The 57,671-nt window shown below is 69.2% G+C and carries 50 protein-coding genes (2 of these 50 only partly in view); 32 read left to right on the top strand and 18 right to left on the bottom strand.

The genetic code is table 11. The annotated features are described in order from the left end of the window. Positions 1-696, bottom strand: partial view of a RecQ family ATP-dependent DNA helicase gene (locus tag AC1MFI_RS14810; protein WP_479817815.1) — the 5' portion only. The gene continues 972 nt to the left of window position 1, outside the view; only the first 696 of its 1,668 coding nucleotides appear in the window; the start codon lies at positions 694-696; its stop codon lies beyond the left edge, outside the window. A gap of 123 nt (positions 697-819) precedes the next feature. On the opposite strand from AC1MFI_RS14810, the gene coaE reads away from it, so the two are divergent. From coaE to AC1MFI_RS14780, 6 genes are all read left to right on the top strand, one after another. Further along, positions 820-1,809 carry a dephospho-CoA kinase gene (gene coaE, locus AC1MFI_RS14805; protein WP_479817814.1) on the top strand — a complete coding sequence of 330 codons (990 nt, stop codon included), beginning with the start codon at positions 820-822 and terminating at the stop codon, positions 1,807-1,809. A 79-nt stretch (positions 1,810-1,888) separates the two neighbouring features. Further along, the gene (gene uvrB / locus AC1MFI_RS14800) at positions 1,889-3,964 is read left to right on the top strand and encodes an excinuclease ABC subunit UvrB (RefSeq protein WP_479817813.1); all 2,076 of its coding nucleotides are present in this window, start codon (positions 1,889-1,891) and stop codon (positions 3,962-3,964) included. Positions 3,965-4,237: 273 nt separating this feature from the next. Next, positions 4,238-5,320, top strand: a complete 1,083-nt coding sequence (locus AC1MFI_RS14795) for a TerC family protein (protein ID WP_479817812.1) — start codon at positions 4,238-4,240, stop codon at positions 5,318-5,320. Between the two features lie 189 nt (positions 5,321-5,509). Next, positions 5,510-5,974 carry an LpqB family beta-propeller domain-containing protein gene (locus AC1MFI_RS14790; protein WP_479817811.1) on the top strand — a complete coding sequence of 155 codons (465 nt, stop codon included), beginning with the start codon at positions 5,510-5,512 and terminating at the stop codon, positions 5,972-5,974. Then, complete coding sequence (locus tag AC1MFI_RS14785; protein ID WP_479817810.1) at positions 5,971-6,816, top strand: DUF5671 domain-containing protein; 846 nt, start codon at positions 5,971-5,973, stop codon at positions 6,814-6,816. Before AC1MFI_RS14790 ends, AC1MFI_RS14785 begins: the two co-directional genes overlap by 4 nt. Next, positions 6,716-7,672 carry a DUF5671 domain-containing protein gene (locus AC1MFI_RS14780; RefSeq protein WP_479817809.1) on the top strand — a complete coding sequence of 319 codons (957 nt, stop codon included), beginning with the start codon at positions 6,716-6,718 and terminating at the stop codon, positions 7,670-7,672. The genes AC1MFI_RS14785 and AC1MFI_RS14780 overlap by 101 nt, the downstream gene beginning before the upstream one ends. Before the next feature lie 30 nt (positions 7,673-7,702). On the opposite strand, the gene AC1MFI_RS14775 is transcribed toward AC1MFI_RS14780, so the two are convergent. The 4 genes from AC1MFI_RS14775 to AC1MFI_RS14760 form a co-directional block, all read right to left on the bottom strand. Beyond that, positions 7,703-8,980 carry an alpha/beta fold hydrolase gene (locus AC1MFI_RS14775; protein WP_479820902.1) on the bottom strand — a complete coding sequence of 426 codons (1,278 nt, stop codon included), beginning with the start codon at positions 8,978-8,980 and terminating at the stop codon, positions 7,703-7,705. A 95-nt stretch (positions 8,981-9,075) separates the two neighbouring features. Then, complete coding sequence (locus tag AC1MFI_RS14770) at positions 9,076-9,552, bottom strand: N-acetyltransferase family protein (RefSeq protein WP_479817808.1); 477 nt, start codon at positions 9,550-9,552, stop codon at positions 9,076-9,078. A 71-nt stretch (positions 9,553-9,623) separates the two neighbouring features. Continuing rightward, on the bottom strand, positions 9,624-12,167 hold the full coding sequence (locus tag AC1MFI_RS14765; protein ID WP_479817807.1) for a DEAD/DEAH box helicase: 2,544 nt from the start codon (positions 12,165-12,167) through the stop codon (positions 9,624-9,626). A 47-nt stretch (positions 12,168-12,214) separates the two neighbouring features. Then, positions 12,215-12,859, bottom strand: a complete 645-nt coding sequence (locus tag AC1MFI_RS14760; protein ID WP_479817805.1) for an MBL fold metallo-hydrolase — start codon at positions 12,857-12,859, stop codon at positions 12,215-12,217. 305 nt (positions 12,860-13,164) lie between these two features. Between AC1MFI_RS14760 and AC1MFI_RS14755 the strand changes: the two genes are divergently transcribed. The 14 genes from AC1MFI_RS14755 to secG all read left to right on the top strand — a co-directional run bounded on the left by AC1MFI_RS14755 (position 13,165) and on the right by secG (position 29,413). Then, entirely contained in the window at positions 13,165-14,298 is a 1,134-nt protein-coding gene (locus AC1MFI_RS14755) for a glutamate--cysteine ligase (protein ID WP_479817804.1), read from the top strand. A 597-nt stretch (positions 14,299-14,895) separates the two neighbouring features. Next, entirely contained in the window at positions 14,896-15,273 is a 378-nt protein-coding gene (locus tag AC1MFI_RS14750) for a GntR family transcriptional regulator (RefSeq protein ID WP_479817802.1), read from the top strand. A gap of 85 nt (positions 15,274-15,358) precedes the next feature. Further along, entirely contained in the window at positions 15,359-18,271 is a 2,913-nt protein-coding gene (gene uvrA / locus AC1MFI_RS14745; RefSeq protein WP_479817801.1) for an excinuclease ABC subunit UvrA, read from the top strand. Positions 18,272-18,369: 98 nt separating this feature from the next. Then, entirely contained in the window at positions 18,370-19,035 is a 666-nt protein-coding gene (locus tag AC1MFI_RS14740) for an HAD hydrolase-like protein (RefSeq protein ID WP_479817800.1), read from the top strand. Beyond that, positions 19,022-19,690, top strand: a complete 669-nt coding sequence (locus AC1MFI_RS14735; RefSeq protein WP_479817799.1) for a lysophospholipid acyltransferase family protein — start codon at positions 19,022-19,024, stop codon at positions 19,688-19,690. Before AC1MFI_RS14740 ends, AC1MFI_RS14735 begins: the two co-directional genes overlap by 14 nt. A gap of 110 nt (positions 19,691-19,800) precedes the next feature. Next, positions 19,801-21,843: an excinuclease ABC subunit UvrC gene (gene uvrC / locus AC1MFI_RS14730; protein WP_479817798.1), complete on the top strand. Its 2,043-nt coding sequence runs from the start codon at positions 19,801-19,803 to the stop codon at positions 21,841-21,843. A 100-nt stretch (positions 21,844-21,943) separates the two neighbouring features. Beyond that, entirely contained in the window at positions 21,944-22,843 is a 900-nt protein-coding gene (rapZ, locus tag AC1MFI_RS14725; protein WP_479817797.1) for an RNase adapter RapZ, read from the top strand. After that, on the top strand, positions 22,843-23,868 hold the full coding sequence (locus AC1MFI_RS14720) for a gluconeogenesis factor YvcK family protein (protein WP_479817795.1): 1,026 nt from the start codon (positions 22,843-22,845) through the stop codon (positions 23,866-23,868). The genes rapZ and AC1MFI_RS14720 overlap by 1 nt, the downstream gene beginning before the upstream one ends. Before the next feature lie 10 nt (positions 23,869-23,878). After that, positions 23,879-24,859 carry a DNA-binding protein WhiA gene (gene whiA / locus AC1MFI_RS14715; RefSeq protein ID WP_479817794.1) on the top strand — a complete coding sequence of 327 codons (981 nt, stop codon included), beginning with the start codon at positions 23,879-23,881 and terminating at the stop codon, positions 24,857-24,859. A 118-nt stretch (positions 24,860-24,977) separates the two neighbouring features. Continuing rightward, positions 24,978-25,607 (top strand): superoxide dismutase, encoded by a 630-nt coding sequence (locus tag AC1MFI_RS14710; RefSeq protein WP_400484116.1) that lies wholly within the window; start codon positions 24,978-24,980, stop codon positions 25,605-25,607. A gap of 298 nt (positions 25,608-25,905) precedes the next feature. After that, entirely contained in the window at positions 25,906-26,916 is a 1,011-nt protein-coding gene (gap, locus tag AC1MFI_RS14705) for a type I glyceraldehyde-3-phosphate dehydrogenase (protein WP_479817793.1), read from the top strand. A gap of 10 nt (positions 26,917-26,926) precedes the next feature. Beyond that, positions 26,927-28,177 carry a phosphoglycerate kinase gene (locus tag AC1MFI_RS14700; protein ID WP_479817792.1) on the top strand — a complete coding sequence of 417 codons (1,251 nt, stop codon included), beginning with the start codon at positions 26,927-26,929 and terminating at the stop codon, positions 28,175-28,177. Between the two features lie 116 nt (positions 28,178-28,293). After that, on the top strand, positions 28,294-29,109 hold the full coding sequence (tpiA, locus tag AC1MFI_RS14695; RefSeq protein WP_479817791.1) for a triose-phosphate isomerase: 816 nt from the start codon (positions 28,294-28,296) through the stop codon (positions 29,107-29,109). 52 nt (positions 29,110-29,161) lie between these two features. Further along, on the top strand, positions 29,162-29,413 hold the full coding sequence (gene secG / locus AC1MFI_RS14690) for a preprotein translocase subunit SecG (RefSeq protein WP_400484112.1): 252 nt from the start codon (positions 29,162-29,164) through the stop codon (positions 29,411-29,413). A gap of 84 nt (positions 29,414-29,497) precedes the next feature. Here the strand turns inward: secG and pgl are convergent, their stop codons facing one another. The 6 genes from pgl to tkt form a co-directional block, all read right to left on the bottom strand. Next, a complete protein-coding gene (gene pgl / locus AC1MFI_RS14685) occupies positions 29,498-30,313 on the bottom strand; it encodes a 6-phosphogluconolactonase (protein ID WP_479817790.1) in 816 nt (271 codons plus the stop codon). Further along, on the bottom strand, positions 30,303-31,247 hold the full coding sequence (locus AC1MFI_RS14680) for a glucose-6-phosphate dehydrogenase assembly protein OpcA (RefSeq protein WP_479817789.1): 945 nt from the start codon (positions 31,245-31,247) through the stop codon (positions 30,303-30,305). Before AC1MFI_RS14680 ends, pgl begins: the two co-directional genes overlap by 11 nt. Continuing rightward, on the bottom strand, positions 31,244-32,788 hold the full coding sequence (gene zwf, locus AC1MFI_RS14675; protein ID WP_479817788.1) for a glucose-6-phosphate dehydrogenase: 1,545 nt from the start codon (positions 32,786-32,788) through the stop codon (positions 31,244-31,246). Before zwf ends, AC1MFI_RS14680 begins: the two co-directional genes overlap by 4 nt. Positions 32,789-32,790: 2 nt before the next feature. Beyond that, the gene (locus AC1MFI_RS14670; RefSeq protein WP_479817786.1) at positions 32,791-34,437 is read right to left on the bottom strand and encodes a glucose-6-phosphate isomerase; all 1,647 of its coding nucleotides are present in this window, start codon (positions 34,435-34,437) and stop codon (positions 32,791-32,793) included. A gap of 5 nt (positions 34,438-34,442) precedes the next feature. Further along, positions 34,443-35,552, bottom strand: coding sequence for a transaldolase (gene tal / locus AC1MFI_RS14665; protein WP_479817785.1), 1,110 nt, complete (start codon positions 35,550-35,552; stop codon positions 34,443-34,445). An 84-nt stretch (positions 35,553-35,636) separates the two neighbouring features. Beyond that, a complete protein-coding gene (gene tkt, locus AC1MFI_RS14660) occupies positions 35,637-37,823 on the bottom strand; it encodes a transketolase (RefSeq protein WP_479817784.1) in 2,187 nt (728 codons plus the stop codon). Between the two features lie 411 nt (positions 37,824-38,234). Here tkt and AC1MFI_RS14655 point away from each other — a divergent pair, with 411 nt between their 5' ends. Together AC1MFI_RS14655 and AC1MFI_RS14650 are read left to right on the top strand one after the other, a co-directional pair. After that, on the top strand, positions 38,235-39,179 hold the full coding sequence (locus AC1MFI_RS14655) for a heme o synthase (RefSeq protein ID WP_479817783.1): 945 nt from the start codon (positions 38,235-38,237) through the stop codon (positions 39,177-39,179). A 91-nt stretch (positions 39,180-39,270) separates the two neighbouring features. Continuing rightward, entirely contained in the window at positions 39,271-40,170 is a 900-nt protein-coding gene (locus AC1MFI_RS14650) for a dihydrodipicolinate synthase family protein (RefSeq protein WP_479817781.1), read from the top strand. Between the two features lie 33 nt (positions 40,171-40,203). Here AC1MFI_RS14650 and AC1MFI_RS14645 read toward each other — a convergent pair whose 3' ends face one another. The 3 genes from AC1MFI_RS14645 to AC1MFI_RS14635 are packed head-to-tail and all read right to left on the bottom strand — an operon-like array spanning position 40,204 to position 42,931. Then, the gene (locus AC1MFI_RS14645) at positions 40,204-41,175 is read right to left on the bottom strand and encodes a COX15/CtaA family protein (RefSeq protein ID WP_479817780.1); all 972 of its coding nucleotides are present in this window, start codon (positions 41,173-41,175) and stop codon (positions 40,204-40,206) included. Positions 41,176-41,180: 5 nt separating this feature from the next. After that, the gene (locus AC1MFI_RS14640) at positions 41,181-41,984 is read right to left on the bottom strand and encodes an ABC transporter permease (protein WP_479817779.1); all 804 of its coding nucleotides are present in this window, start codon (positions 41,982-41,984) and stop codon (positions 41,181-41,183) included. Then, positions 41,981-42,931 (bottom strand): ABC transporter ATP-binding protein, encoded by a 951-nt coding sequence (locus AC1MFI_RS14635; protein ID WP_479817778.1) that lies wholly within the window; start codon positions 42,929-42,931, stop codon positions 41,981-41,983. Before AC1MFI_RS14635 ends, AC1MFI_RS14640 begins: the two co-directional genes overlap by 4 nt. A gap of 194 nt (positions 42,932-43,125) precedes the next feature. Between AC1MFI_RS14635 and AC1MFI_RS14630 the strand changes: the two genes are divergently transcribed. The 9 genes from AC1MFI_RS14630 (at position 43,126) to AC1MFI_RS14590 (ending at position 53,615) form a co-directional block, all read left to right on the top strand. Then, a complete protein-coding gene (locus AC1MFI_RS14630; RefSeq protein WP_479820900.1) occupies positions 43,126-43,989 on the top strand; it encodes a helix-turn-helix transcriptional regulator in 864 nt (287 codons plus the stop codon). After that, positions 43,989-45,461 (top strand): Fe-S cluster assembly protein SufB, encoded by a 1,473-nt coding sequence (gene sufB, locus AC1MFI_RS14625; RefSeq protein WP_479817777.1) that lies wholly within the window; start codon positions 43,989-43,991, stop codon positions 45,459-45,461. Before AC1MFI_RS14630 ends, sufB begins: the two co-directional genes overlap by 1 nt. 2 nt (positions 45,462-45,463) lie before the next feature. Further along, the gene (gene sufD, locus AC1MFI_RS14620) at positions 45,464-46,798 is read left to right on the top strand and encodes a Fe-S cluster assembly protein SufD (protein ID WP_479817776.1); all 1,335 of its coding nucleotides are present in this window, start codon (positions 45,464-45,466) and stop codon (positions 46,796-46,798) included. Further along, positions 46,798-47,157, top strand: a complete 360-nt coding sequence (locus AC1MFI_RS14615) for a non-heme iron oxygenase ferredoxin subunit (RefSeq protein WP_400484099.1) — start codon at positions 46,798-46,800, stop codon at positions 47,155-47,157. Before sufD ends, AC1MFI_RS14615 begins: the two co-directional genes overlap by 1 nt. A 62-nt stretch (positions 47,158-47,219) precedes the next feature. Next, the gene (gene sufC / locus AC1MFI_RS14610) at positions 47,220-47,987 is read left to right on the top strand and encodes a Fe-S cluster assembly ATPase SufC (protein WP_400484098.1); all 768 of its coding nucleotides are present in this window, start codon (positions 47,220-47,222) and stop codon (positions 47,985-47,987) included. A gap of 60 nt (positions 47,988-48,047) precedes the next feature. Then, positions 48,048-48,377 carry a metal-sulfur cluster assembly factor gene (locus AC1MFI_RS14605; RefSeq protein WP_400484097.1) on the top strand — a complete coding sequence of 110 codons (330 nt, stop codon included), beginning with the start codon at positions 48,048-48,050 and terminating at the stop codon, positions 48,375-48,377. A 156-nt stretch (positions 48,378-48,533) separates the two neighbouring features. Continuing rightward, on the top strand, positions 48,534-49,475 hold the full coding sequence (locus tag AC1MFI_RS14600; RefSeq protein WP_479817773.1) for an ABC transporter ATP-binding protein: 942 nt from the start codon (positions 48,534-48,536) through the stop codon (positions 49,473-49,475). Then, positions 49,472-51,121, top strand: a complete 1,650-nt coding sequence (locus tag AC1MFI_RS14595; protein ID WP_479817772.1) for an ABC transporter permease — start codon at positions 49,472-49,474, stop codon at positions 51,119-51,121. The genes AC1MFI_RS14600 and AC1MFI_RS14595 overlap by 4 nt, the downstream gene beginning before the upstream one ends. A gap of 118 nt (positions 51,122-51,239) precedes the next feature. Next, positions 51,240-53,615: an HAD-IC family P-type ATPase gene (locus AC1MFI_RS14590; RefSeq protein WP_479817771.1), complete on the top strand. Its 2,376-nt coding sequence runs from the start codon at positions 51,240-51,242 to the stop codon at positions 53,613-53,615. Between the two features lie 40 nt (positions 53,616-53,655). Here the strand turns inward: AC1MFI_RS14590 and AC1MFI_RS14585 are convergent, their stop codons facing one another. Genes AC1MFI_RS14585 through AC1MFI_RS14575 form a run of 3 tightly spaced genes read right to left on the bottom strand, consistent with a single transcriptional unit; the run spans position 53,656 to position 55,639 of the window. Beyond that, positions 53,656-54,309, bottom strand: a complete 654-nt coding sequence (locus AC1MFI_RS14585) for an energy-coupling factor transporter transmembrane component T family protein (protein ID WP_479817769.1) — start codon at positions 54,307-54,309, stop codon at positions 53,656-53,658. Next, the gene (locus AC1MFI_RS14580; protein WP_479817767.1) at positions 54,306-55,007 is read right to left on the bottom strand and encodes an energy-coupling factor ABC transporter ATP-binding protein; all 702 of its coding nucleotides are present in this window, start codon (positions 55,005-55,007) and stop codon (positions 54,306-54,308) included. The genes AC1MFI_RS14585 and AC1MFI_RS14580 overlap by 4 nt, the downstream gene beginning before the upstream one ends. After that, complete coding sequence (locus tag AC1MFI_RS14575; RefSeq protein WP_479817766.1) at positions 55,004-55,639, bottom strand: biotin transporter BioY; 636 nt, start codon at positions 55,637-55,639, stop codon at positions 55,004-55,006. The genes AC1MFI_RS14580 and AC1MFI_RS14575 overlap by 4 nt, the downstream gene beginning before the upstream one ends. Before the next feature lie 171 nt (positions 55,640-55,810). Between AC1MFI_RS14575 and AC1MFI_RS14570 the strand changes: the two genes are divergently transcribed. Next, positions 55,811-57,409 carry an ABC-F family ATP-binding cassette domain-containing protein gene (locus AC1MFI_RS14570; RefSeq protein ID WP_479817765.1) on the top strand — a complete coding sequence of 533 codons (1,599 nt, stop codon included), beginning with the start codon at positions 55,811-55,813 and terminating at the stop codon, positions 57,407-57,409. 214 nt (positions 57,410-57,623) lie between these two features. On the opposite strand, the gene AC1MFI_RS14565 is transcribed toward AC1MFI_RS14570, so the two are convergent. Further along, positions 57,624-57,671: the end of a helix-turn-helix transcriptional regulator gene (locus tag AC1MFI_RS14565; RefSeq protein ID WP_479817764.1), read on the bottom strand. The gene runs 651 nt beyond the window's last position; the window shows 48 of its 699 coding nt (coding positions 652-699); the start codon falls outside the window, past its right edge; its stop codon occupies positions 57,624-57,626.

The following is a 57,671-nucleotide window of genomic DNA, read 5'->3' as shown; positions in this document are numbered from 1 at the left end:
GTCGCGGACGGCGTGCTCCTTCCCGGCTCCCTCCACGTGGTGGACGACGTCCAGTGAGAGGTTCGGGCGGTCGAAACCCCCGACGATCACCACCGGCTCCGCCAGGTGGAGTCTTTCCATGATCTCCTTCTGCACGGGGTGCGAAGCTGTGGCGGTGAGTGCCACGACAGGGACCTTCAGGTCCCTGAGGAGGTGGCCCAGCTGCAGGTAGTCGGGCCGGAAGTCGTGGCCCCAGGAGGAGACACAGTGCGCCTCGTCGACCACGACGAGCGAGACGTCGAGCGCGCGGAGGCGAGCGGCGACGTCGTCACGGGCGATCTGTTCGGGAGCTAGGAAGAGGAACTTGGCCCGCGTGGACTCGTCGCGGTCGTCAGCTGCGTCCCACGCCGCGTCGAGCTCGCTCTTCCTCATGCCGGAGTTGATCACGTGGGCGCGAGTGGCGCCCGCGCTCTCATTGATGGACTCAGCCTGGTCGTGCTGCAGCGCGATCAAGGGTGAGATGACGACGGCGACGCCGGGCAGGGCCATGGCGGGCACCTGGTAGATGGCCGACTTGCCGGAGCCGGTCGGCATGACGCACAGGACGCTGTGGCCGTCCAGCACGGCCTCCATCGCGCGCTTCTGGTCGGCGCGCAGATCCGCCCAGCCGAAGGTGGAGGCAGCGGTGTCCTGTAGGTCCTGCAGGGTGATGGTCACGGTTCTCCTCCACGAAAGGTAAGTACCCTTAGCGTATTGAGGGGCACCGACATTTCTCAGGGCCGGTCGATGCGGATCAGGATCCTTGACAGCCCGGGACGGGCTCCGGGCTAGGGTTGGTCCATGCTGCGCATCGGACTGACAGGAGGCATCGCCGCCGGGAAATCCGCCGTGTCATGTCAGCTCGGGGACCTCGGCGCCGTCATCATCGACGCCGACATCCTGGCACGTCAGGCCGTCGACACGAATTCGCCGGGACTGGACGAGGTGGTGGCCGCCTTCGGCCAAGAGGTCCTCCGAGCAGACGGCTCACTCGACCGGCCCGCGCTCGGCCGGCTCGTCTTCACCGACGGCTCCGCGCGGGAGCGGCTCAACGCCATCATCCATCCACGCGTGCGCTCGGAGGCCTCCCGGCGGATCGGCGAAGCGCCCGACGACGCCATCGTGGTAGAGGACATCCCCCTCCTCGTCGAGACGGGCCAGGCGTCCCGATTCCACCTCGTCGTCGTCGTCGACGCGCCGGACGCGGTGCGCATCGGACGGATGATCGGGCTGCGCGGCATGGAGCGCGACGACGCCGAGCGACGCATCGCAGCGCAGGCACCACGGTCGGTGCGGCTGAGGGAAGCGGACGCCGTCCTCGTCAACGACCGCGGACTCGACGACCTCCATGCCGCGACGGCGGCGCTGTGGGACGGGCGCATCGTGCCGTTCCGGGACAACCTCGTGGCGGACCGGCCGGCCGCGCGCCGCCTCGAGCCCGCTGCCGCAGGACTGGCCGGCACGAGCGGACTCCGACGGCGGCTGCAGGCGAAACTCACCGCGGCGCTGCCAGCCGGGGCCGTCGTCGAGCCCGACGGAACCGACGAAGCCCCTGAGGCATCGTCCCGCGGCACGTCCGGGTACGACGACACCGTATCGGCCGTGCTGCAGGTCCGCGTGCCGAGCGCCGTCGGTCCCGGTAGCGCATCGATGGCCGTGGCAGGGGCGGGTTTCCCGCAGGCCGGCAGCTCGCGGGAGCAGGGCGGGGCAGGCGTGTCCGCCGTCCATCGGGCAGCGGATCCGGCGCTCGACGTCACGGTCCTGGTGCGCACCCTGCCCGATCCCGCATGACGGCTCCGGGCAGGTGCGGGGCTTTCAGCCCCCAGCAAATCCGGGGGGAAGTGTCACCGGCAGGGTCTACCGTTGAAGCATGAGTCTTGCGCAGGATATCAAGCGTGTCGTGGCCCCGTTCGAGGTCATCAGCGAGTACCAGCCGGCGGGTGACCAGCCCACAGCCATCAAGGAACTGGCGGAGCGCATCAACGCGGGGGAGAAGGACGTCGTCCTCCTCGGCGCCACCGGAACCGGAAAGAGCGCGACCACGGCCTGGCTCATCGAGCAGGTGCAGCGCCCCACGCTGGTCATGGTGCAGAACAAGACCCTCGCGGCGCAGCTCGCCAACGAATTCAGGGAGCTCCTGCCGAACAACGCCGTCGAGTACTTCGTCTCGTACTACGACTACTACCAGCCCGAGGCCTACGTCCCGCAGACGGACACCTTCATCGAGAAGGACTCCTCGATCAACGAGGAGGTGGAACGGCTCCGGCACTCCGCCACCAATGCCCTGCTGACCCGCCGTGACGTGATCGTCGTGGCCACCGTCTCCTGTATCTACGGCCTCGGCACGCCCGAGGAGTACATCAACAAGATGGTCACGCTGCACCGCGGCGACCAGATGAACCGGGACGAGCTGCTGCGCCAGTTCGTCGGCATGCAGTACACGCGCAACGACATCGACTTCCACCGTGGCACCTTCCGGGTCCGGGGTGACACCATCGAGATCATCCCCATGTACGAGGAGCACGCACTCCGTATCGAGTTCTTCGGCGACGAGGTCGAGAACATCTACACGCTCGACCCCCTGACCGGGAACGTCATCCGCGAGGAGGAGGAGATGTACGTCTTCCCTGCCTCGCACTACGTGGCGGGCGAGGACCGCATGACGCGCGCCATCAAGGACATCGAGGACGAACTCCAGCAGCGGCTCACGGAACTCGAGGCCCAGAACAAGCTCGTCGAGGCGCAGCGCCTGCGGATGCGGGTGACGTACGACCTCGAGATGATGCAGCAGATGGGATTCTGCAACGGCATCGAGAACTATTCACGTCATATCGACGGACGGGGACCGGCAACGGCCCCGCACTGCCTCCTCGACTACTTCCCGGACGACTTCCTGCTGGTCGTCGACGAGTCGCACGTGACCATCCCGCAGATCGGGGCCATGTACGAGGGCGACATGTCGCGCAAGCGGACCCTCGTGGACCACGGCTTCCGCCTCCCGTCGGCGATGGACAACCGCCCGCTCAAGTGGGACGAGTTCCTGGAACGCATCGGGCAGACGGTCTACCTGTCCGCCACGCCGGGCAAGTACGAGCTGGGCAAGGCCGACGGCTACGTGCAGCAGATCATCCGCCCGACCGGCCTCATCGATCCCGAGATCGTCGTCAAGCCGACCAAGGGCCAGATCGACGACCTCCTCGGTGAGATCCGGAAGCGCGTGGAGATCAACGAGCGCGTGCTCGTCACGACGCTCACCAAGCGTATGGCCGAGGACCTCACCGGGTACCTGCTCGAACACGGCGTCAAGGTCGAGTACCTGCACTCGGACGTGGACACCCTGCGGCGCGTGGAGCTGTTGCGCGAACTGCGGATGGGCACGTTCGACGTGCTGGTGGGCATCAACCTCCTCCGCGAGGGACTCGACCTGCCCGAGGTGTCGCTCGTCAGTATCCTCGACGCCGACAAGGAGGGTTTCCTCCGCAGTGCCACCTCGCTGATCCAGACCATCGGTCGCGCGGCCCGCAACGTCTCCGGGCAGGTCCACATGTACGCCGACCGCATCACCGACTCCATGGCACGGGCGATCGACGAGACCAACCGGCGCCGCGCCATCCAGGTGGCCCACAACCTCGAGCACGGGATCGACCCGACGCCCCTGCGGAAGCGGATCGCCGACATCACGGACACGATCAACCGGGAGGACGCCGATACGCGTGCCCTGCTCGAGGAGGCCGGCAAGAACCGCAAGCCGAAGAAGGGCGCCGGCAACCACTCCGGCCTGGCGTCCGTGCCCGCCGAGGACCTGACCGACCTCATCCAGCAGCTGACGGACCAGATGCACACCGCCGCCGGCGAACTGCAGTTCGAGCTCGCCGCCCGCCTGCGGGACGAGGTCGGGGACCTGAAGAAGGAACTCCGGCAGATGCAGTCCGCCGGTCACGCCTGAGCACCCGTCCGGAGACGGAGCGGCGGTCGGGGCGAGGCCGGATGGGACGTGACGGCAGGACGTCAAGGGTTCCGGCAGACGGTCACCGAGGGGTGGCTGTTCGTCGGCTTCGCTGCCGCCCGGGTAGCATTGACCGGACGTAGGGGAGTATCCCAAGCGCTACGGACGTCAACACGCAGGGCATCGATGCTCCGCCGGGCGTAGCGGTCGATCGGCGATGAGCCGCGGCGGAGAGACTTACGGCAATTCACCGCATACTCCGGAAGGTACTCCATGCCCGCGTTACCCCTCTGGTTCGAGATCGGCACGTTCGTCGTGCTCGGGATCATCCTGCTGTTCGATCTGCTGCTCGTGGTCAAGCGCCCGCACGAGCCCTCCATGAAGGAGGCGGGACTGTGGGTCGCCTTCTACGTGGGCCTGGCGCTCGTGTTCGCGGCACTGATGTTCACCTTCACGGGGCCGGAGTACGGGGGGCAGTTCGTCGCGGGCTGGATCACCGAATACAGCCTCAGCATCGACAACCTCTTCGTCTTCATCATCATCATGGCGCGCTTCTCGGTACCGCGTAAGTACCAGCAGGAAGTGCTGATGGTGGGCATCATCATCGCGCTGATCCTGCGCGGCATCTTCATCGCCCTCGGTGCCGCCGTCATCGAGAACTTCAGCTGGATCTTCTACATCTTCGGAGCCTTCCTCCTCTACACGGCCTACAAGCAGGCCACGGATTCCGGCGAGGACGAGGAGCACGCCGGCGACAACAAGCTCATCGGCAAGCTCAAGTCCGTCCTTCCGATGTCGGAGTCCTACGACGGCAACAAGGTGCGCACGGTCGTCGACGGCAAGAAGGTCTTCACGCCGATGCTCATCGTCTTCGTGACGATCGGCCTGACCGACCTGCTCTTCGCCGTCGATTCGATCCCGGCCATCTTCGGACTGACGCAGAGTGCGTTCATCGTCTTCACGGCGAACATCTTCGCCCTCATGGGCCTGCGTCAGCTGTACTTCCTGCTGGGCGGTCTGATGACCCGCCTCATCTACCTCAAGCACGCGCTCTCGGTGATCCTCGCCTTCATCGGCGTGAAGCTCATCCTCCACGCCATGCACGTGAACGAACTGCCGTTCATCAACGGTGGCGAGCACATCGAGTGGGCTCCGGAAATCCCGACGTTCGTGTCGCTGGCCGTGATCGTCGCGACCATCGTCATCGCCGTGATCGCCAGCCTGATCCGCTCCCGGGTCTTGGACAACGCCGCAGTGGAGTCCGATGCCAAGGGTGAGGTGGCCGACGACCCGGCGGTCGACGAGGAGCTCGACCAGGCTGCCGGCGAGGCCGGCGCGAAGGACTTCCGCCGCTAGCGTCAAGGCCCGGACCGCCGGCGCAGTCCACCACGGGGGCAGGGGAGCTCGCGCTCCTGCGGATCCCGCAGGGGACGGGTCCCGCCCCCCGCGACGGAGGCTGCGCCGGCTTCCGGGGACCAGCAGAGGTCCGGGCGAATCATGCCCAGGGACTCCAGCCCGATGCCTGTGATGCGCCATACTTACCGCATGGACGCCGCGGCGAAACAGAGCGACCGCCTCCTGCTTGCCATCCTGTCGGGGATCGCGGTGCTGGTGATCGTCGCCCTGGTTGCGGTATTCAGCCGTGGAGACCCCGCTGCGCTGGACGAGTCGAGTCCCGCGGGCGTCGTTCAGCGGTACAGTGCGGCCGTCGTCGATGGAGACACCGACAAGGCCGCCGCCTACCTGACGACGGCGGCAGGCGCGGACTGTCGGGCGGTCGTCGACACGGCTCCGCTTCCCTCGCGCGTCATCCTGATCTCGACGGACGAACGGGAGGACTCGGCCCTGGTGCGGGTCTCCCTCGTCACCTCGAATCCGGGTGGCCCGTTCGGGCCCGCGGAGTACGAGACGGAGGACCGCTTCACCCTGCAGAAGGTCGGCGGGCAGTGGAAGATCGACCAGGCGCCCTATCAGCTTCTGGTGTGCTCGGACACCCGGGTGGGTCCGTGAGCCGGCCCGCCACGTCTGCTGCCCCCGCGCCAGGTCCGGAACAGCTCGCACTCCGGCGCCTGATCCTCTACGGTCTGCTGTTCGCGCTGGTGGTGGTCGCCGCCGTCGGGCTCAGCGGGTTGCTGGACCGCCTGCTCACCAGGGAGGCTGTCCTGGTCTCTGCCGATGTGACAGAGCTGGCCCGCGCGCTTGCCTTCACGTTGATCGGTGGTCCGCTCGCGGCCCTCCTGTGGTGGGTGGTCTGGAGGCGGCTCGGGGACCGCGCGGAGCGGAGGTCGGACGGATGGGGACTCTACCTGTCCGCGGTCTACACGGTGTCCCTGATCGTTGTCGTGACCTCGCTCCTCTCCACGGCGGCGTCGTTGATCGGTCCGTACGGATCGCCCTGGTCGTCATCCCTGTCCACGGGTCTGGTCTGGCTGCTGGTGTGGGTCTGGCACCGCTGGATGTGGCGCCATCCGGCGAAGTCCCCGAGCAGTCTCGAGGACGTCCCGGCCGTCATCGGATCGGTCTACGGGCTGGTGCTGGGCAGCTTCTCCGCGATCGCCGCCCTCGGCGGACTGCTCGACGTCGCGCTCAGTGGGCACGCCAGTCTGATCCCTCGTGGTGAGACCTGGTGGCAGCCCGTGCTGCGGGCCCTTGTGTGGGCGACCGGCGGAACGCTCGTCTGGTGGTGGCACTGGTATCGGGACGCAGGACGCAGGCTGACGACCCCCCCTGGCGCACATCGCGCTGGTCGGCGTGGGCATCTTCTGTGCCGGCCTTGTGGCGCTCGGGGCGGCGGGAACCGCACTCTTCGTCCTCCTGAGGATCGTGTTCGACAGCACCGGCCGGACGGGTGAAGTGCTGGCCCCCCTGGGTTCAGCCGTTGCGGCTGCCGGTATCGGCGCTCTCGTCTGGCGTTATCATCGGGTGGTCGCGGACGATCGTGCCATCGCCGTGCGGCGTGCGGGCAACCTGATGACCTCGGGCGTCGCCCTGGCGGCGGCCGCTTCGGGTGTCGGCGTGATCATCAACGCGACTTTTGCGATCACCGTTTCCCCGCTGGTCGGCAGCGGGTCCCGCACTCTGCTGCTCGCCGGCCTCAGCGCACTCGCGGTGGGAGGCCCCGTCTGGTGGCACACCTGGAAGCCGACCAGGCCTCCCCGGAACGCCTCGTCCATCCCACCGGGCAGGCGTGTCTACCTCGTCGCCTTCTTCGGCATCAGTGCCGTGGTGTCGGTCATCGCACTGCTGGTCATCGGCTACAGGCTCTTCGAGTTCGTCCTGGGTGATGTGTCGGGCGGCAGCCTCGTGGACCGGATCCGGGGACCGCTCGGGCTGCTGATCGCAGCGGCCCTGGTCTCGGGGTACCACTTCGGCCTGTGGCGACGCGAACGGGTGGTGCTGGCGGCGGCTTCCCGGGACAGGCCGGTCGCCGTGGAGCAGATCACGCTCGTGGCCGGCCCTGCCCACGACGGCCTGTCGCGTGCCGTCGCGCAGGCGACGGGCGTCAGGGTCACGTCCTGGCGACGGGCCGACACCGGCACGGACACGACGGGGACGAAGCGGATCGCCCCGGATGAACTGGCCCGGCGCGTGGCCGAGGCACTGGCGGGAGTCACGTCCCGACATGTGCTGATCGTCGTCGCGCCGGCCGGTGGCACGGACATCGGATTCGACGTGATCCCTCTCGATCAGGGCGCCGGGACCCGCTAGAGAGGAACCCGCCGGACCCGTGACGAACGCCTATGCCTCTGTTCCCAGCCGTGTCATCGAGAGCAGGCGTTCGAAGATCGCCTCGCCGTCGTCGGCGATCCCGTCGTGGTGGAACTCGTCCGTCTCCCACACCTGGAGGTTCCGCACGGTCGCCGCCGTCGTCAGGGAAAGACCCCTGTCCACGTAGATGTCGTGGCGGTACACCGCTGCCGCGGCCGGGACGGTGTTCGTCGCGAGGACGTCGGGGTCGTACAGCGGCCCCCAGTCCTCCTTCGCCGCGAGGACCTCGGCGACCGCCCGGAGCGGCCGCAGCGCCGGATCCTCCTCGAAGTACCAGGGGTAGATCATCTCGCCGGTGAGGAGGACATCCCGTGCGTCGTCACGGAACTGCGGATACTCGCCGAGGATACGCTGGGCCGCCCACGAGGAGTCGAAGCCCTGGCAGTAGATCGATTCGTGCAGGAGCGCGTACAGCGGCTGCGATGCCCTGCTGACGACGCCGTGGACCTGCTCGAGGAAGGCCGCCGAGAGGCGCGGCCCGTCCGCCGTCGTCGTGAAGGCATCCTCCAGCAGGTAATGGAGGCCGTGGACCCTCGTATTCCCGCCGAGGAACGAGCCGACCATCTGGAAGCGCCGGGCGGTGAGCCGCTCGCCGCTGGGAAGTTTCTCCTCGACGTCGTCGAGGTGCCGGGCGATGCGCGTCACCAGGTCCCGGTCCTCCGGGTACCAGGAGAAGTACTCGTCGTTGCGCTCCTGCACCCGGGCGAACGTCGCGCGGTACACCTCGTCCGGCCGTCCGGACAGGGGGGCCAGTCCGCCCGTGATCAGGGCGCGGTCGATGCCTTCCGGCGCGTAGGACAGGTAGGTGAGCGTACAGAAGCCGCCGTAGCTCTGGCCGAAGACCGTCCAGGGCGGGCTGCCGAGGCGCTGGCGGATCAGTTCCGCGTCGGCCACGATCGAGTCGGCCCGGAAGTGCGCGAGGTAGTCCGCCTGGGCCTCGGGCGTCGCCAGTGCTGCAAGCGTCGCTGCATCCGCCGGCGTCGAGAGCCCGGTGCCGCGCTGGTCCAGCATCAGGATGCGGAAGTCCCGTGCGGCGGCCTTCATCCAGCCCGACAGCTGCGTGGTGCGCACGCCCCGTCCTCCCGGCCCGCCCTGCAGGAAGAGGAGCCAGGGGAGCCGCGCGGCATCCTCGTCGCCGTGCTCGAGCGAGGTGTACTCCCGGGCGAACACCTCGATGAGCACGGAGTCCGGGTCCGCGTGGTCGAGCGGGACGCGGAACCGGTGGGTGGTGGCGCGCAGGCCACGCATGACGGTTGTCCTGCCGACGGCGTGGTCCGCGGGGTCGCCGAAGGAGCCCGCGGCCGGCGTGGCGTCGACGGCTTTCCGGCCGCCCGTCGGGACGCTCACCGGGCGGCGACGTCGGTGAGCGCCGGGCCGGTCAGCCGGAACGTGCTCCACTCCGACTGGGGCCGTGCACCGAGGCTCTCGTAGAAACGGATGGAGGGCTCGTTCCAGTCGAGCACCGACCACTCGACCCGGGCGTAGCCACGCTCCACGGCGATCCTCGCCAGGTTGGCCAGGAGAGCCTTCCCGTAGCCCGCCCCCCGTGCCTCAGGGCGGACGTAGAGGTCCTCGAGGTAGATCCCGTTGACGCCCTCCCACGTGGAGTAGTTGAGGAACCAGAGGGCGAAGCCCTGCACCCTGCCCTGTGCTTCCGCGACGTGCGCATAGATGGTGGGCCGCTCACCGAACAGGGCATCCTCCAGCGAGCCCACCGTGTTCCTGACGGCGTCGGGCTCCCGCTCGTAGATGGCGAGGTCATGGATGAGTTGGAGGATGACCGGAACGTCCGCCGGCCGTGCTTCGCGAATGGTAGACATGGCCCAAGCCTAGCCAAGCGGCTGACGCTCGGAGTCCTCCCCGCCGGGGGCGGAGCCGGGATCGACGCCGCTCAACCGGCCGCGGGAGCCCCCACACCGAGGATCCGAACCACCGGGCTGCCGGCCTCGTCGGACGCCGCGAGGTCGATCTCGGCGTTGATGCCCCAGTCGTTGTTGCCCTCCGGGTCCTTGAGGATCTGGCGGACCCTCCACACTCCCGGAAGCCTGGTGATCAGCAGGAGGTTCGGTCCACGCGCCTCGGGCCCGTCGTCGATGTCCTCGTAGTCACCGAAGTAGCCGTCCAGGGCATCGGCCCAGCGCTCGGCGGTCCAGCCCGATTCGGCGTCGAGCGCGCCGAGGGCGGCGTCCTGCTCGTCGGCGAAGAGCTTCACGCGCTGGAACATCTCGTTACGCACCATCACCCGGAAGGCGCGCTCGTTGGACGTCACGGAGGGCGGCTCCTCCGGCAGGTCGACGGCGTCCACGGTCGCCCCGGGAGTGATCCCAGCGGCAAGCTGCGTCCACTCGTCGAGGAGGCTGCTGTCGACCTGCCGGACCAGTTCGCCGAGCCATTCCAGGATGTCGCTGAGGTCCTCGCGCAGGGCCTCCACCGGAACGGTGTGGCGCAGGGCCTTGTAGCAGTCGGCGAGGTAGCGCAGGAGGATGCCCTCGGAGCGCGTGAGGGAGTAGAAGGCGACGTACTCGCCGAAGCTCATGGCCCGTTCGTACATGTCCCGCACCACGGATTTCGGTGCGAGCTCGAAGTCGCCGAGCCACGGTGCAGAAGACCGGTACACGTCGAAGGCCTGCTGCAGCAGCTCCTCGAGCGGCTTCGGGTAGCTGACCTCCTCGAGGCGGGCCATCCGGGCGTCGTAGTCGATGCCCTGGGCCTTCATCGCGGCTACGGCCTCGCCACGGGCCTTCTTCTCCTGCGCGTTCAGGACCTGGCGGGGCTTCTCGAGCGTGGCCTCGATGATGGAGACGACGTCGAGCGCATACCCGGGCGCCTCGGGGTCCAGCAGTTCCAGGCTCGCCAGGGCGAACGGCGAGAGTGGCTGGTTGAGGGCGAAGTTCGCCTGCAGGTGCACCTTGAGGCGGACGGTCCGGCCGTCGGGCTCCGGCTCGGGCAGCTTCTCCACGATGCCGGCGGTCACGAGTTCACGGTAGATGCCGATGGCGCGCCGCATGAGCCGCAGTTGGGACGCACGTGTCTCGTGATTCTCGGTCAGCAGGCGCTTCGCCGCGGTGAAGGGATCCCCGGGTCGCTCGAGCAGGTTCAGCAGCATCGCATGGCTGACGGAGAACGACGACGTCAGGGGATCGGGGATGCTCTCCACGAGCCGCTCGTACGTGGGCCTGCCCCAGGAGACGAAGCCCTGCTGCGGCTTCTTGCGCACCACCTGGCGCAGCTTCTTCTGGTCGTCGCCGAACTTGGACACGGCCTTCGCCATGGCCTTGGCGTTCTCCACGACGTGCTCGGGGGCCTGCACGACGACGGTGCCGGCGGTGTCGTACCCCGCGCGGCCGGCGCGGCCCGAGATCTGGTGGAACTCGCGGGCGTTGAGCAGGCGCGTCCGTACGCCGTCGTACTTGCTGAGCGCCGTCAGGAGCACCGTGCGGATGGGCACGTTGATGCCCACCCCGAGGGTGTCCGTGCCGCAGATGACCTTGAGCAGTCCGGCCTGCGCGAGTTGCTCGACGAGCCGGCGGTACTTCGGGAGCATCCCGGCGTGGTGCACACCGATGCCGTGGCGCACCAGCCGGTTGAGGGTCTTCCCGAAGCCCGCGGAGAACCGGAACGTCGCGATCAGTTCCGCGATGCGGTCCTTCTCCTCGCGCGTGCAGATGTTGACGCTCATCAGGTTCTGCGCGCGCTCGATGGCCTCTGCCTGGCTGAAGTGCACCACGTAGACGGGCGCCTGCCGCGTGGACAGCAACTCCTCGAGCGACTCCTGCACGGGCGTCTCGACGTAGTAGTAGTGGAGCGGGATGGGGCGTTCGACCGAGGTCACGGTCGCCGTCGCCCGGCCCGTGCGCTCGGTGAGGTCCTTCTCGAAGCGCGAGACGTCCCCGAGGGTCGCGGACATCAGGAGGAACTGCGCCTGCGGCAGTTCGAGCAGCGGCACCTGCCATGCCCAGCCGCGCTGCGGATCGGAGTAGAAGTGGAACTCGTCCATGACCACGGTGTCCACGTCAGCCTGCGCGCCCTCCCGCAGGGCCAGGTTGGCGAGGATCTCTGCGGTGCAGCAGATGATCGGCGCATCCTGGTTCACGCCGGAGTCGCCGGTGATCATGCCGACGTTCTCCGGCCCGAAGATGTCGCAGAGCGCGAAGAACTTCTCGGACACGAGGGCCTTGATCGGAGCCGTGTAGTAGCTGGTGCGGCCCTCGGCGAAGGACTTCAGGTGGGCGGCGATCGCGACGAGGGACTTCCCGGACCCGGTGGGTGTGGCGAGGATGACGTTGTTGCCCGAGACGAGCTCCATCGCCGCTTCGTCCTGCGCCGGATACAGCGTCAGGCCGCGCGCCGTGGCCCAGCCGGTGAAGGCCGCGTAGACCGCGTCGGCGGGAAGGCGGCCGTCGTCATGCCGGGGGAGGTGCTCTTGGATCGTCATGGTCCATTCAGCCTACCGGGGCGGGGTCGCGGTCCCCGCCGGAAGTCCTACCAGCCGCGCTGCTTCCACCCGGCCAGTGCGCCGCGCTCCGCGCCGAGCGTGGTGCCCTTGCCGTGGCCAGGGTGCACGAGGGTGTCGTCCGGCAGGTAGTCGAAGATGCGGGTCACGACGTCGTCGTACAGGGACGCGAAGCGGTCCGGATCACCCTGCGTGTTACCGAGGCCACCGGGGAACAGGGAGTCTCCCGTGAAGAGGTGCGCGGGCCCGTGCGGGTCGCGATAGAGGAGCGCGATGGAACCGGGCGTGTGTCCGCGCAGGTGGATCGCCTCGAGTTCGAAACCCTCGAAGGATCCGATGTCGTGGTGCGCCAGCGGAACATCGGTCGGCACGGCGATGTCCGCGACGTCGTCCTCGCCGGCGGCCGTGCGGGCCCTCGTCGCCGCTTTGATCGCGGCGAGCGCCCGCACGTGGTCCCAGTGCGAGTGCGTCGTGACGATCAGTGCCACCCGGGCCTCGGCGTCCGTGTCCTCCTGCGCATCGGCGAGGAGGTCGAGGATGGCGGGTGCGTCGTCGGCGGCGTCGATGAGGACCTGGGCGCCGCTCGACCTCGAGGTGAGCAGGTACACGTTGTTGTCCATGTCCGAAACAGGGATGGAGCGGACGGTCACCTCTGCGAGGTCAGCAAGCATCATGCCGCAAGCCTACGAGAACTGCGCCGCGATCTCGACGGTGTTCGCGGTGGCCCTCCGGGCGGTGGTGTCCCGCTCCTCCTTAGAGACCGCCTGCAGGCAGGACAGCAGCCGGGGACGGGTGGAAGTAGTGCTTGCAGGGACGAGCTCAGCAGGCCTACTCTGCGGTCAGCACGGTGGTTGAGCAGATGGCCACCGTTTCTACGCTCAGGAGCGGGTGTGCTTGTCCTTCAGGATGGAGATTCCCCGCCCGTCGACGGTTTCGTGCCGGGCGCGGCGGTACCGCCCGCTGCTGCAGGACGACGACGATGCGCCGGGTAGGTGTCGAAGAGGAGTTCCTGATCGTCGACGGTGCCGACGGGCAGCCCGTGGCGCTGGGCGACGTGCTCGAACGCCTGGATGGCGACGACGGCCTGAGCCGTGAGATGAAGCAGGAGCAGATCGAGACCCGCACCCTTCCGCGGATCGCCCTCGACGACCTGGCCCGAGACATCACCTCCGGACGCAGGAGTGCGGACGCCACAGCCCGGCTGGCCGGAGCCCGTTCGGTGGCCCTGGCCACGTCACCGCTCCCCGTGGAGACCACGACGACGCCGGGCCCGCGTTTCGAGCGGATGGTCCAGCGGTTCGGCCTCACCGCGGTGGAGCAGCTGACGTGCGGCTGCCACGTGCATGTGGAGGTGGCCTCGGACGACGAGGGCGTTGCCGTCCTCGACCGGATCCGTGTCTGGCTCCCGGTGATCGCGGCGCTCACGGCCAATTCCCCGTTCTGGAACGGCGTGGACACGGGCTATGCGAGCTACCGCTCCCAGGCCTGGAATCGGTGGCCCACCGCCGGGCCCTGCGAGATCTTCGGCTCCGCGGGGGCCTACCACGCACAGGTCGACGAGATCATCCGGTCCGGCGTCCCCCTGGACGAGGGACAGATCTACTTCGACGCGCGGCTCAGCCACCGCCATCCCACGGTCGAGATCCGGGTGGGCGATGTCTGCCTGTACGCCGATGATGCCGTCCTCCTGGCCGCCCTGGTGCGGGGCCTCGTGGAGACAGCCGCCCGGCAGTGGCGCGCGGGCGTGGAACCCGTACCGGCTTCCGCCGTGCAGCTCCGGCTCGCGGCCTGGCAGGCCGGCCGGTTCGGCGGGTCCGGGCTGTTGCTGGACCCGCTGACGGGCGAGCCCCGCGACGCTTTCGACGTGTTCATAGCCCTGCTGGACCATATCCGGCCGGTGCTGAAGGACCAGGGAGAACTGGGCACCGTGGAGTTCCTGCTGTTCCAGGTGCTGACCAGGGGCACCGGTGCGGTCCGCCAGCGCAGCGCCTACGCCAGGGCGGACAGCCTGAGCGGGGTGGTCGCGGACGCGGTGGACGCCAGCAGCCTGCCGGCCACCGTCCTGCAGGACCGCACCCGGGCGTTCCTGCTCAGCAGCAGGCAGCATCCGTGACCAGCGCGATCGGGCGGCCCACGGACCAGGATGAGGTGCCCGTGCTGGACGCACTGGCCGACCACCGGACCTCGACAGCTACGGATACTCGCCGCCTGCGCATTGGTAGGGCGGGCGTCGATCCGCGTGTGCCGGAAGTGCTGGTCCGGCGGAGCCTCCGGTCCGACGTCGTCGCCGCCTCGGCCCGGATGACCCCAGGTCCTCGAACGGGTACCTGCGGAGGGCCCGATAGCTGATGGCGGTAACGGTGGGAGCCGATCCGGACCGCCTCTCCACGTCGTAGCCGTTGTCGGTGGCACCGTGGCGGGAGGGATCGGGGGTCGCCTCGCCATCGTCGCCCTCGGGGCGCATACCGCCGGAACCCACGACCACCATCCCCGTCGTCACGGCACTGCTCTGACGAGGGTGGTCGCCACGCCGCACTCCAGGACCAGCCTCGAAGAGGTTCGTCGATGTCGACCCTGCCATGGTCCTCGGATCCGCCACCGCGGTTCTCCCGCCCCGGCAGCGCAGAGGAGGTGATCGGACGGCTCGCCGACGGTAGGGTTCACAGGGAGACCTCGGCACTGGAGCGCGGGGACCAATGAAGGGCAGGGCGTGGAGCAGGCGATTCCCCGGTGGTTGAAACTCGATCCGACGAGCGCCGTGCCCCCCTTCGAGCAGATCAAGCAGGCCATCCTTGCCGCCGCCAACGCGGGCAGGGCGACCGTCGGCACGCGACTGCCGCCGGTGCGTGCCCTGGCCGCCCACCTCGGCATCGCCGCCAATACGGTCGCCCGTGCCTACCGCGAGCTGGAGCAGGCGGGCGTCGTCGAGACCAGGGGCAGGGCGGGGACGGTCGTCGCCGCCGGCGGGGACGCTGCGCGCCGCCGCGTGGCCGACGCCGCGGACGACTTCGCCGCCGTCGTGCACACCGCCGGGGTGCCGGAGGCCGAGGCCGTGGCCATGGTGAGGGCCGCATTGCGCCGAGCGTGAACGACGCCCGCGCGAGCGCCGCAACCGCACGGATCCGGCACTATTCGAATATGCTTTCGAACGGTTCTTCTCTTACAGTGGTCTGGTGTCTATAGCAAATTCCCTCGAGCAGCACGCCCACAACCCGGATCCCGCTCCCCAGGACCTGTCCCGGCTGATCGTGAAGGGCGCCCGCGAACACAACCTGCGGAACGTCGACCTCGACCTCCCGCGCGACGCCATGATCGTCTTCACGGGCCTCTCCGGTTCGGGCAAGTCCTCGCTCGCCTTCGACACCATCTTCGCGGAGGGGCAGCGCCGCTACGTCGAATCGCTCTCCGCCTACGCCCGCCAGTTCCTCGGCCAGGTGGACAAGCCCGACGTCGACTTCATCGAGGGCCTCTCGCCGGCGGTCTCGATCGACCAGAAGTCCACCAGCAAGAATCCCCGCTCCACCGTGGGTACGATCACCGAGATCTACGACTACATGCGCCTGCTGTGGGCGCGCGTGGGCCGCCCGCATTGCCCGGTCTGCGGCGAGCCCGTGGCGAAGCAGACCCCCCAGCAGATCGTGGACCAGCTCCTCGAACTCGACGAGGGCACGCGGTTCCAGGTCCTCGCGCCCGTCGTCAGGGCGCGCAAGGGCGAGTTCGTGGACCTCTTCCAGGAGCTCACCGCCAAGGGCTACTCGCGCGCCCGCGTGGACGGCAAGCTCATCCAGCTCAGCGATCCGCCGAAGCTGGGCAAGCAGTACAAGCACACGATCGAGGTCATCATCGACCGCCTCGTGGTGAAGGGCGGCATCCAGCAGCGCCTCACCGACTCCGTGGAGACGGCCCTCAAGCTCGCCGACGGCCGCGTGCTCGCCGAGTTCGTGGACCTGCCCGAGGACGACGAGAAGCGACTCCACGCCTTCTCCGAGCACCTTGCGTGCCCCAACGAGCACCCGCTCGCCATCGACGAGGTCGAGCCGCGCTCCTTCTCGTTCAACAACCCCTTCGGTGCCTGCCCGGCCTGCACGGGTATCGGCACCAAGCTCGAGGTCGACGAGGAGCTCGTGGTCCCCGACCCGGACCTGAGCCTCGCGGAGGGCGCCATCGCGCCGTGGTCGCTGGGGACGGCGACGCTGGAGTACTGGACCCGCCTGCTCGAGGGCCTGGCTTCCGAGCTGAACTTCGACATCACCACGCCGTGGCGCAAGCTCCCCGACCGTGCGCGCGAGGCCGCCCTGTACGGCAAGGACCACAAGGTCGTGGTGCAGTACAAGAACCGGTTCGGCCGGGAACGCAAGTACAGCACGGGCTTCGAGGGTGCCATCCAGTACATCCAGCGCAAGCACGCGGAGACCGAGTCCGACAACGCGCGGGACCGCTACGAGGAGTACATGCGGGAGATCCCGTGCCCAGCGTGCGGTGGTGCGCGCCTCAACCCGGCATCGCTCTCGGTCCTGATCAACGGCCGCTCCATCGCCGAGGTCTCCGCCATGCCCATGCGCGACTGCGCCGAGTTCCTCGACAACCTCGTGCTGACCGGCCGCGAGGCGCAGATCGCCAACCAGGTGCTCAAGGAGATCCAGGCCCGCCTGACCTTCCTGCTCGACGTCGGCCTGGAGTACCTCAACCTCGAGCGCGCGTCCGGCACCCTGTCCGGCGGCGAGGCCCAGCGCATCCGGCTCGCCACGCAGATCGGCTCCGGCCTCGTCGGCGTGCTCTACGTCCTCGACGAGCCGTCGATCGGCCTGCACCAGCGCGACAACCGCCGCCTCATCGAGACGCTCACCCGGCTGCGCAACCTCGGCAACACGCTCATCGTCGTCGAGCACGACGAGGACACCATCGCCGAGGCCGACTGGATCGTCGACATCGGGCCGGGCGCGGGCGAGCACGGTGGCGAGGTGGTCCACTCGGGCCTGCTCGAGGACCTGCTGGCCAACGAGAGGTCCCTCACCGGCGACTACCTCTCCGGCCGGCGGAAGATCGAGATCCCCGCGAAGCGCCGCAAGATCGACCGTTCGCGCCAGCTGAAGGTGATCGGCGCGCGGGAACACAACCTGACGAACGTCGACGCGACCATCCCGCTCGGCGTGATGACGGCCGTGACCGGCGTGAGCGGATCCGGCAAGTCGACCCTCGTCAACGACATCCTCTACAAGGTCCTGGCGAACAAGCTGAACGGTGCCAAGCAGGTGGCCGGGCGGCACAAGCGGATCGACGGCCTGGAGCACCTGGACAAGGTCATCCACGTGGACCAGAGCCCCATCGGCCGCACGCCCCGGTCCAACCCGGCCACCTACACGGGCGTGTTCGACAACATCCGCAAGCTGTTCGCCGAGACCACCGAGGCGAAGGTCCGCGGGTACCTGCCGGGCCGCTTCTCCTTCAACGTCAAGGGTGGACGCTGCGAGGCGTGCTCCGGGGACGGCACGCTGAAGATCGAGATGAACTTCCTGCCGGACGTCTACGTCCCGTGCGAGGTATGCCACGGCGCGCGGTACAACCGGGAGACGCTCGAGGTGCACTACAAGGGCAAGACCATCGCGGACGTGCTCGACATGCCGATCGAGGAGGGCGCCGAGTTCTTCGCGGCCTTCAGCCCGATCGCGCGGCACCTCAACACGCTCGTGGAGGTCGGGCTCGGATACGTCCGCCTCGGACAGCCGGCCACGACCCTCTCGGGTGGAGAGGCGCAGCGTGTGAAGCTCGCGAGCGAACTGCAGAAGCGGTCCAACGGGCGCAGCATCTACGTGCTCGACGAGCCCACCACGGGCCTGCACTTCGAGGACATCCGCAAGCTCCTGATCGTCCTGCAGGGCCTCGTGGACAAGGGCAACACGGTGATCACCATCGAGCACAACCTGGACGTCATCAAGAGCGCCGACTGGGTGATCGACCTCGGCCCCGACGGCGGCTCCGGCGGCGGCCAGATCATCGCGACCGGCACCCCGGAGCAGGTGGCGACCAGCGAGCGCAGCTACACGGGCACCTTCCTGAAGGAGATCTTCGACAAGGCCGCCGTCTAGCGTTCCGCGCTCCGGTGCAAGCGGGCCGGAGGTGCCTGGATATACCCGGGAGGGCATGCATGATGCATGCCCTCCCGGTGCTATGGCAAGCTTGCCCGGTGGCAGATCTACGTGCGCTGATACTCTTCGACCTCGACGGAACCCTCGTCGACCCGGCGGGAGCCATCACCGGCGGCATCAGCGCCGCCCTCGTCCGCCACGGGTTCCCGGTACCGCCCGACCCCTCACTGAACGCCATGGTGGGACCCTCCCTCGTGCAGTCCCTCACCGCCCTCGGCGGCGTTCCCGCCTCCCGGGTGCAGGACGTCGTGGCGACCTATCGGGCCGGCTACGTGGCGACGGGCATGGCGCAGAGCCGTCCCTACCCGGGCATCGCCCGCTGCGTCGAGGCACTCGCCGACGCGGGAGCCGTGGTCGCGGTCGCCACCCAGAAGCCCGAGTGGCTCGCCGAGGAGCTCCTCGCCGCGCAGGGGCTCCGGCACCTCTTCGCGTCGGTCCACGGCTCTCCCCGGGACGAGGCCGCGACCGTGGGCGGCAAGGCGCCGATCATCCGTGCGGCACTCGAGCACCACGGGTACGAGGCAGGGCGGGCCATGATGGTCGGTGACCGCCGGCACGACGTCGAGGGCGCGATCGCCAACGGGATCGACTGCATCGGTGTCTCGTGGGGGTTCGCCGCGCCCGGCGAGCTGGGGGCCGCCGGTGCGGCCGCCGTCGTGCACTCCGCGGACGAGCTGCTGGTGGTGCTCCGTGGGCGTCTATGACCTGACCCGCAGCACCACGCGCGGACTCATCGCCGGGCTCTGCCGGCCCTCCGTCGAAGGACTGGCGAACGTGCCGAAGGACGGGCCCTTCATCGTCGCGGCGAACCACCTCTCCTTCCTCGACAGCGTGCTGGTGCAGGCGCTCATGCCTCGGCCGGTCGCGTTCTTCGCCAAGGCGGAGTACTTCACGGGCGCCGGGATCAAGGGCGCCCTCATGAAGTCCTTCTTCGAGGGCGTCGGGTCCATTCCCGTGGAACGCGGTCAGCAGGCCGCCAGCGTGCAGGCACTCAAGACACTCCTGGACCTGCTGGAGCAGGGCGACGGCGTCGGCATCTACCCGGAGGGGACCCGCTCTCGCGACGGCCGCCTGTACCGGGGGAGGACCGGCGTCGGCTGGCTCGCCCTCACCACGGGCGCGCCCGTGGTGCCGGTCGGCCTGCTCGGCACCGATGCCCTGCAGCCCGCGGGGAAGAAGGGCATCCGGCCGCAGCACTTCACGATGCGGATAGGGGAGCCGCTGGTCTTCGCGAAGACCGGCCCCGGGCACCCGCTCCCGGCACGCCGCAGTGCGACGGATGCCATCATGGACAGCATCGCCGGTCTGACCGGGCAGGAGCGGGTGCCCCACTACAACCAGAGCCCCGCCGCCGAATAGCGCGGCCGCGGGGTTCCCTGCGGTGCCGCAACCGGCGGGCGCATCAGCGGTCAGCGGAAAGGACCGCCGCGTGTCCAGCCGTGTCACCGGCCAGCCCTAGGATTGATGACGTGGCAAACCCCGTGACATACCGTCCGAAGACCGGCGAGATCCCGACCGATCCGGGTGTCTACCGTTTCCGGGACGAGCATGACCGGGTCATCTACGTGGGCAAGGCCAAGAACCTGCGGTCGAGGCTCAACTCCTACTTCGCGAATCCGCAGGGCCTGCTCGCCAAGACCCGCACCATGGTCTTCACGGCCGCCGGCGTCGAATGGACGGTCGTCGGCAGTGAGCTCGAGGCGCTCCAGCTCGAGTACACGTGGATCAAGGAATTCAACCCCCGCTTCAACGTGATGTTCCGCGACGACAAGTCGTACCCGTACCTCGCCGTGACCATGGGGGAGAAGTACCCGCGCGTGCAGGTCATGCGCGGGGACAAGAAGAAGGACACGCGCTACTTCGGGCCGTTCTACCCGGCGAAGGCCATCCGCGAGACCGTCGACACGATGATCCGCGTCTTTCCCGTACGGACCTGCAGCGCCGGCGTGTTCAAGCGCGCGGAGCGCACCGGCAGGCCCTGCCTCCTCGGGTACATCGACAAGTGCTCGGCGCCCTGCGTCGGACGCATCAGCCCGGAGGACCACAAGGCCCTGGCCGGTGAGTTCTGCGACTTCATGTCCGGCGAGGCGAAGAAGTTCATCTCCGGCCTCGAGAGGAAGATGGCTGCCGCCGTCGCCGAGCTCGACTACGAGAGCGCCGCGCGCCTGCGCGACGACATCGCGGCCCTCCGCAGGGTGTTCGAGCGCAATACGGTCGTCCTCAGCGAGGACACGGACGCCGACATCTTCGCGCTGAAGGAGGACGAGCTCGAGGCTGCGGCGCAGGTGTTCCACGTGAGGGGTGGCCGGATCAGGGGCCAGCGCGGCTGGGTCGTGGAGAAGGTCGAGGACATGGACACGTCGGATCTCGTGGAGCACCTGCTCCAGCAGGTCTACGGCGAGGGTGACAGCAGCAACGAGCAGATCCCGCGCGAGGTCCTCGTGCCGGTCCTGCCCAGCAACTCCGACCAGATGCTCGAGTGGCTCCGGGGGCTCCGCGGCGCGCGCGTGGACGTCCGGGTACCGCAGCGCGGCGACAAGGCGACCCTTCTGGGGACGGTCGAGCAGAACGCCGCGGACGCCCTGCGCCTGCACAAGAGCCGGCGGGCCGGGGACATCACCACCCGTTCGGCGGCACTGCAGGAACTCCAGGAGGCCCTCGACCTGCCCCAGCCGCTCATGCGCATCGAATGCTTCGACATCTCGCACGTCCAGGGCACCAACGTGGTGGCGTCGATGGTCGTGGTCGAGGACGGCCTTCCTCGGAAGTCCGAGTACCGGAAGTTCTCCATCACGGGCGACGCCGCCCGGGACGACACCGCGTCGATGTACGACGTCATCCACCGCCGCTTCCGCAACTACCTCGCGGGCAAGGCAGGGGAGCAACGCGATGCCGCCGCTCCCGATCCGGACGTCGACCCGGTCGACGACGACGCCTCGGTCCTCGCGCATCCCGCGGTGGACGAACAGGGCCAACCGCTTCGGGACACGACGACGGCGGTCACCCGGAACCGGTTCGCGTACCCGCCCAGCCTCGTCGTCGTCGACGGTGGTCCGCCCCAGGTGGCTGCGGCCTCCCGCGCCCTGGAGGACCTCGGGATCGACGACATCTTCGTGATCGGCCTCGCCAAGCGGCTCGAGGAGGTGTGGGTCCAGGACAGCGAGTTCCCCGTCATCCTGCCGAGGGCCTCGGAAGGGCTGTTCATGCTGCAGCGCATCCGGGACGAGGCACACCGCTTCGCGATCACGTTCCACCGGCAGAAGCGCGGCAAGTCGATGACCGCCTCCGCGCTCGACGAAGTACCCGGGCTCGGACCGGCCAGGCGCAAGGCCCTGCTCAAGCACTTCGGCTCGGTCAAGAAGATCCGGACGGCGTCGGTCGAGGAGCTCGTCGAGGTGCCGGGCGTCGGTCGGGCCCTCGCCGAGACCATCCGATCCTCGCTCGCCTCGACCACCGACGAGGCACCCGCTCCGGCCGTGAACATGGCCACGGGCGAGATCATCGAAGATTAGCTAGGCTGAAGGCGCGGTCGAAGGCGTGCCGCTGAGACCGCACATACCAGGGCAGGCCGGGATACCGGGTGCCCCGTCGAGCCGGAACGGATGCACCACGATGACTGAGGCCACGAGCCTGACTCCGGTCAAACCCACCGAATCCGAGCTGCTGGTGGTGACCGGCATGTCGGGCGCCGGGCGCAGTACGGCTGCGAACGCCCTGGAGGACCACGGCTGGTACGTCGTGGAGAACCTGCCCCCGCAGATGCTCACCACCCTGACGGAGCTCGTCGCCCGGACGCCGCAGTCCATCCCGAAGCTCGCCGTCGTCATCGACGTGCGCGGCAAGGAGCTCTTCAACGACATCAAGGCCTCCCTGGACGGGCTTCGCTCGGCCGGGGTGAACTATCGCGTGCTCTTCCTGGACGCGGACGACGACGTGCTGGTCCGCCGTTTCGAGCAGGGCCGCCGCCCGCATCCCCTCCAGGGGGACGGCCGGATCCTGGACGGCATCGCCGAGGAACGTGAGGTACTCAAGGAACTGAAGCACTCCTCGGACGTCGTGGTCGACACGACGAACCTCAACGTGCACGCCCTGGCCACCAGTGTCACGGAGCTCTTCTCCGAGTCCGGGCCGATCGTCCTCCGGCTCAACGTCATGAGCTTCGGCTTCAAGTACGGCCTCCCCGTGGATGCCAACTACGTGGCCGACGTCCGCTTCATCCCCAATCCGCACTGGGTGCCCGTCCTGCGTCCGCAGACGGGCCTCGACGCACCAGTACGCGACTACGTCCTCGGTGCTCAGGGCGCGGGCGACTTCATCGACCGGTACGTGCATGCGCTAGTCCCCGTCCTCGATGGGTACCGCCGCGAGAACAAGCACTACGCCACCATCGCCGTCGGGTGCACGGGCGGCAAGCACCGCTCGGTCGCGGTCACCGAGGAGATCGCGCAGCGCCTGGCGCAGCTTCCGGGCGTGCAGGTCACCGCACACCACCGCGACCTCGGACGTGAGTAGTGGCGCTGTTCTCCGGGCCGTTGCCCCTCGTCCCTCCCGCTGCGCGCAGGCACGGTGAGGGACAGGGCTCCGGGCCCTCCGTCGTCGCGCTCGGTGGTGGCCACGGGCTCTCCGCCTCGCTGTCCGCACTGCGCCTCCTCACGCAGGAGCTGACGGCCGTGGTGACGGTGGCCGACGACGGAGGATCCTCCGGCCGGCTCCGGCACGAGCTCGGAGTGCTTCCTCCCGGAGACCTCCGCATGGCGCTCTCGGCGCTCTGCGACGACACCGACTGGGGCCGCACCTGGCGCGACGTCATGCAGCACCGCTTCACCTCCCGGGACGGGGTGGCCGGTTCACTCGACGACCACGCCATGGGCAACCTGCTCATCGTCACGCTGTGGGAACTGCTGGGTGATCCGGTGGCCGGCCTGCAGTGGGCCGGTGCCCTGCTCGGGGCGCGCGGCAGGGTCCTGCCGATGGCCGGCGTACCCCTGACCATCGAGGGCGATGTCCTCAGCGAGGTGCAGGGATCGCTGCGCGTCAGGACCATCACCGGGCAGGCCGAGCTCGCGGTCGCCGCCGAGACCGGCAACGTCGGCAGCGTACGCCTCCTCCCGTCCGGCGCCCCCGCCTGCGCGGACGCACTGGAGGCCGTCGAACTGGCCGACTGGGTCATCCTGGGCCCGGGCTCCTGGTACACCTCCGTGCTGCCGCATCTGCTGCTTCCCGAACTGCGGGACGCCCTGTGCCGCACATCGGCCAAGCGCTGCCTCACCATGAACCTGAGCAACGACACCAAGGAGACCCAGGGGATGAGTGCGATCGACCACCTGAACGTCATCTCACGGTATGCGCCAGGATTCACGGTCGACGTGGTGCTCGCGGATCCGGCCGTCATAGCCGATCGCTCCGAGTTCGAGGAAGCGGTCGAGGGGATGGGCGGACGCGCGGTCTTCGGTACAGTGGGAGTTTCGACCGGCAAGCCCGTCCATGATCCGCTACGGCTGGCGACGTCCTACAACGACATGTTCGGAGAGAACTAGGAGTGTATCTGTGGCCCTGACCGCCGACGTCAAAGAGGAGCTCTCGCACCTCGACGTCAAGAAGTCCTCGGTCCGCAAGGCCGAGGTGTCCGCGCTGCTGAGATTCGCCGGTGGACTCCACATCATCTCGGGCAGGATCGTCATCGAAGCCGAAGTGGACCTCGCCTCGACGGCCCGCCGGCTGCGTGCGGCCATCGCCGAGGTGTACGGCCACAACAGCGAGATCATCGTCGTCACGGGCGGGGGACTGAAGCGCGGCAACCGGTATGTGGTGCGCGTGGTGCGCGACGGTGAATCCCTGGCCCGCCAGACCGGGCTGCTCGACGGCCGCGGACGCCCCGTCCGGGGCCTGCCGTCCGCCGTCGTCAACGGGTCGACGGCGGACGCCGAGGCCGTGTGGCGCGGCGCCTTCCTCGCACACGGCTCACTCACGGAACCCGGGCGGTCCTCGTCCCTCGAGGTCACCTGCCCCGGCCCGGAGTCCGCCCTGGCGCTGGTCGGTGCCGCACGCCGGCTCGACATCGCCGCGAAGGCGCGGGAGGTCCGGGGCGTCGACCGCGTCGTGATCCGTGACGGTGACACCATCGCGGCCCTGCTCACCCGCATGGGCGCCCATGACGCGCTGATGGTCTGGGAGGAGCGACGGATGCGCAAGGAGGTCCGCGCGACGGCGAACCGCCTCGCCAACTTCGACGACGCGAACCTGCGCCGCTCCGCTCAGGCCGCCGTCGCAGCGGGCGCACGCGTGGAGCGCGCCCTCGAGATCCTCGGCGAGACCGTTCCTGATCACCTGCGGTACGCCGGGGAACTGCGCGTGGCCCACAAGCAGGCCAGCCTCGACGAACTCGGGCGTCTGGCCGACCCGCCCATGACGAAGGACGCCATCGCCGGACGCATCCGGAGGCTCCTCGCGATGGCGGACAAGAGGGCCTCCGACATCGGTATCCCTGGGACCGACGCCAATGTGACCCCGGACATGCTCGACGAGTGAATGAGTGCATAGGATGGAACGACAAGCCCGCTTCTGATCAAGCGGGGCGCCTGCCGTCGGGACTCCCGGAGGAGCTGCCGACCGCGCAGGTACCTGAGATCACTACATGGAGGACTACGTGAGCGAATACGTACTGCCGGATCTTGACTACGACTACGCGGCCCTGGAGCCGCACATCTCGGGCCGGATCATGGAGCTGCACCACTCCAAGCACCAGGCCACCTACGTCAAGGGCGCCAACGACGCCCTCGCGCAGCTCGCCGAGGCCCGCGCCACGGGCCAGTTCGGGACCATCCCCAAGCTCTCCAAGGACCTCGCGTTCCACGTCGGCGGCGTGATCAACCACAGCATCTTCTGGAAGAACATGTCCCCCGAGGGAGGCGACAAGCCCGAGGGTGAGCTCGCCGCGGCCCTGGACGACGCGTTCGGGTCCTTCGACGCGTTCCGCGCCCACTTCACCGCTGCTGCGACCTCCCTGCAGGGGTCGGGGTGGGCGGTGCTGGCGTACGAGCCGCTGGGCAAGAACATCGTGATCGAGCAGCTCTACGACCAGCAGGGCAACGTGCCGGTGGGTACCGTGCCGCTTCTGATGCTGGACATGTGGGAGCACGCGTTCTACCTGGACTACGTCAACGTCAAGCCCGATTACGTCAAGGCGTGGTGGAACCTGGTGAACTGGGCCGACGTCCAGACCCGCTTCCAGGCAGCCCGCACCGGGGCCTCCACCCTCATCACCCCCGGCCTCTGACACCCGGCCCCGAAGGGCCGGACCCCGAAGGGCCGCGGACGGGCAGGGCAGGCACCACGCCCACCCGATCCCGGCGAACATCGTCATGAGTGCGCGCGGAACGCCGCGCTGAGTAAGGTTGGAGCCGTGCAGGGAGTGATCCCGGCACGGCTCCCATGACGGGACACCGCTCCGCAGGGAGCCAGCAGGACCCGATCCACGTCGGCACGATGGTGTGCCCGGTACAGATTTATTCGTCGCCGGCGTCACCCGAGAAGGGTCAGCACGGCGGCACCACCTATGAAGGAGATGGAAACCAGTGACTACTCGTGTTGGAATCAATGGCTTCGGCCGCATCGGTCGCAACTACTTCCGCGCGGCCCTCGAGCAGGGCGCTGACCTCGAGATCGTTGCCGTCAACGACCTGACGAGCCCCGAGGCCCTCGCCCACCTGCTCAAGTACGACTCCGTCACCGGCCGCCTCAAGGCATCCGTCGAGGTGGACGGCGGCGACCTCGTGGTCGGCGGCAAGCGCGTCAAGGTGCTGGCCGAGCGCGACCCGGCGAAGCTCCCCTGGAAGGATCTCGGCGTCGACATCGTGATCGAGTCCACCGGGTTCTTCACCAAGGCGTCCGACGCGCAGAAGCACATCGACGCCGGCGCCCGGAAGGTCCTGATCTCCGCTCCCGCCTCCGACGAGGACCTCACCGTGGTGCTCGGCGTCAACGACGGCGACTACGACCCCGCGAACCACCACATCATCTCCAACGCGTCCTGCACCACGAACTGCCTCGGCCCCCTCGCCAAGGTGCTGAACGACTCCTTCGGCATCGAGCGCGGCCTCATGACGACGATCCACGCGTACACCGCCGACCAGAACCTCCAGGACGGCCCGCACAAGGACCTCCGCCGCGCCCGGGCCGCAGCGATCAACATGGTGCCCACCTCCACGGGTGCGGCGAAGGCGATCGGCCTCGTCCTGCCGGAGCTCAAGGGCAAGCTCGACGGCTACGCCATCCGCGTTCCCGTCCCCACCGGTTCGGCCACGGACCTGACGGTCACCCTGGGCCGTGAGGTCACCGCGGAGGAGGTCAACGCCGCCTACAAGGCTGCCGCTGCCGATGGCTCGCTCAAGGGCTACCTCTCCTACACGGAGGACCCCATCGTCTCCTCGGACATCGTGACGGACCCGGCGTCGTGCATCTTCGACTCCGGCCTGACGAAGGTCCTCGGCAACCAGGTCAAGGTCGTGGGCTGGTACGACAACGAGTGGGGCTACTCGAACCGCCTGGTGGACCTGACCGAAATCGTCGCTGCCAAGCTCTCCTAGGCGATCGCCCGTGGCTTACGCATCTCTCGACGACCTGCTCGCCGAAGGCGTCCGGGGGCGCCGCGTCCTCGTCCGTTCGGACCTCAACGTGCCCCTCGAGGGCGAGGTCCCGGAGCTCAGGGTCACCGACGACGGCCGCGTGCGCGCGTCCCTGCCCGTTCTGCGCAAGCTGAGCGAGGCAGGGGCGGCAGTCATCGTGCTCGCCCACCTCGGTCGTCCGAAGGGCGCCCCCGAGGAGAAGTACTCCCTCAAGCCGGCCGTCGATGCCCTGCGCGGGCTCGCGGACTTCCCGGTGAGCCTCGCGACGGACACCACGGGGGAGGGTGCCCGCCGTGCGGCCGCAGCGCTCTCCGAGGGTGAGGTGCTGGTCCTCGAGAACGTGCGCTTCGATGCGCGCGAGACCAGCAAGGACGACGCCGAGCGCGCGGCGTTCGCCCGTGAGCTGGCCGCCCTCGTCGGCGCGGACGGCGCGTACGTCGATGACGCCTTCGGAGCCGTCCACCGCAAGCACGCGAGCGTCTACGACGTCGCGTCGCTGCTGCCCGCCTACCAGGGAGACCTGGTCAAGGCGGAGCTCGTGGTCCTCGAGAAGCTGACGAAGGACCCCCAGCGGCCCTTCGTCGTCGTGCTCGGCGGATCCAAGGTGTCCGACAAGCTCGCCGTGATCGAGAACCTGATCGGCACCGCCGACCGGATCCTCGTGGGCGGCGGCATGGTCTTCACGTTCCTCGCGGCCCAGGGCCACAAGGTCGGCGCGAGCCTGCTGGAGGAGGACCAGCTCGACACCGTCCGCGGTTACCTCGAGCGAGGTTCCCGGGACGGGACGCAGTTCGTCCTGCCGACGGACATCATCGTGGCGGAGAAATTCGCAGCGGACGCCGGATCCAGCGTGGTCGCAGCCGACGCCATCGAGTCGGGCCCCTACGGGGGGTCCGGCATCGGACTCGACATCGGGCCTGTCACGGGAGAGGACTTCGCGGCTAACATCGCCGAGGCGAAGACGGTGTTCTGGAACGGGCCGATGGGCGTCTTCGAGTTCGAAGCGTTCGCCGGCGGGACGCGGGCCGTCGCGCAGGCCCTCGTCGACGCCCAGGCGAACGGTGCCCTCACGGTGGTCGGCGGCGGAGACTCCGCAGCCGCCGTGCGCGGCCTCGGCTTCGCCGACGATCAGTTCGGCCACATCTCGACCGGTGGAGGCGCGAGCCTCGAGTACCTCGAGGGCAAGGAACTGCCCGGTCTGACGGCGCTCGTCCGCGACTAGCGGGCAGCACCGGCACGACCAGCCGCCCCTTTCCGGCGGCACCGGAATGGCGGGATCCGCACGGCCTGCGCCGTGCGGATCCCGCCGTCATGAAACGAACAGAAGAGAGTACGACGATGACCACCTCGACCAACGGCGCCTTCGACCGCCGGCCCCTCATCGCGGGCAACTGGAAGATGAACCTCGACCACATGCAGGGCATCACCTTCCTGCAGAAGCTTGCCTGGACCCTCGACGACGCGGGCCACGACTTCTCGCGCGTCGAGGTGTCGGTGTTCCCGCCCTTCACCGACCTGCGCGGCGTCCAGACCCTCGTGAAGGGTGACAACCTGGAGGTCGTCTACGGCGGGCAGGACCTCTCGCCGGAGGACTCCGGCGCGTACACGGGCGACATCTCGGGACAGTTCCTGAGCAAGCTCGACTGCACCTACGTGCTGGTGGGCCACTCGGAGCGCCGCACCATCCACTCGGAGTCGGACGAGCTGCTCAACCGCAAGGTACAGGCCGCCTACCGGCACGGGCTCGTCCCGGTCCTCTGCGTCGGGGAGGGCCTCGAGGTCCGCCAGGCAGGCACGCATGTCGCGCACACCCTCGAGCAGCTCCGCCAGGGCGTGGCCGGATTGTCGGCGGAGCAGGCAGCGACACTCGTGGTCGCCTACGAGCCCGTCTGGGCGATCGGCACCGGCGAGGTCGCCGGCCCCGAGGACGCGCAGGAGATGTGCGCCGCTCTCCGCGCCGAACTCGGCTCGCTGTTCGACGCCGGGACCGCCTCGAAGACGCGCCTCCTGTACGGCGGCTCCGTGAAGGCGGCCAACGCTGCGAGCATCCTCAAGGAGCGGGACGTCGACGGCGTCCTGGTCGGCGGTGCGAGCCTCGACGTAGCCGAGTTTGCTAGTATTGTCAGGTTCGAACAGCATCTGGTGACAGACTAGTTCCGTGCGCCTGCCGCTCCACCGAGCGGCTACCGAGCCTTGAAAGGGCCCCGTGGAAATCCTTCGTATCATCCTGCTCGTCCTGCTCGGGATCACCAGCCTCCTGCTGACCCTGCTGATCCTGCTCCACAAGGGTCGTGGCGGCGGCATGTCGGACATGTTCGGTGGCGGCATGACCTCGAGCATGGGATCCTCCGGGGTGGCCGAGCGCAACCTCAACCGCTTCACGGTGGCCCTCGGCCTCGCATGGGGAGTCGTCATCATCTCGCTGGGACTCATCCAGCGGTTCGCCGGCGAGTCGTAGGCTCCGGTCCGTTCCAGCGTTCCACGGAGAATGCCCCCGCTTCCAGCAGGAAGCGGGGGCATTCTCCGTAGCAGGGCCGTGAGGTCAGGCGGGCACGTCGTCCTCGTGGTCGATCAGGCGACCCGGCAGTTTCTGCGCGGCGTCCTGGTCGACCAGCCACAGAGTCTTGCGCACCCCGCGCACGCCGGCCGCGGGAACCTGCACGTGCCCGGCTCCGGCCAGGGCGAGTCCGACGGCGCCGGCCTTGTCGCTGCCGCTGACGGAGAGCCAGACCTCCTGGGCGGTGTTGATCGCCTCGAGGGTCAGGGAGATGCGCTGCGGGGGAGGCTTCGGCGCGTCGGCGACGCCCACCGTCGTCGCGCCCCTGGTGCGGATGCCCGCCATCTCCGGGAAGAGGGACGCGATGTGCGCGTCAGGTCCGACGCCCAGCAGGAGCAGGTCGAAGCGCGGGAGGCGCGGATCCTGCTGCACCGTCTCCCCGTCCGCTGCGAGTTCTGACCGGGCTGCCGCCGCGAGCTGTTCGGCGTAGTCCAGCGCGGCAGCGTCCTCGTCGGGGAACTCGTCCTTCGACCCGAACTCGTGGATCTTGACGGGGTCCACGGCGATGCGGTCGAGGAGGGCGGCCCGCGCCTGGACCGCGTTCCGGTCCGGATCCTCAGCACGCAGGAAGCGCTCGTCGCCCCACCAGAAATGGACGTTCGCCCAGTCGACGGCCGTATGGGCCGGGGACTCGACGACGGCCTGCAGTACCGCGGTGCCGACGGATCCGCCGGTGAGGACGACCGTCGCCGTTCCCCGATCGCTCTGCACGTCGACGAGGCGGGTGATCAGTCGGGCGGCCACGGCGGCTGCCAGGGAGCTCTGGGAAGGATGGATGCTGACTTTCGGTTCAGCGCTCACTCGTCTGCACACTCCTTAGGTTGGTTCGGGCGAGACCCTCGGTGATGACCTCGCCGAATACTTCGTCCGGATCGAGCCGCCTCAGCTCCTCCGCGAGACAATCGCGGAGTCCCCTGCGAGGAAGGGAGATGTGCTGCACCGGCTGGTGCGGCTGGTACAGCTCAGCGACGTCGTGGCCGGGACGGTGCAGTTCGATGTCGCCACCGCTCCTGGCCAAGCGCACGCGCTTGAGGCCCGTCCCGGCCGGTCCCGCAGCGATCGTCACGGGGACATCCAGCGCCTTCGTCAGCCAGGCGGCGAGCAGTACCGTGCTGGGGGAGTCGGAGGCACCCTCGACCGTCACCGCGGTGATGGGCTCGTCGCCCTCCAGCTGGTCCAGCACCGCCGCGAGCTGGATCCGCCAGTTGGTCAGGCGCGTCCAGGCGAGGTCCGTGTCACCGGCGGCGTAGGTGCTGCTGATGTTGAACAGCGCGGCCGTCGGGTCCGCCTCGTTCGCGGAGTCGGTGATCCTGCGATGCGCGATGCTGCCGATCGACGTCCGGCATGCCGCCTGCGGGACGCCGTGCGGCCACCAGGCCACGATCGGAGCGTCCGGCAGCAGGAGCGCGGACACGAGCGATTCGTTCTCGTGCGCGAGCTCGCCGTACCCGCGGAGCACGACCACCTCCGAGGCTCCGGCGTCGCCGCCCACGCGGATCTGGCCGTCGAGCCGGGTGGGCTCGTCCGGTGATTCCTCGGCGAGGACGATGATGCGGCACGGGTGCTCCCGGCTCGCCTGGTTCGCCGCGTCGATCGCCTGCTCCTCGTAGCCGGACTTGGTGATGACGACCAGCGTCAGCACGCGCCCGAGCGCGACGACGCCACCGCGGTCGCGCAACGCCATCAGTTCCTTCGACACCTTCGAGGTGGTGGTGTCGGGCAGGTTCACGATCATGGCCTTCTCCAGGTACGTCCGTCGGCTGCGAGCAGCTCGTCAGCGGATGCGGGACCCCAGCTCCCCGGTACATAGGGTTCGGGCTGGCCGTCGAGGGACTCCCAGTACTTCTCGAACGGGTCGAGGATCTTCCAGGACAGTTCCACTTCCGCGTGCCGCGGGAAGAGCGGCGGCTCGCCGAGCAGGACGTCGAGGATGAGCCGCTCGTAGGCCTCGGGGCTGGACTCCGTGAAGGAATGGCCGTAGCCGAAGTCCATGGTCACGTCGCGGACCTCGGTCTGCGTCCCGGGCACCTTCGAGCCGAAGCGGATGGTCACGCCCTCGTCGGGCTGGACACGGATGACGACGGCGTTCTGCCCGAAGTCCTCCTCGTGATGGTCCCGGAACAGCAGGTTGGGCGCCCGCTTGAAGACCACTGCTATCTCCGTGACCCTGCGGCCGAGCCGCTTCCCGGCCCGCAGGTAGAACGGCACGCCGGACCAGCGGCGCGTGTTGATGTCCAGGCGCAGCGCGGCGAAGCTCTCCGTCGTGGAATCGGCAGGGATGCCGTCCTCCTCGAGGAAGCCGTTCACGCGCTCACCGCCCTGCCACCCGGCGCCGTACTGGCCGCGGGCCGACCTTCCGGAGAGGTCCTCCGGCAGGGACACGGCCGCGAGGACCTTCTCCTTCTCGGACCGGAGGTGGTCCGCGTCGAACGAGATGGGTTCCTCCATCGCCGTCAGGGCCAGCAGCTGCAGCAGGTGGTTCTGGATGACGTCACGCGCCGCACCCACGCCGTCGTAATATCCTGCCCTGCTGCCGATCCCGATGTCCTCGGCCATGGTGATCTGGACGTGATCCACGTAGTTGGCGTTCCACAGCGGTTCGAAGAGCTGGTTCGCGAAGCGCAGCGCCAGGATGTTCTGGACGGTCTCCTTGCCCAGGTAGTGATCGATCCGGAAGACCGCGTCGGGAGGGAAGACCTCCTCGACGATGCCGTTCAGTTCGCGCGCGGATTCGAGGTCGTGACCGAAAGGCTTCTCGATGACCACCCGGCGCCACTGGCCGTCGTCCGGCTGCGCCAGCCCGTGCTCGGAGAGCTTCTGGCAGACCGTCTCGAACGCGTTGGGCGGGATGGAGAGGTAGAACGCGTGGTTGCCGCGGGTTCCCCTGCTCTGGTCCAGGTCCTCGAGGCATTCCCTGAGGTTCTTGAACGCCTCGTCGTCGTCGAAGTTGCCGGTGACGAAACGGATGCCCGCGGAGAGCTGCTCCCACACCGTCTCGTTGAAGGGCGTCCGTGCGTACTGCGTCACCGACTCCCTGACCTGTTCCACGAACTCCTCGCGCGTCCACTCGCGGCGGCCGAAGCCGACGAGGCCGAAGCTCGGGGGCAGCAGCCCCCGGTTCGCGAGATCGTAGATGGCCGGCATGAGCTTCTTCCGGGCGAGATCGCCCGTCACGCCGAACAGGACGAGCGACGAGGGCCCGGCGATCCGGCTGAGCCGCCTGTCACGCGGGTCCCGCAGCGGATTGGCGGCTTTCGCCGTCGTGCTTCCAGGCATACTCACCCGATCCCGTGATGGCCCTGGCCGGAGGCGAGGGTGGAGATGACGGTCCGCAGCTGTTCGACTCCGGCCGCGCGGTCCGTGAGGTGCAGCCGCAGGACAGGGCGTCCGGAATCCGCGAGCACCTGGGCGTCGCCGGCGGCCTGTGCGGAGATGAGCTCCCCGAACGTGAAGGGCCGGTCGGGGATGGCGAGGTCCGCGCTGCCGGCACCGGTGAGCTGCAGGTAGGCGCCGATGGGCGAGCCACCCTTGTGGTACTGGCCCGTGGAGTGCAGGAAGCGCGGGCCCCAGCCGAAGGTGACCGGACGGCCCGTGGCCGCGGCGAGCGGCGAGCGGATCTCCTCGAGGGCCGCCTGGCGGTGGCGATCGAGGTAGGCCTGCACGGAGAGGTACCCGTTGGCCGGGAGTGCGGCGAGGAGGGCCTCGAGCGCTCCGGCGACCGTACCGGACGAACCGAGGAGGGAGGCGTCGCCCCGCACCTCGATGACTCCGTCGACGAAGGCGGCGGGGGCCGGTTCGGGCTGAGCATCCAGCAGGCCGCGGGCGGCCTTCTTGGCCGCCTCGACGTCCGGCTGGTCGAACGGGTTGATGCCCAGCAGGCGTCCGGCGACCGCGACGGCGTACTCCCAGACGAAGATCTGGCTCCCGAGGGTGCCGCTCACGGTGACGCGCGTACCGTCCGTGAGCTCGTCGCTCGGTGCCTCGTCGAACGGCGCGAGGAGCACGGGCAGGACGTCGTCCGCCACCTCCGCCAGCTCCGGCGCGTCGATCGATGCGACGACCGGCAGCAGGCCGGTTCCGAGCTTGCCGGTCGATTCGGCGATCAGCTGTTCCGCCCAGTCGGCGAAGCCGGGCAGGCCCGCGCCCGCGTCGGCGAACACGATCTTGTCGCGGAGCGGGGCTGTTCCACCGAGGACGGCGCCGAGCTGCAGGCCCACGTTGTCGTCGACGTCGTCCCCGAGGAATTCCGCACTGTCCTCGGCGTCGTCGAGCAGGGTCCCGACGTCCGCTCCGGCGAGGCCGGACGGAACGAGGCCGAACGCCGTCAGCGCGGAGTAGCGGCCGCCGACCTCCGGGTCCGCGTTGAAGACCTTCCGGTAGCCGGCCTCACGGGACGCCTCGTCCAGCGGTGAGCCGGGGTCGGTGACGATGATGATGCGCGATGCCGCGTCGATCCCGGCGTCGGTGAAGGCCTGCTCGAACAGGCGCCGTTGCGAGTCCGTCTCCACGGTGGAGCCGGACTTCGACGAGACGACGATCGCGGTGCGCTGCAGGTCCTCCTCGAGGGCTGCGCGGACCTGTTCGGGGTCCGTGGCGTCGAGGACCACGAGCGGAACGCCGGCCGCCTTCGTGATGACCTCGGGTGCGAGCGACGAGCCGCCCATGCCGCAGAGCACGATCCGGTCGATGCCTTCCGCCTGGAGATCGGCCCGGAGCCCGGCGATCTCCGGCAGCAGTGCGCGGGAGCCTTCGAACAGGTCGACCCAGCCGAGGCGGATCGAAGCCTCCGCTTCGGCGTCGCTACCCCACAGCGTGGCGTCCTTCGCCAGGAGGCGGGAGGCGAAACGATCCTGTACGAGGGCGGGCACGGCCGATTCGATGGCGGCAAGGGCCGCGCCGGACGCGGTGAGAGCGAATGAGCCCACGGAGATCAGCCCTTTGCTGCGTCGAGTGCGGTCTGGACGGTCTCGAGCAGTTCCGACCAGCTGGTGACGAACTTGTCGAGGCCCTCGGTCTCGAGCTGCTCGACGACCTCGTCGTAGGAGATGCCGATGGCGTCGAGCTGGTTGAGGACCTCGTTGGACTCCTCGTACGTGCCCGTGATGGTGTCGCCCTCGACGACGCCGTGGTCGGCCATGGCCTCGAGCGTCTTCTCCGGCATGGTGTTCACGACGTTCGGTGCGACGAGGCCTGCGACGTAGAGCGTGTCCGGGAGGTTCGGGTCCTTGACTCCCGTGGAGGCCCAGAGGGGACGCTGCGCGTTGCCGCCGGCGGACTTCAGGACCTGCCAGCGCTCGGTGGAGAACTGCTCCTGGAAGACCTGGTACGCGAGGCGCGCGTTGGCGAGGCCCGCCTTGCCCTTGAGCGCGGTGGCCTCGGCGGTCCCGATGGCGTCGAGGCGCGCGTCGATCTCGGCATCGACGCGGGAGACGAAGAAGGATGCGACCGAGTGGATCTTGGCGAGGTCGTGTCCGTTCTCCTTCGCCTGCTCGAGGCCCACCATGAAGGCGTTGATGACGGCGCGGTAGCGCTCGAGGGAGAAGATCAGGGTGACGTTGACGCTGATGCCGGCCGCCAGGGTCGAGGAGATGGCCTCCAGGCCTTCGACGGTCGCCGGGATCTTGATGAGCACGTTGGTGCGCTGCACCTTGGCGTGGAGGCGCTTGGCCTCCGCGACCGTTCCCGCGGTGTCGCGGGACAGGCGGGGGTCCACCTCGATGGAGACGCGGCCGTCGGCGCCGTGGGTGCGCTCGGCCTCCTCGGCGAAGATGTCGCAGGCCTGCGCGACGTCGTGCGTGGTGATGTCGAAGACGGCCTGGTCGACGTCGGCGCCGGCCTCCGCCAGTGCACCGACCTGCGAGGCGTAGGACTCGCCCTTCTTGAGCGCCGCGGCGAAGATGCTCGGGTTGGTCGTGACGCCCACGACGTTGCGGTCCTCGATGAGGTGCTTGAAGGCGCCCGAGTTGATGCGCTCCCGCGAGAGGTCGTCGAGCCAGATCGATACGCCGGCGGCCGAGAGATCAGCTGTGGGTGTTGTCATGGTGTGCTCCTTTTCCGCTTCCGCGGAATGTGTGCTGGGAAATTCTGCTGGAGATTCTGCTGGAGGTACGGGACGAGTGTGGGGTTACTGCTGGTCGCCGGTCTCGGTGGCCCGGTGGCCCGAGGCCATGGCAGCCGTGCCGTTGGGTGCCAGCGGGTCGGCGGCTACGGCCTCCAGGGAGTCCTTGGCGGCCGCGACGACGGCGTCGGTCGTGATGCCGAACTCGCGGTAGAGCGTCTTGTAGTCCGCCGAGGCACCGAAGTGCTCGAGCGAGACGCTGCGGCCGGCGTCACCGACGATCCCGTGCCAGCTCTGCGAGACGCCGGCCTCGACGGAGACGCGGGCGCGGACCGTGCGCGGCAGCACGCTCTCACGGTAGGAGGCGTCCTGGGCGTTGAACCACTCCAGGCACGGCATCGAGACGACGCGCGCCGAGATACCCTGCGCCCCGAGGGCCTCGCGGGCCTCGACGGCGAGCTGGACCTCGGACCCGGTGCCGATCAGGATGACGTCGGGCGAACCGTTCGTCGCTTCCGCGAGCACGTAGCCGCCCTTCGCGACGCCCTCGGCCGAACCGAAGGTCTCGCCCTCTGCTGCGCCCTCGCCCCGCTCGTAGGTCGGGATGTTCTGGCGCGTCAGCACGATACCCGCCGGGTTCTCGGTGTTCTCGAGGATGGTGCGCCACGCGACGGCGACCTCGTTCGCGTCACCGGGGCGGACGACGTCGAGCCCCGGGATGGTGCGCAGCGAGGAGAGCTGCTCGACCGGCTGGTGCGTGGGACCGTCCTCGCCGAGACCGATCGAGTCGTGCGTCCAGACGTAGATGGCCGGGACGCCCATCAGGGCGCCGAGCCGCACGGCGGGGCGCTGGTAGTCGCTGAAGATCAGGAAGGTGCCGGAGAAGGCCCGCGTGCTGCTGTGCATCACGATGCCGTTGACGATCGCCGCTGCGGCGTGCTCGCGGATACCGAAGTGCAGCACGCGCCCGTACTGGTTACCGGACCAGGACTTGGTCTGGCGGCCCTCGGGGATGAACGACGGCGACCCCTCGATGGTGGTGTTGTTCGACTCCGCGAGGTCGGCGCTGCCGCCCCACAGCTCCGGAAGGGCCGGACCGATGGCGGTGAGCACCTTGCCGGACGCGGCACGCGTGGACATGTCCTTGCCCGCCTCGAACGAGGGAAGGCTGGCTTCCCAGCCCTCGGGCAGCGTGCGGGCCTGGATGCGCTCGAGCAGTGCCGCCTCGTCGGCGTGGCCGGCCTTCCAGGCGTCGAAGCCCTCCTGCCAGGCGCTGTGGGCCTCGGAGCCGCGCTGCACCACGCCGCGTGCGTGCTCCAGGACCTCCGGGTCGACGTCGAAGTGCTTGTCCGGGTCGAACCCGAGGGCCTCCTTGAGGGCTGCCACCTCGTCCTTGCCCAGGGCCGAGCCGTGGATCTTGCCCGTGTTCTGCTTGTTCGGAGCCGGGAACCCGATGATGGTGCGCAGCGAGACGATGCTCGGCTTCGACGTCTCGTTCTTCGCCGCGACGAGGGCGGAGTAGAGCTCGGCCACGTCCTCGACGTACTCGCCGGTCTTCGTCCAGTCCACGCGCTGGGTGTGCCAGCCGTAGGCCTCGTAGCGCTTCAGGACATCCTCCGTGAACGCGATGTCCGTGTCGTCCTCGATCGAGATGTGGTTCTCGTCGTAGAGCACCACGAGGTTGCCCAGCTGCTGGTGGCCCGCGAGGGAGGACGCCTCGGACGTCACGCCTTCCTGGAGGTCGCCGTCGGAGGCGATGACCCAGATGGTGTGGTCGAAGGGGCTGGTACCGGCCGGCGCGTCGGCGTCGAACATGCCGCGCTGGCGGCGCTGGCCGTAGGCGAAACCGACCGAGGTCGCGAGGCCCTGGCCCAGCGGTCCCGTGGTGATCTCCACGCCCTTGGTGTGGCGGTACTCGGGGTGGCCGGGGGTCAGCGAGCCCCACGTGCGCAGGGCCTTCAGGTCATCGAGCTCCAGGCCGTAGCCCGACAGGAAGAGCTGGATGTAGAGGGTCAGCGAGGTGTGCCCGGGGGAGAGGACGAAGCGGTCGCGCCCGGTCCACTCGGGATCCGTCGGGTCGTGCCGCATCAGCTTCTGGAACAGGAGGTACGCCGCCGGGGCCAGGCTCATGGCCGTTCCCGGGTGTCCGTTGCCCACCTTCTCCACGGCGTCCGCCGCGAGGATTCGGACCGTGTCGACCGCCTTCCGGTCGAGTTCGGTCCAGGTCAGTTCCTGCTCTTGCGTCTGTGGCACGTTTCCGGGCCCCTCTCTGTGCGGAACGGCCGTCGACGGGAAGTGCCTCCAGGCACGCCGTCGGGCTGGCCGTTCACCATTGAATACTGCGAAGTTCGGCTCCGACCGCGGACAGCATCGAACCCGACGACTTGTTCCGGGCATGTTTCCACAGCGGGCTTTCGAACCCACACTATCCCTTCCGGCTCACGTTGCGGCCTGGGAGTCGAAGAATGTCGTAACTCACATCCCGGGGTTGCACGGCAGCCGGGGCAGGGCCCCGGGAGCAGCCCGGCAGGCAGGCCCCGGCGGGCACGGACGGCACACCCCGGCAAGCGCCGGGTCCGCATGGCCCGGCGCCAATTTCTACAGAGCGTAAAAGGGTATGATGGACATTGTCTTTTACTCCGGAAGAAACGAAAGTGTTGCCTTGTGAAGACCCAGCAGGTTCCTGCTCCGGCACGTTCCCCGCAGGCCCGTCAGGGTTTCGGCCGCAAAGCGAAGGCCTACCTCGCTCTGACGAAGCCCCGCGTGATCGAACTCCTCCTGGTGACCACTCTTCCCACCATGATCTTCGCGCAGGGCGGTTTCCCCCCGCTCGGCCTCATCCTCGCCACCATGATCGGCGGCGCCCTCGCAGCAGGCAGCGCCGGGGCCTTCAACTGCTACATCGACCGCGACATCGACAAGCTGATGCACCGGACGGAGAACCGGCCGCTCGTCACGGGTGAGGTGACACCGCGCGAGGCCCTCGTGTTCTCCTGGATCCTCGGCGTCGTGGCGATCGTCGTGCTGTGGTTCGGCGCGAACCCGCTGGCTGGAATGCTCGGCGTCGCCGCGATCTTCCTCTACGTCGTCGTGTACACGCTGGTGCTCAAGCGCCGCACCTCGCAGAACATCGTCTGGGGCGGCGCCGCCGGCTGCATGCCGGTCCTCATCGCCTGGGCGGCGGTCACCGGGTCGGTCGAGTGGCCCGCCGTCGTCCTGTTCCTCATCATCTTCCTCTGGACACCCCCGCACTACTGGCCGCTGTCCATGAAGTACAGCGACGACTACCGGGCGGCCAGCGTCCCGATGCTCGGCGCGATCGCCGGGGCACGCGTGGTGTCCGTGCAGGTCGTGCTCTACGCCTGGGCCATGGTGGCATGCTCGCTCCTGCTGATACCCGCCGGCGCTGGCTGGGTCTACTCGGCCGCTGCGCTCATCGGCGGAGCATGGTTCATCCGCGAGTCCCACCGGCTGTACTTCCTGGCCCAGCAGGGAGAGCTCAGCAGCAAGGCCGCGATGAAGGTCTTCCACGGCTCCATCAGCTACCTCACCGTGCTCTTCCTGGCCCTGGCCATCGATCCCTTCGTCGGCTCGGCCGTCCTGCCCTGAGCCGGCGGTACGGCCCCCGGACGGATCCGGACTCCGTCCGGGATGAGCGGCGCGACCCGGTCCGGGGGCCGCACCCCCTAGGCTGGCGTGCATGGACTTCACCGGCCTGATCGCCTACCCCCTGACTCCCTTCGCCGCCGATGGCACAGTGGCCGTCGGAGCCCTGACCGGCCTCGTGGACGGACTCGCAGCCTCGCGCGTCGACGCGATCACCGTACTCGGGTCCTCGGGCAGCTTCGCCTACCTCGACCGCTCCGAACGCTCGCTGGTCGCCCGCACCGCCATCGGGGCGGTCGGCGGGCGACTGCCGGTCGCGGTGGGCGTCAGCTCCGTGGGTACGCGCGAGGTGCTCGATGCCGCCGTCGACGCCCAGGAGGCGGGCGCAGCGGGACTCGTGCTGTCTCCGGTCTCCTACGTACCCCTCACCGATGACGAGGTCCTGGCCCAGGTCCGGGCGGTCTGCGCCGCCACGGACCTGCCGGTCTGCCTCTACAACAACCCGGGCACCACCCAGTTCGACTACTCGCTGCAGGTGGTCGCGGAACTCGCCGTGCTGCCGCAGGTCGTCGCGTTCAAGGACACCGCAGCCGACGCCGCCACCTTCAACGGGCGCCACGCCGAACTTGCCGAGCTCGTGCCCGGCTCCTTCAGTCACGGCGTGAGCGGTGATCTGCTCATGATGACGGGTGAGGTCGCGGCCGACGCGTGGCACAGCGGGCCGGCCGCGCTGCTGCCGGACTACTACGCGCGCCTGAGGGCCGCCGTCCTGGGGGAGGATCAGCGGGAGATCGACCGCGTCCGCCACGTCCTCGGGCCCCTCGTGGACCACGTGGCCGGCCTGCGCAAGATCAGCGGGCTGCATCTCCTGGCGCGCGCGTGCGGCGTCGCGGCCGGGGACCCGCGCCCTCCGCTGCTGCCGAGCCCGGGATCTGAACTGCGTGAGCTGGGGCGGCTCCTCGACGTCCTCGAGTCCGAGTTCGACGACCGCTGACCCGGCGTCCTTCGGCCGGCCCCGTCCTCGGCCCTAGGAGACGGCCTGGCGCGCCCTGGCCCCGGCGTGCGTCCCCGGCAGGGCCTTCCGCGTGGTACCCGTGTACTGCGCGTGGATCACCGCCGCCATGAGCAGCGACGCCCCGAGCATGTGCAGTGCCACGAGGACGATCGGCAGGTGCAGGAAGTGCTGCGTGTAGCCGATGGCCCCCTGCACCAGCACGACGGCGGCGAGGATCCCGAGTGCCTTGCGCAGTTTCGCGTGGACCGGCGAGCGGTAGGCGACGACCAGAGCAAGGGCCACCGTGGCGACGAGCAGGTACACGGGGAGGGCGTGCAGGCGCGTCACGAGGTCCGGGTCGAGCCCGTTGCGTGCGGCGCCATGGTCCCCTGCATGAGGTCCGGAGCCGGTCACGACCACCCCCAGCACGATGGCGATCGAGGTCAGGACGGTGGCCGTGACGAGCAGCTGGCGCAGCAGGGGCGAGGCGGCCGGGGATCGCTCCGCGCGGTACTGCTCCGTCGAGAGTCGGGCGCGATTGACGAGCAGGGTCGCCAGGGCGACCAGGATCATCGAGACGAGGAAGTGCAGGCCCACGATCCAGGGGTTCAGTCCCGTCCAGACGGTGATGCCGCCGATCACGGCCTGCGCGGGGATGCCCAGGAAGAGGCCGATCGACAGGCGGAAGAGGTCCCGGCGCTCCCGCCGCATACCCAGCACGGAGACGATCATGGCGACGGCGATCAGCACGAGCACGAACGTCAGGAGCCTGTTCCCGAACTCGATGACGCCGTGGAAGCCCATCTCGGGCGTGGTGACGATGGAGTCCGGCGTGCAGCGAGGCCACTCCGGGCAGCCCAGGCCGGAGGCGGTGAGCCTCACGGCGCCGCCCGTCACGACGATGGCGATCTGCGAGACGAGTGAGGCGATCGCCAGTCGGCGGACGACCGGCGTCGTGGTCCGGGGGAGCCGTCCGTTGATGCGGGAGAGCGTGGGAAGGGTCATGGTGGTCAGCTCCATTTGAACCAGCGGATGGCCGCCAGGCCGGCGAGGGCGGCCCAGGCGAGGAGCACCAGGCACGCGATGGGGTCGAGGGTCCCGTCCACCAGGGCGGTCCGCAGCCCGTCGCCGAGGGCGGCGGACGGGAGCACGGAGACGAACGGCTCGGCGGCAGCGGGGAGGCTCGTCGCCGGGATGATCACGCCGCCGGCTGCGGCGAGCAGGATCCAGACGAGGTTGGTGACGGCCAGCGTGGCCTCCGGGCGGAGGGTGCCCGCGACGAGCAGTCCGAGGGCGGTGAAGGAAGCGGAGCCGATGAGCAGCAGGAACACCGCCGGCAGGATCCCCGCCGCCTGCGGCGACCACCCCATCAGCAGGGCGGCGCCACCGATGACCACGAGCTGGACGGCGAGGACGGTGGCGACGGCGACGGCCTTGCCGAGGATCAGGCCGGACCGCCCGAGCGGCGTCGTCGACAGGAAGCGGAGCACTCCGTACCGGCGGTCGAAGCCCGTGGCGATGCCCTGGCCCGTGAAGGCGGTGGACATGGTGCACAGGGCCAGGACGCCCGGGGCCGCGATGTCGATCCGACTGGATCCGTAGGCATCGAGCAGCGGCGTGATGACGAGGGCCGTGAGCGCCAGCAGGGGCAGGACGATCGCCAGCACCAGCTGCTCGCCGTTGCGGAGCATGGCCAGGGCCTCGTACGCGCCGTGACGAAGGACGCGGACCGGCAGGGGTGCCGCTGTCCCGCCGCTCGCGGCTGTCGCGGTCCCGGCGGGGGAGCCGGCAGGGGGTGCTGCACCGGTGGTCATCGGATGCTCCGTCCGGAGATGTCGAGGAACACGTCCTCGAGTGAGCGCGGCGCCATGGAGATTGCCGAGGGCATGACTCCGCACGCGGCCCACCACTGGGCCAGCCGCGCGACGTCGGAGGCGGTGATCGACCCGCGCACGACGTACTGTCCGGGGTCGGTCTCGCGCTGGTGCAGGTGGGGGAGGAGATCGGCCGGGAGCGTGAGGCCCGGCAGCGTCTCGAAGCGCAGCTCGCGCATCCCCTCGGTGTCCTTGTCCGCGGTCAGCGCCGCGACGGTCCCCTCGGCGACGGTGCGACCACCCTCGATGATGTAGACGTAGTCGGCGAGCTTCTGCGCGTCGTCGAGCAAATGCGTGGTGAGGATGACGGCGAGGCCGTCGGCGCGCAGTTCCTTGACGAGGTCGAACACGATGGTGCGGGACTGCGGGTCGAGACCGGCGCTCGGTTCGTCGAGGAACACGACCTCGGGGCGGCCCACGAGGGCGCACGCGAGCGCCAGCCGCTGCTTCTGCCCGCCCGAGAGCCTGCGGATGGAGACGGCACCGAACGCGTCGAGTCCGAGGCGTTCGGCGAGCGCGTCCACGGGGAGGGGCGAGTGGTACATGGAGGCGACATGCCGCAGCAGGGCCATCGGCCGGACCGACGGGGGGAGCCCGCCGTCCTGCAGCATGACGCCGACGCGGGCGCGGAGATCGGGGGTCGCACGGTAGGGGTCCTCGCCGAGGAGGCGCACCACGCCGCCGTCCGCGCGCTGCAGACCCTGCGCACACTCGAGCGTCGTCGTCTTGCCGGCGCCGTTCGCTCCGAGGAGCACCGTGATGGCCCCGTGCGAGGCACTCAGGCTGACGCCGTCGAGCACGCGCACCATCCGCCCGTCGAGCGAGCCGACCGGACCGAAATCCTTGATCAGGCCGTCGATCTCGAGGGCGGGGGCAGTTGTCGGCACCCCAGTATTCTACGTCAGGTAGTAGTGCTCCCGGAGGCCCTGATGGGTAGCCTCGCCTAAGTGGTGGGGCGGAATACATTAGGTCATGCTTATGTTGTGTATTTTGTCGCCAACGGGAGGAATGGACTGTGACCGCATCGCCCCGCGCCGCCGGTTCCGCGGCAGTCCGTCGTGTCCCCGACGCAGGACGCGCCATGGTGGACACCGTTGCCCGGCCAGTGGACCTCACGGCCCAGATCGTCTCGCCGGATCCGGACGAGCGCACGCGTGACCGCGTCCTGTCCGCCGTGCTCGAACGGGGTCCGGTCAGCGCCGCCGAACTGGGCGACTGCCTCGGCTTCACCCCCGCCGCCATGCGCCGGCACCTCGACGCACTCTCCGCCGACGGCCTGATCGAGGTCAAGCGGGTGCGCAGTTCAGCCTCCGGAGCCGGCCGTCCCGCCCGGCGCTACGTGCTGAGCCGGCGTGGGCAGACCAAGCTGGGTGATGACTACCTCGACATAGCGACGGCCGCGCTGGCGCAGCTCGGCGCGGCTGCGGGCCCGGAGGCCATCGAGGACTTCGCCCGCACCCGGTTCGCGGGCATGGAGGAGCGCTACCGCCCCATCGTGGAGGCGGCCGGACCCGATCTCGAAGCACGCGCCCACGCACTCGCGGGCGCCCTGACGACCGACGGATTCGTCGGCTCCACCAAGACGGTGGGCATGCCGCAGGAACGCGCGGGCCGGAGCACGCCTGCCGCGCGTCCCGTCATGCTGAGCGTCCAGTTGTGCCAGGGTCACTGCCCCATCCAGGGGCTCGCTTCGGCGTTCCCCGCGTTCTGCGAGCAGGAGACCGATGTGTTCGCCCGGCTCCTCGGCGTCGACGTCCGCCGCCTCTCCACCCTGGCCGGCGGCGGCCATGTCTGCACCACCCACATACCCCTGGGACGGACGACGGCGGCTTCCGCCGCACCGGCCGGCCCCGCCGCTCCCGGGACCGCCTCGCCGGCGGCCCCGGAAGCGGCGGATCCCAGCAGCCCAGCAACGTTATCCATCCATCAGCAAGGAAGGCCATGATGACGGATCAAGTAGACCGCAAGCCAGCCGCGTCCCCAGTGCCGGAGTCGGTGATCAGCGACATCCTGGAGAAGAACCCGGAGCTCGAGGGCATCGGCACCTACCAGTACGGGTGGGCCGACAAGAACGAGGCCAGCGACAACGCCCGCCGGGGACTGAGCGAGGAGGTCGTCCGCGACATCTCCGCGAAGAAGAACGAGCCCGAGTGGATGCTCGATCTCCGCCTCAAGGGCCTGAAGTACTTCGACCGCAAGCCGATGCCCGCCTGGGGCGCCGACCTCTCCGGCATCGACTTCGACAACATCAAGTACTTCGTGCGCTCCACGGAGAAGCAGGCGAACACGTGGGAGGACCTCCCCGAGGACATCCGCAACACGTACGAGAAGCTCGGCATCCCCGAGGCCGAGCGTGCGCGCCTGGTGTCCGGCGTCGCCGCCCAGTACGAGTCCGAGGTGGTCTACCACCAGCTCCGCGAGGACCTCGAGCGCCAGGGCGTCATCTTCCTGGACACGGACACCGCGCTGCGCGAGCACCCGGAGATCTTCAAGGAGTACTTCGGCACGATCATTCCCGTGGGCGACAACAAGTTCGCCTCGCTGAACACGGCCGTGTGGTCCGGCGGCTCGTTCGTGTACGTACCCAAGGGCGTCCACGTGGAGATCCCCCTGCAGGCCTACTTCCGCATCAACACGGAGAACATGGGCCAGTTCGAGCGCACGCTGATCATCGCGGACGAGGACTCGTACGTGCACTACATCGAGGGCTGCACCGCCCCGATCTACACGTCCGACTCGCTGCACTCCGCCGTCGTCGAGATCGTGGTGAAGAAGGGCGCCCGCGTCCGCTACACCACCATCCAGAACTGGTCGAACAACGTGTACAACCTCGTGACCAAGCGCGCCATCGCGCACGAGGGCGCGACCATGGAGTGGATCGACGGCAACATCGGGTCGAAGGTCACCATGAAGTACCCGGCCGTCTACCTGGTCGGCGAGCACGCCAAGGGCGAGACGCTCTCCATCGCCTTCGCCGGCGAGGGACAGCACCAGGACACCGGATCGAAGATGGTGCACATCGCACCGAACACGAAGTCCTCGATCATCTCGAAGTCGGTCGCCCGGGGTGGCGGACGCGCAGCCTACCGTGGACTCGTCCAGGTGCGGGACGGCGCGAAGCATTCCGCGAACACCGTGCGCTGCGATGCGCTGCTGGTGGACACCATCTCGCGTTCGGACACGTACCCGTACGTGGACATCCGCGAGGACGACGTCACCATGGGCCACGAGGCCACCGTGTCGCGTGTCAGCGAGGAGCAGCTGTTCTACCTGATGTCCCGCGGGCTTCCCGAGGACGAGGCCATGGCCATGATCGTGCGCGGCTTCATCGAGCCGATCGCGCGGGAACTGCCCATGGAGTACGCGCTCGAGCTGAACCGGCTGATCGAACTGCAGATGGAAGGGGCCGTAGGCTAGCGATGGCTGAGACCACCCACACCGAAATTTCACCCGACACCGCCCGCGAGGACGAGGTCACCGATCTCGGCGACCTCGACGAGAAGGCCCGCCTCGGCGCCCCCTCGGGCGCCTCGACCGCGATCGACGGGCTCACGGAGGAGGGCGAAAGCCTCTCCTCGCGCAACACCGGCTCCGCGCAGCTCGGCCTGAAGAAGCACAGCCACGGCAACGCCCCCGTGGTGCCCGAGGCATCACGCGGGGAGCGCCGCAGGTCCTTCGATCTCGCCGACTTCCCGACGCTGACCGGACTCGAGGAGGACTGGCGGTTCACCCCCCTGAAGCGGCTCCGCGGCCTGCACACCGATGACCTGACGGGTGCGGCTCCCGCAGTCGAGGTCACGGGAGCGGGGAACGTCACCGTCGAGACGGTCGACCGCGACGACGCCCGCCTGGGCACCGCGGCCACCCCCGAGGATCGCGTCTCGGCAGCCGCCTGGAACGCCTTCACCACGGCGACGGTCATCACCATCCCCAAGGAGACGGTGGCCGACGGCGAGGTCATGGTCAGCGTCACCGGGTCGGCGTCCGAGGCATCGGCGCAGCACATCCTGATCAACGCCGAGGCGTTCTCGAAGGCCGTCATCGTGCTGGACCACTCCGGTGCCGCGACGCTCGCCCAGAACGTCGAGATCATCGTCGGCGACGGAGCGGAGCTCACGGTCGTCAGCGTCCAGGAATGGGACGACGACGCGGTGCACGTGTCCTCGCAGCAGGCGAAGGTGGGCCGGGACGCCCGCTACAAGCACGTGGTCGTCAGCCTCGGCGGAGACCTGGTGCGTCTGACGCCGTCGTCGATCTTCACCGCCACGGGCGCGGAGGTCGAGATGTACGGACTGTACTTCGCCGACGCGGGCCAGCACCTCGAGCAGCGCCTCCTGGTGGACCACGCCGTCCCGAACTGCAAGTCCCGCGTCACCTACAAGGGCGCCCTGCAGGGCGCCGACGCGCACACCGTGTGGGTCGGCGACGTCCTGATCCGCAAGGCCGCCGAGGGCACGGACACCTACGAGACCAACCGCAACCTGATCCTCACGGACGGCGCGCGCTCGGACTCCGTCCCGAACCTGGAGATCGAGACCGGCCTGATCGAGGGTGCCGGCCACGCCAGTGCCACCGGACGGTTCGACGACGAGCACCTCTTCTACCTGATGGCACGCGGCATCCCCGAGAAGGCCGCACGCCGCCTCGTGGTGCGCGGCTTCCTCACCGAGGTCATCCAGCAGATCAAGGTGCCGTCCCTGGAGGAGCGTCTCTCCGAGTCCCTCGAGCGCGAGCTCGCGGCAGGAAACCTCTGATGGCGGACGCTCCCCGCGGCGAGCTCATCTGCGATGTCGACGACATCCAGGTGAAGCAGGCGCTGCGCGTGCTGATCGACGACTATCCCGTCGTGATCGTCCGCGACTCCGACGGCGAGATCCATGCGCTCGGCGACACCTGCTCGCACGCGGACATCTCGCTGTCCGAGGGCGACGTCGAAGGATGCGCCATCGAGTGCTGGGGCCACGGTTCCCAGTTCGACCTGCGCAGCGGCCAGCCGCTCCAGCTCCCGGCGTACGAGCCCGTCCCGGTGTTCGCGCTCGAGATCCATGACGGCAGCGTCTATGTCGATATCACGACAGTCACCAACGGAGCTCCCGCCCCGCAGTTCGGCTAGCGCCGCCGTCCCCGCACTTCCTGCACATTTCCTGCACAGCAGGCGAAGGAGAACAGAACACGATGTCCACACTTGAAATCAAGGACCTGCACGTCAGCATCGACACCGAGCAGGGCAACATCCCCATCCTCAAGGGCGTCACGCTGACGATCAACACCGGCGAGACCCACGCGATCATGGGCCCGAACGGTTCCGGCAAGTCCACCCTGGCGTCGACGATCGCCGGGCACCCCCGCTACAAGGTCGACAGCGGGTCGATCACGCTCGACGGCGAGGACGTCCTGTCCATGAGCGTCGACGAGCGTGCACGGGCCGGTCTCTTCCTGGCCATGCAGTACCCGGTGGAGGTCCCCGGCGTCACGATGACCAACTTCCTGCGCACGGCGAAGACCGCCCTCGACGGCGAAGCACCGAGCCTGCGGCACTGGACCAAGGACGTCAAGACGGCCATGGCACAGCTGCGCATCGACGCCGATTTCGCCCAGCGCAACGTCAACGAAGGCTTCTCCGGCGGCGAGAAGAAGCGCGTCGAGATCCTCCAGCTCGAACTCTTCCGCCCGAAGTTCGCGATCCTCGACGAAACCGACTCCGGCCTCGACGTGGACGCCCTCAAGGTCGTCTCCGAGGGAGTCAACCGTGAGCACTCGAAGGGTGAGATGGGCACGCTGCTCATCACGCACTACACGCGGATCCTGCGCTACATCAAGCCGGACTTCGTCCACGTGTTCGTGGCCGGGCGGATCGCCGAGGAGGGTGGGCCGGAACTGGCCGACCGCCTCGAGGAAGAGGGCTACGATCGGTTCACGGCCCAGGCCGGGGCCGAAGCCTAGGACCATCCCGGCACGTGCGCGTGCCACCCTGTATGAAGGTCGCGTGAAAGGAAGAGTTCGATGAGTGATGTGCAGCAGGCGCAGACCGCGCTGGATGACATCGAGGAAGCGCTGCGGGACGTGATCGACCCGGAGCTCGGGGTGAACGTCGTCGACCTCGGGCTCCTCTACGGCCTGACATATGCGGAGGACGGCGCCCTCCTGATCGACATGACCCTCACCACCGCCGCGTGCCCCCTGACCGACGTGCTCGAGGAGCAGGTGGGCCAGGCGCTGGACGGCGTGGTCGACGAGTGGCGGTTGAACTGGGTGTGGATGCCGCCATGGGGTCCCGAGAAGATCACCGAGGACGGCCGCGACCAGATGCGGGCCCTCGGCTTCAACATCTGAGCGGTCCGGCAGCAGTACGGGAGGGCGGTTCCAGTGGCGGCTGGCACCGCCCTTCCGGCGTCTCCGGCCCCGGTTCCGAGGTGACCTTCGGCCCTGGTCGTCGTGCAGTGGCCGTCCTACGGTGGGTCAGAGGCAACCTACCAGACGGGACACGCGATGGCCGCAGTAGAGGTCCGGGACCTCCGGAAGTCGTACGACGACGTCGTGGTGGTCGACGGGGTCTCGTTCGTGGTGGAACCCGGGGAGGTGTTCGCACTGCTCGGGCCGAACGGCGCCGGCAAGACGACGACGGTAGAGATCCTGGAGGGACACCGACGCGCTGACTCCGGCGCGGTGTCGGTGCTCGGGTTCGATCCGGCGATGCACGAGCGCGGGTTCCTCGAGCGGATCGGAATCGTGCTCCAGGATGCCGGCTTCGACGAGGACTTCACCGTCGCCGAGCTCCTGAACCTGCAGCGCGGACTGTACCCGCGCCGGCTGGCGGTGGATGCGCTGATCGATCAGGTGGGGCTCGCCGAGAAGCGGAACGCGCGGGTAAAGACCCTCTCGGGCGGCCAGCGTCGCCGGCTCGATCTCGCGCTCGGCCTGGTCGGAGATCCCGAGATGCTCTTCCTCGACGAACCGACCACGGGCTTCGACCCGTCCGCACGACATCACGCGTGGGAGCTGGTGGAGGGCCTGCGAGACCTGGGGAAGACCGTCCTCCTGACGACGCACTACCTCGACGAGGCGGAACATCTCGCCGATCGCGTGGCCGTCATGGTCCAGGGCCGCATCGTGGCGATGGGGACACCGGCGGACCTGACGTCCGGGCAGCGCGGCGTCGTGGTCTCCTTCCGGATACCGCGGGGAGTTCCCGTGACGAGTCTTCCGGAACTCGGCTGCCCGCCGGTCCCCGATGGTGCGGGGTGGACGCTGTCCACGGTGCACCCTGCGGCGGTGCTCCATGCCCTCTCGGGCTGGGCGCTCGGGCACGGGATCGAACTGCCTGCGCTCGAAGTCCGCCGTCCCTCGCTCGAGGACGCCTACCTTGCGCTCGTCGGCCCCGCGGGCGGAGCGGAGCGGGAGGACGCCGCAGCCCCGGGGGGCCGGGCATGATCGGCGAGGCATCTGCTGCCGGCCGGGCAGTCTCCGTCCGCATCGCCCGTGACCAGCTGGTGCACGCCCTGCGCGCGCTGTGGCGGACGCAGGTGGTGCTGATCTTCACCTTCGCGATGCCCCTGCTCTGGCTGCTCGTGGTCGGACTGCTCGCCGGCAACGACGCCGTGGGCGAGGACGGCGTGCGGGTCATGCAGTTCGCGGCACCGACCGCGATCGCGATGGGTACCTTCTACGCCACCCTGCCCCCGGTGGCGATCTCCGTGGCGGAGGCCCGGGAGCGCGGTGTGCTGAAGCGCCTGCGCGGAACGCCCCTTCCCGCCTGGTGCTATTTCTTCGGGCAGATCGGCGCCGCGCTGCTGTTCGCGCTGGGCTCGCTCGTGGTGACGGTGCTGCTCGCCGTTCTGCTGTACGAGGTCCGTCTGCGCCCGGAGACGCTCCTCGCCACGGTCGTCACCCTGGTCCTCGGGGGGATGGCGTTCTCGGCCGTCGGCCTCGCGATCGGATCGCTGAGCCCGTCCGCGTCCATCGCCGAGGCCGCTTCCATCGGGGCGGCCGTGGTGCTCTCCTTCATCTCGGGGCTCTTCTTCGTGGGTGGAGCCCTGCCGGCCTGGCTCGACGACGTTGCGTCGGTGTTCCCGCTGAAACCGTACGCCGACTCCCTGCAGGACCAGTTCAACCCCTTCCTGCCAGGAGACGGCTGGCACCCTGCGAAGCTCGCGGTCATCGCGGCCTGGCTCCTCGTCGGCACCCTGGTCAGCCTGCGTGCCTTCCGGTGGGAGGGCTCCCGCGCCGCCGGCGCCCCACGTCGGCCGTCCAGGGCGTTGTCAACCGCGGGTGCGTCCGCGGGTGCGTCGCCGGACGAACCCAGGACGACCGAGGTCCGCCGGCCCTCCGCCCTCGCGCTCCTCGAGCATCAGGCGGGGGCGGCGCTGCGTGGCACGGTGCGGCGGCCGGGTGATGTGTTCTTCTCGGTCGTCCTGCCCGTCGGTCTCTTCACGCTGCTGGTGACCGTCCAGCCGAGCGACACGACGGCCGATGGCCGACCTGCGGTACTGGTCATCGGTGCCAGCATGGTCACGTGGGGTGCGGGCGTCGCCATGTTCATGAACCTCTCGGAGAGTGTCGCCCGCGCCCGCGATTCCGGCCAGCTCAAGCGCATGCGCGGAACACCGCTGACGGCCGTGGAATACCTTGCCGGGAGGACCGTCGCGGCCTTCACGCTCACGGTGGTCATCCTTGCCGCCATCCTCCTGCTCGGAGCGGTGGCATACGGCCTTCGGATCGGCCCGGCCGGGCTGCTGCTCGGGCTGGTGGTCCTCCTGCTCGGTTCCGTCTGCCTGGCGGCGTGCGGGTTACTGCTGGCCACCCTGGTGCCGAACGCACGGGCTGTCGGCACTGTCGGCCTGGTCCTCCTCTTCCTCCTCTCCTTCTTCTCGGACGTCTTCCTGAACGACGGACCGGAATGGATGGGTAGTGTCGGGTCGCTCTTCCCGCTCAAGCACCTGCAGAACGGGCTGGTCGCGGCATGGGACGTGGCGGGGGCCGAGGTGCCGTGGCTGGACATCCTCGTGCTGGCGTCGTGGACGGCCGCCGCCGGGGTGCTCGCGGCGCGTCGGTTCCGCTGGGAGCCCGTGAGGGCGTGAGCCGCCGACCGTCCGGGTGCAGCACGCGATCGCCGGACGTGCGCCCGACGGGCGGACCGGCGGGCGGACCGGCGGGGGTCCGATCACCGCGCCCGGCACGGGGAGTAGGCTCTCGATCGTGAGCAGGTGGCCCGGACTGAGCACGGCCGACGTGCTGGACCGGAGGGCCCGGGGGCTCGTCAACACCCGGCCCGACACGACCGGGCGGTCGATCGTCCGCATCCTGCAGGCCAATGTGCTCACCCTCTTCAACGCGGTCGTCGGTGGCTGCTTCCTGGCGCTGCTGCTGCTCGGAGCGTGGCAGGACGCCCTCTTCGGGGTCTTCGTCGTCGCGAACACGCTCATCGGCGTGGTGCAGGAGTTCACGGCCAGGCGCACCCTGATGCGCCTGGCCGTGCTCAACGCCCCGCGGGCGCTCGTGCGCCGTGACGGCGTCGACACCGAATGCGCCGTCGCCGCCGTCGTCCTCGACGACCTGCTCGTCCTGCGACCCGGGGAGCAGGTGCCGGCGGACGCCGAGATCGTCGAATGCCGGGAACTGGAGGTCGACGAGTCCCTGCTCACGGGCGAAGCGGCTCCCGTGGCCGTGCCGATCGGGCGTGAGGTGCTGAGCGGATCGACCATCGCCGCCGGTGCGGGGTTGGCACGCGTCGTCCGCGTCGGAGCCGAGGCGTATGCGGCGCGCATCACCTCGGAAGCCCGGCAGTTCTCACTCGTCGACAGCGAGCTGCGGCGCTCGATCGGTCGCGTCATCCGTTGGATCTCGCTCGGCCTGCTCCCGGTCACGGCGATCGTGCTCAACGGCCAGATGCAGGCCGTCGGCGGATGGTCCGCCGCACTGTCGAGCGAGGGGTGGCGCGGGGCCACCATCGCAGCGGTCGCGAGCATCATCGCGATGGTGCCGGCCGGCCTGGTGTTCATGACATCCGTGGCGCTCGCCGTCGGCGCGGCCCGGCTGGCCCGGCGGCGGGTGCTGCTCCACGAACTCGCCGCCGTGGAGGGACTGGCACGCGTGGACGTACTGTGCGTGGACAAGACCGGAACGCTGACGGAGGGCCTGTTCGCCCTGGACCGGCTGGAGCCGGTGGACGGGGCCCCCGACGGGTGGCAGCGGGCGCTCGCCTGGTTCGGCAGCGACCCGGCGGCGAACGCGACCGCGCTGGCCGTCGGAGCCGGGGATCTCGGCGGAGCGACCGCAGCGGCCCCTCCGGATGCGACGGTGCCGTTCTCGAGCCGCCACAAATGGAGCGGCGCCCATTTCCCGGCCGGCAGCATGCGTGGCTCCTGGGTCCTCGGCGGAGCGGATGTTGTGCTGGGCGGAGCCGGCCACGGGGACGGCATGGCCGATCGGGCCGCAGCGACCGCCGCCTCGGGAGGCAGGACACTGGTTCTGGCGCACTCGCTCCTGCCGTTCCCCGCGAGCACGGACGCGAAGGAGCCGGTCCTGCCGGACGAACTGCGGCCGGTCGCGATGGTGGTCCTCCGCGAGCGTGTCCGTGCTGATGCCGCGCAGACGATCCGCTACTTCGGCGAGCAGGGCGTGCGGGTGATCGTCATCTCCGGTGATGATCCGGGTACCGTCCTCGCAGTCGCCCGAGAGGTGGGGCTCCCCGGCGAGCTGAACGGCGTCGACGCTCGGACGCTCCCCGGCGAGCGGGAAGCACTCGCCGACGTCCTCGCGACCGAGAGCGTCTTCGGCCGGGTCACCCCGGACCAGAAGAAGGACATGGTGCTCGCGCTGCAGTCGCTCGGTCACACCGTGGCGATGACCGGGGACGGCATCAACGACACCCTGGCACTCAAGCACGCCGATCTGGGCATCGCGATGGGATCCGGCGCGCCGGCAGCGAGGGCCGTAGCCAACCTCGTGCTGCTCGACGGAGCATTTTCGGCGCTTCCCGGCATCGTGGCGGAGGGCAGGCAGGTGATCGCGAATGTCGAGCGGGTCGCCAAGCTCTTCCTGTCCAAGACCGTCTACGCGGTGCTGCTCGCCCTGGTCTTCGGGGCGCTTCTCTGGCCCTTCCCGTTCCTGCCACGGCAGCTGTCCGTCGTCGACGGGCTCACGATCGGTCTCCCGGCCCTGGTGCTCGCCCTCCTCCCGAACTCCCCGCGGTACCGCCCGGGGTTCCTGCGGAGGGTGGCGCGGTTGTGCGTGCCGTCCGGCGCCGTGGTGGCCTTCGCGGTGATCGGGGCCGTCGCGTACACCCATGCAGGAGTCGGCGCGCCGATCGACGATGTCCGGACGACGGCCGTCATCACGCTCACGCTCAGCGCGATGTGGGTGCTCGTCGTCCTCGCCCGACCCTTGACCAGGGTCACGGCGGGCATCGTCCTCGGCGCCTACGGCGGTTTCGTCCTGGTCCTGTCCCTGCCGGACGCCCGGACCTTCCTCGAACTCGGGGTGCCCTCGCCGGAGCTGGTATCCGTTGCCGTCGGCGTGTCCGTCGTCGCCAGCCTGGTCCTCGAGGTCGTGCACCGCGCCATCCGGCCCTGACCCGCTCCCCGGCACCACCACGGCCGCTTCGGCGCGCCGCCTATGCGTCCGGCACGTCGTCGGGGTCGTCCTCGTCGTGGTCGCCGAGGCCCCTCGCCGCAAGCGCCTCACCCGTCCGGTGCGCGTACGCGACCGCGCCGACGACCAGCGGGGTGACGGCCACGCGGGGACTGCGTTCGAGTCCGCGCGCCCGTGCCGCTTCCCGGACGTCCACGGAGAGTCCCGCGAGGTAGGGGATGCTCCTCAGCATGATCGACAGGGCCAGGGCGAACCGTTCCGGATCGGCGCCGACCGCCCGGAAGGGACGCACGAGGCGGACGACGCCGTCGAGCAGGACCTGCGTGGGAGTGGTGAGTGTCAGGGCCCGCGCTGCGAGCAGGCACGCGGTGATCCCGCCCACCACGACGAAGGCACGCAGCCAATCCTGCGCGATGCCCTGGTAGAGCGCGAGGACAGCGAGGACCGGCGCGGCCGGCAGCAGCATCCGCAGGATCCTCGCGGGAGGTACGTGCGCACCGGCCACCAGGGCGGCGAGGGCCACCACCAGGGCGACGGCGGTCGACGGTGGGGAGCGCCAGCCGACCACGGCGACGGCACAGGCGAGGGAGGCCCCCGCCTTGAGGGCCAGGGGCGCGCGGTACAGGAAGCCCCGGCCGGGTTCATAGAGGCCGAGCGTGCTCCCGAAGCCCCTCATGGGTGCTCCGGGCCGGGCACGGCAGCCAGGTTCCGGTACCGTGCGACGGCCTCGTGCGGTTCGCCGTCGAAGACGACCCTGCCGCCGTCGATCACGAGAGTCCGATCGCTCTCGAGGGCGAACTCGAGGTTGTGGGTGGTGAAGACGACCTGCTGGGGGAGCCCTCCGATGAGCGCCCGGACGCGCGCGTCGTTGCGCAGGTCGAGCAGCGTGGTCGGTTCGTCCGCGACGAGGACCCGCGGTTCTACCGCGAGGACGACGGCGAGGGCGAGGATCTGCCGCTCGCCACCGGAGAGATCGTAGATGCTGCGGTCCGCGAGATGCTCGAGGCCGAAGCGATGCAGGAGGTCTTCGGCGCGCTGCCGGCGATCGGCTGCGGGCAGTTTCCTGGTACGGAGGGACAGTTCCACGTCCTCGCGCCCGGTGGGCATCACGAGCTGCGACAGGGGATCCGTGAAGACGAAACCGACGGTACGGCGCACGGCACTGCCCGCGGTCCTGGTATCCCTGCCGAACACCGCGACCGACCCCCTGGACGGGACGAGGAGCCCGTTGACGAGTCGCAGGAGGGTGGACTTGCCGGATCCGTTGGGCCCGATCACGGAGACCCGCTGCTCGGACAGGGTCAGCGTCAGTGGATGGAGGAGGGTCCGCTCGCCGTCGTCCGTGCGGACCTCCGCATTCCGGAACTCGATCACGCAGTGGGCCGCTGCCCGGCAAGGAGCCGCGGGAAGGCACGGTGGACCGATACCGCGATCACCGCTGCGAGGACGTTCTTGAGCACGTCACCGGGGAGGTAGGCGGCGTCGACGACGATCGCGTCCTGAAGGGGCAGCCCCGCATTGACCATGAGGCCCGCCACGCCCAGCGGATGGATGGTGAGCAGGCTCGCAGCGAGGCAGGCGAGGAAGAGGAGTCCGCTCCGGAACCGCGTCGCCCTGCGGACGACGACCACGGCCAGCAACCCGGCGACGAGGGCCGCGAGGGGGAAGGCCAGGAGGTATCCGGCCGATGGCCCGGCCAGGACCGCGAAGCCTCCGCTGAAACCGCTGAAGACCGGCAGGCCGATCAGTCCGGCGGCGAGGTACAGGAGGACGGCGGCCGCTCCGCGCGCAGGGCCGAGCACGATGCCGGCGAGCATCACCCCGAGGGTCTGGAGCGTGATGGGCACCCCGAGCGGGCCGACCGGGATACCGGGTAAGATTGCAAGGGCGGCAATGAGGGCGGCGAAGACCGCGACCAGCGAGAGATCGGTGGTATCCCACCGATCTCTGGACGACGGCCGGCTGCTGCCGGTCGATCCGGCAAGGGTTTCCTCGGCTGGCTGCATGGCACACGCTCCTTCAGCAGCGGGCCGGAGTCGCACCGGCCGATCCGGTGATTTGTCGGCTTCCTCCAGCTGTTACTGCTTCTGTACCGAGACTAGCGCCGGTCAACCGGGGATCCCTTGTGGGATTCCTACAACAAAACGCCGTCTCTGGCACCATCGAAAGGCCTCACCGTGATCAATGTATCGAACCTCGAGCTCCGGGCCGGCGCCCGCCTGCTCATGGACGAGGTGTCCTTCCGCGTGGACAAGGGCGACAAGATCGGACTCGTGGGACGCAACGGCGCCGGCAAGACGACGCTCACCAAGGTGCTGGCGGGGGAGTCGCTGCCGGCAGGCGGAAACGTGACCCGCTCGGGCGAGATCGGCTACCTGCCGCAGGACCCGCGCACCCCGAACATGGAGCAGCTCGCCCGCGACCGCATCCTCTCGGCACGCAACCTCGACGCCGTCGTCGGGGAGTTGCGCCAGGCGCAGGAGGACATGGCGAGCGAGAAGACCTCCGTCCGGAACAAGGCGATGGCCCGCTACGACCGCATCGAGGCCGCCTTCCTGGCCGGTGGCGGCTACGCCGCCGAGGCCGAGGCGGCGTCCATCTCCTCGAACCTCGCGCTGCCCGAGCGCATCCTCAACCAGCCCCTCAAGACCCTCTCCGGCGGCCAGCGCCGGCGCGTGGAGCTCGCCCGGATCCTCTTCTCGGGCGCGGAGACCATGCTCCTCGACGAGCCGACCAACCACCTCGACGCCGATTCCATCACCTGGCTGCGGGACTTCCTGAAGAACCACCAGGGCGGGCTGATCGTGATCAGCCACGACGTGGAGCTGCTCGAGGCCACGGTGAACAAGGTGTTCCAGCTGGATGCGAACCGAGCGACGATCGACATCTACAACATGGGCTGGAAGCGCTACCAGCAGCAACGCGAGACGGACGAGCGGGCGCGCAAGCGTGAACGCGCGAATGCCGAGAAGAAGGCGCAGGTCCTCATGGACCAGGCCAACAAGATGCGCGCGAAGGCCTCGAAGGCCGTCGCGGCGCAGAACATGGCCAAGCGCGCCGAACGCCTGCTCGGCGGGCTCGACGCCGTCCGTGCCTCGGACCGTGTGGCCGCCCTGCGTTTCCCGGAGCCGTCCCCCTGTGGCAAGACGCCCATGACGGCGGAGGGGCTCAGCAAGTCCTACGGCTCGCTCGAGATCTTCACCGACGTCGACCTCGCGATCGATCGCGGTTCCAAGGTGGTGATCCTCGGACTCAACGGTGCAGGGAAGACGACGCTGCTACGAATGCTGGCGGGCGTGGACACGCCCGATACGGGGAAGGTCATCGCGGGGCACGGCCTCAAGGTCGGGTACTACGCCCAGGAGCACGAGACCCTGGACACACAGCGCACGGTCCTCGAGAACATGAAGTCCTCGGCACCGGACATGCAGGACGCGGAGGTCCGCGGCATCCTCGGTTCGTTCCTCTTCTCGGGCGATGACGTCAACAAGCCGGCCGGGGTGCTCTCCGGTGGGGAGAAGACGCGGTTGGCCCTCGCCACGATCGTCGCGTCCTCCGCCAACGTGCTGCTGCTGGACGAGCCCACGAACAACCTTGATCCGGCCAGCCGCGCCGAGATCCTTGGAGCGCTCAAGAACTACAGCGGCGCCGTGGTCATGGTCAGCCACGACGAGGGCGCCGTCGACGCGCTGGACCCGGAGCGGGTGGTCCTCCTGCCTGACGGCGTGGAGGACCTGTGGAACCAGGATTACCTGGAGCTCGTCACCCTGGCCTAGGTCCGGTATCCCGGCCGCCTGACTCCGTCGTCACGCCGATTCGATCTATTCGAGCGCGTGCAGGGGGCGCCTCCGCCCGTGCACGGCGGCCTCGAGGGACACCGCCTGATCTGCCGACCTCTGTTCACCGAACCGCCGCCCGGCTCCTCGACAGCAAGCACTGAAGTGATGTGAGGTGCCGTGCTGTACTGACCGGAGAAGTTGATCGAGCGGCTCACCCGCCCCGACCGTGCACCGGTCCGGCGTTCGCCGGCGGTTCTCC

It is taken from the genome of Arthrobacter sp. BC5, from assembly GCF_056680255.1.
The sequence above is the reverse complement of the archived record's forward strand: the minus strand, read 5'-3'. Positions and strand labels throughout refer to the sequence as shown.

What these genes read in the sequence shown, in the direction of transcription:
- coaE (WP_479817814.1), top strand. Translation starts at nt 820, where the DNA reads ATGCTGCGCATCGGACTGACAGGAGGCATCGCCGCCGGGAAATCCGCC.
- uvrB (WP_479817813.1), top strand. Translation starts at nt 1,889, where the DNA reads ATGAGTCTTGCGCAGGATATCAAGCGTGTCGTGGCCCCGTTCGAGGTC.
- AC1MFI_RS14795 (WP_479817812.1), top strand. Translation starts at nt 4,238, where the DNA reads ATGCCCGCGTTACCCCTCTGGTTCGAGATCGGCACGTTCGTCGTGCTC.
- AC1MFI_RS14790 (WP_479817811.1), top strand. Translation starts at nt 5,510, where the DNA reads ATGGACGCCGCGGCGAAACAGAGCGACCGCCTCCTGCTTGCCATCCTG.
- AC1MFI_RS14775 (WP_479820902.1), bottom strand. Translation starts at nt 8,980, where the DNA reads ATGCGTGGCCTGCGCGCCACCACCCACCGGTTCCGCGTCCCGCTCGAC.
- AC1MFI_RS14770 (WP_479817808.1), bottom strand. Translation starts at nt 9,552, where the DNA reads ATGTCTACCATTCGCGAAGCACGGCCGGCGGACGTTCCGGTCATCCTC.
- AC1MFI_RS14765 (WP_479817807.1), bottom strand. Translation starts at nt 12,167, where the DNA reads ATGACGATCCAAGAGCACCTCCCCCGGCATGACGACGGCCGCCTTCCC.
- AC1MFI_RS14760 (WP_479817805.1), bottom strand. Translation starts at nt 12,859, where the DNA reads ATGATGCTTGCTGACCTCGCAGAGGTGACCGTCCGCTCCATCCCTGTT.
- AC1MFI_RS14755 (WP_479817804.1), top strand. Translation starts at nt 13,165, where the DNA reads ATGCGCCGGGTAGGTGTCGAAGAGGAGTTCCTGATCGTCGACGGTGCC.
- rapZ (WP_479817797.1), top strand. Translation starts at nt 21,944, where the DNA reads ATGACTGAGGCCACGAGCCTGACTCCGGTCAAACCCACCGAATCCGAG.
- tpiA (WP_479817791.1), top strand. Translation starts at nt 28,294, where the DNA reads ATGACCACCTCGACCAACGGCGCCTTCGACCGCCGGCCCCTCATCGCG.
- AC1MFI_RS14680 (WP_479817789.1), bottom strand. Translation starts at nt 31,247, where the DNA reads ATGATCGTGAACCTGCCCGACACCACCACCTCGAAGGTGTCGAAGGAA.
- zwf (WP_479817788.1), bottom strand. Translation starts at nt 32,788, where the DNA reads ATGCCTGGAAGCACGACGGCGAAAGCCGCCAATCCGCTGCGGGACCCG.
- tal (WP_479817785.1), bottom strand. Translation starts at nt 35,552, where the DNA reads ATGACAACACCCACAGCTGATCTCTCGGCCGCCGGCGTATCGATCTGG.
- AC1MFI_RS14650 (WP_479817781.1), top strand. Translation starts at nt 39,271, where the DNA reads ATGGACTTCACCGGCCTGATCGCCTACCCCCTGACTCCCTTCGCCGCC.
- AC1MFI_RS14645 (WP_479817780.1), bottom strand. Translation starts at nt 41,175, where the DNA reads ATGACCCTTCCCACGCTCTCCCGCATCAACGGACGGCTCCCCCGGACC.
- AC1MFI_RS14640 (WP_479817779.1), bottom strand. Translation starts at nt 41,984, where the DNA reads ATGACCACCGGTGCAGCACCCCCTGCCGGCTCCCCCGCCGGGACCGCG.
- AC1MFI_RS14630 (WP_479820900.1), top strand. Translation starts at nt 43,126, where the DNA reads ATGGTGGACACCGTTGCCCGGCCAGTGGACCTCACGGCCCAGATCGTC.
- sufB (WP_479817777.1), top strand. Translation starts at nt 43,989, where the DNA reads ATGACGGATCAAGTAGACCGCAAGCCAGCCGCGTCCCCAGTGCCGGAG.
- sufD (WP_479817776.1), top strand. Translation starts at nt 45,464, where the DNA reads ATGGCTGAGACCACCCACACCGAAATTTCACCCGACACCGCCCGCGAG.
- AC1MFI_RS14615 (WP_400484099.1), top strand. Translation starts at nt 46,798, where the DNA reads ATGGCGGACGCTCCCCGCGGCGAGCTCATCTGCGATGTCGACGACATC.
- sufC (WP_400484098.1), top strand. Translation starts at nt 47,220, where the DNA reads ATGTCCACACTTGAAATCAAGGACCTGCACGTCAGCATCGACACCGAG.
- AC1MFI_RS14605 (WP_400484097.1), top strand. Translation starts at nt 48,048, where the DNA reads ATGAGTGATGTGCAGCAGGCGCAGACCGCGCTGGATGACATCGAGGAA.
- AC1MFI_RS14600 (WP_479817773.1), top strand. Translation starts at nt 48,534, where the DNA reads ATGGCCGCAGTAGAGGTCCGGGACCTCCGGAAGTCGTACGACGACGTC.
- AC1MFI_RS14595 (WP_479817772.1), top strand. Translation starts at nt 49,472, where the DNA reads ATGATCGGCGAGGCATCTGCTGCCGGCCGGGCAGTCTCCGTCCGCATC.
- AC1MFI_RS14585 (WP_479817769.1), bottom strand. Translation starts at nt 54,309, where the DNA reads ATGAGGGGCTTCGGGAGCACGCTCGGCCTCTATGAACCCGGCCGGGGC.
- AC1MFI_RS14575 (WP_479817766.1), bottom strand. Translation starts at nt 55,639, where the DNA reads ATGCAGCCAGCCGAGGAAACCCTTGCCGGATCGACCGGCAGCAGCCGG.